The 40,464-nt window shown below is 60.8% G+C and carries 39 protein-coding genes; 19 read left to right on the top strand and 20 right to left on the bottom strand.

Annotated features, from left to right (window positions below):
- From HZC36_02320 to glnA, 3 genes are all read right to left on the bottom strand, one after another.
- Positions 1–754, bottom strand: a 754-nt coding sequence (locus tag HZC36_02320) for a xanthine dehydrogenase family protein molybdopterin-binding subunit (protein MBI5705804.1), incomplete at its 3' end; no start/stop codon positions are given.
- The gene (locus HZC36_02325) at positions 751–1,218 is read right to left on the bottom strand and encodes a (2Fe-2S)-binding protein (protein ID MBI5705805.1); all 468 of its coding nucleotides are present in this window, start codon (positions 1,216–1,218) and stop codon (positions 751–753) included. The genes HZC36_02325 and HZC36_02320, both read right to left, overlap by 4 nt.
- 263 nt (positions 1,219–1,481) lie before the next feature.
- The gene (gene glnA, locus HZC36_02330) at positions 1,482–2,891 is read right to left on the bottom strand and encodes a type I glutamate--ammonia ligase (protein MBI5705806.1); all 1,410 of its coding nucleotides are present in this window, start codon (positions 2,889–2,891) and stop codon (positions 1,482–1,484) included.
- Between the two features lie 421 nt (positions 2,892–3,312).
- On the opposite strand from glnA, the gene HZC36_02335 reads away from it, so the two are divergent.
- Positions 3,313–4,887 (top strand): hypothetical protein, encoded by a 1,575-nt coding sequence (locus tag HZC36_02335; GenBank protein MBI5705807.1) that lies wholly within the window; start codon positions 3,313–3,315, stop codon positions 4,885–4,887.
- A 97-nt stretch (positions 4,888–4,984) separates the two neighbouring features.
- Here HZC36_02335 and HZC36_02340 read toward each other — a convergent pair whose 3' ends face one another.
- Together HZC36_02340 and HZC36_02345 are read right to left on the bottom strand one after the other, a co-directional pair.
- Entirely contained in the window at positions 4,985–6,370 is a 1,386-nt protein-coding gene (locus HZC36_02340) for an MBL fold metallo-hydrolase (protein MBI5705808.1), read from the bottom strand.
- A 28-nt stretch (positions 6,371–6,398) separates the two neighbouring features.
- The gene (locus HZC36_02345; protein ID MBI5705809.1) at positions 6,399–6,896 is read right to left on the bottom strand and encodes a hypothetical protein; all 498 of its coding nucleotides are present in this window, start codon (positions 6,894–6,896) and stop codon (positions 6,399–6,401) included.
- A 91-nt stretch (positions 6,897–6,987) separates the two neighbouring features.
- On the opposite strand from HZC36_02345, the gene HZC36_02350 reads away from it, so the two are divergent.
- Complete coding sequence (locus HZC36_02350) at positions 6,988–7,332, top strand: hypothetical protein (protein ID MBI5705810.1); 345 nt, start codon at positions 6,988–6,990, stop codon at positions 7,330–7,332.
- A 6-nt stretch (positions 7,333–7,338) separates the two neighbouring features.
- Here HZC36_02350 and HZC36_02355 read toward each other — a convergent pair whose 3' ends face one another.
- Positions 7,339–7,794 (bottom strand): cyclic nucleotide-binding domain-containing protein, encoded by a 456-nt coding sequence (locus HZC36_02355; GenBank protein MBI5705811.1) that lies wholly within the window; start codon positions 7,792–7,794, stop codon positions 7,339–7,341.
- Between the two features lie 99 nt (positions 7,795–7,893).
- On the opposite strand from HZC36_02355, the gene HZC36_02360 reads away from it, so the two are divergent.
- Positions 7,894–9,048, top strand: coding sequence for a GNAT family N-acetyltransferase (locus tag HZC36_02360; GenBank protein ID MBI5705812.1), 1,155 nt, complete (start codon positions 7,894–7,896; stop codon positions 9,046–9,048).
- A 172-nt stretch (positions 9,049–9,220) separates the two neighbouring features.
- Here HZC36_02360 and gcvPB read toward each other — a convergent pair whose 3' ends face one another.
- The 5 genes from gcvPB to HZC36_02385 all read right to left on the bottom strand — a co-directional run bounded on the left by gcvPB (position 9,221) and on the right by HZC36_02385 (position 14,993).
- Positions 9,221–10,765, bottom strand: coding sequence for an aminomethyl-transferring glycine dehydrogenase subunit GcvPB (gene gcvPB / locus HZC36_02365; GenBank protein ID MBI5705813.1), 1,545 nt, complete (start codon positions 10,763–10,765; stop codon positions 9,221–9,223).
- Between the two features lie 123 nt (positions 10,766–10,888).
- Entirely contained in the window at positions 10,889–12,520 is a 1,632-nt protein-coding gene (gene pruA, locus HZC36_02370; GenBank protein ID MBI5705814.1) for an L-glutamate gamma-semialdehyde dehydrogenase, read from the bottom strand.
- 336 nt (positions 12,521–12,856) lie between these two features.
- A complete protein-coding gene (locus HZC36_02375) occupies positions 12,857–13,093 on the bottom strand; it encodes a hypothetical protein (protein ID MBI5705815.1) in 237 nt (78 codons plus the stop codon).
- Positions 13,094–13,097: 4 nt separating this feature from the next.
- A complete protein-coding gene (locus tag HZC36_02380) occupies positions 13,098–13,970 on the bottom strand; it encodes a prepilin-type N-terminal cleavage/methylation domain-containing protein (GenBank protein ID MBI5705816.1) in 873 nt (290 codons plus the stop codon).
- On the bottom strand, positions 13,971–14,993 hold the full coding sequence (locus tag HZC36_02385) for a LacI family DNA-binding transcriptional regulator (protein MBI5705817.1): 1,023 nt from the start codon (positions 14,991–14,993) through the stop codon (positions 13,971–13,973). It lies immediately after the preceding gene.
- 116 nt (positions 14,994–15,109) lie between these two features.
- Here HZC36_02385 and HZC36_02390 point away from each other — a divergent pair, with 116 nt between their 5' ends.
- Entirely contained in the window at positions 15,110–18,400 is a 3,291-nt protein-coding gene (locus tag HZC36_02390) for a DUF1553 domain-containing protein (GenBank protein MBI5705818.1), read from the top strand.
- Positions 18,401–18,402: 2 nt separating this feature from the next.
- A complete protein-coding gene (locus HZC36_02395) occupies positions 18,403–19,956 on the top strand; it encodes a DUF1501 domain-containing protein (protein MBI5705819.1) in 1,554 nt (517 codons plus the stop codon).
- A 167-nt stretch (positions 19,957–20,123) separates the two neighbouring features.
- Here HZC36_02395 and HZC36_02400 read toward each other — a convergent pair whose 3' ends face one another.
- Entirely contained in the window at positions 20,124–20,327 is a 204-nt protein-coding gene (locus HZC36_02400; protein MBI5705820.1) for a hypothetical protein, read from the bottom strand.
- Positions 20,328–20,340: 13 nt separating this feature from the next.
- Complete coding sequence (locus tag HZC36_02405; protein MBI5705821.1) at positions 20,341–20,601, bottom strand: hypothetical protein; 261 nt, start codon at positions 20,599–20,601, stop codon at positions 20,341–20,343.
- Between the two features lie 35 nt (positions 20,602–20,636).
- On the opposite strand from HZC36_02405, the gene HZC36_02410 reads away from it, so the two are divergent.
- The 3 genes from HZC36_02410 (at position 20,637) to HZC36_02420 (ending at position 21,668) form a co-directional block, all read left to right on the top strand.
- Positions 20,637–20,876 (top strand): DUF433 domain-containing protein, encoded by a 240-nt coding sequence (locus HZC36_02410; GenBank protein ID MBI5705822.1) that lies wholly within the window; start codon positions 20,637–20,639, stop codon positions 20,874–20,876.
- The gene (locus tag HZC36_02415) at positions 20,873–21,229 is read left to right on the top strand and encodes a DUF5615 family PIN-like protein (GenBank protein ID MBI5705823.1); all 357 of its coding nucleotides are present in this window, start codon (positions 20,873–20,875) and stop codon (positions 21,227–21,229) included. Before HZC36_02410 ends, HZC36_02415 begins: the two co-directional genes overlap by 4 nt.
- Positions 21,230–21,347: 118 nt before the next feature.
- On the top strand, positions 21,348–21,668 hold the full coding sequence (locus HZC36_02420; protein ID MBI5705824.1) for a hypothetical protein: 321 nt from the start codon (positions 21,348–21,350) through the stop codon (positions 21,666–21,668).
- A gap of 4 nt (positions 21,669–21,672) precedes the next feature.
- Here HZC36_02420 and HZC36_02425 read toward each other — a convergent pair whose 3' ends face one another.
- Positions 21,673–24,099: a heavy metal translocating P-type ATPase gene (locus HZC36_02425; GenBank protein MBI5705825.1), complete on the bottom strand. Its 2,427-nt coding sequence runs from the start codon at positions 24,097–24,099 to the stop codon at positions 21,673–21,675.
- A gap of 214 nt (positions 24,100–24,313) precedes the next feature.
- Here HZC36_02425 and HZC36_02430 point away from each other — a divergent pair, with 214 nt between their 5' ends.
- Both HZC36_02430 and HZC36_02435 read left to right on the top strand, forming a co-directional pair.
- On the top strand, positions 24,314–24,724 hold the full coding sequence (locus HZC36_02430) for a YjbQ family protein (protein MBI5705826.1): 411 nt from the start codon (positions 24,314–24,316) through the stop codon (positions 24,722–24,724).
- Complete coding sequence (locus HZC36_02435; protein ID MBI5705827.1) at positions 24,721–26,493, top strand: hypothetical protein; 1,773 nt, start codon at positions 24,721–24,723, stop codon at positions 26,491–26,493. Before HZC36_02430 ends, HZC36_02435 begins: the two co-directional genes overlap by 4 nt.
- A gap of 299 nt (positions 26,494–26,792) precedes the next feature.
- On the opposite strand, the gene HZC36_02440 is transcribed toward HZC36_02435, so the two are convergent.
- Positions 26,793–27,416, bottom strand: coding sequence for an HAD family phosphatase (locus tag HZC36_02440; protein ID MBI5705828.1), 624 nt, complete (start codon positions 27,414–27,416; stop codon positions 26,793–26,795).
- A 149-nt stretch (positions 27,417–27,565) separates the two neighbouring features.
- On the opposite strand from HZC36_02440, the gene HZC36_02445 reads away from it, so the two are divergent.
- Both HZC36_02445 and trmFO read left to right on the top strand, forming a co-directional pair.
- On the top strand, positions 27,566–28,666 hold the full coding sequence (locus tag HZC36_02445; protein ID MBI5705829.1) for a two pore domain potassium channel family protein: 1,101 nt from the start codon (positions 27,566–27,568) through the stop codon (positions 28,664–28,666).
- A 23-nt stretch (positions 28,667–28,689) separates the two neighbouring features.
- Entirely contained in the window at positions 28,690–30,093 is a 1,404-nt protein-coding gene (gene trmFO / locus HZC36_02450; protein MBI5705830.1) for a methylenetetrahydrofolate--tRNA-(uracil(54)-C(5))-methyltransferase (FADH(2)-oxidizing) TrmFO, read from the top strand.
- Here trmFO and HZC36_02455 read toward each other — a convergent pair.
- From HZC36_02455 to HZC36_02465, 3 genes are all read right to left on the bottom strand, one after another.
- Entirely contained in the window at positions 30,066–30,272 is a 207-nt protein-coding gene (locus HZC36_02455) for a hypothetical protein (protein ID MBI5705831.1), read from the bottom strand. The two genes, trmFO and HZC36_02455, sit on opposite strands and share 28 nt — an antisense overlap.
- 169 nt (positions 30,273–30,441) lie before the next feature.
- Positions 30,442–31,059, bottom strand: coding sequence for a leucyl/phenylalanyl-tRNA--protein transferase (locus tag HZC36_02460; protein ID MBI5705832.1), 618 nt, complete (start codon positions 31,057–31,059; stop codon positions 30,442–30,444).
- Positions 31,059–31,769, bottom strand: a complete 711-nt coding sequence (locus tag HZC36_02465; protein ID MBI5705833.1) for a methyltransferase domain-containing protein — start codon at positions 31,767–31,769, stop codon at positions 31,059–31,061. Before HZC36_02465 ends, HZC36_02460 begins: the two co-directional genes overlap by 1 nt.
- A gap of 57 nt (positions 31,770–31,826) precedes the next feature.
- Between HZC36_02465 and HZC36_02470 the strand changes: the two genes are divergently transcribed.
- The 4 genes from HZC36_02470 to HZC36_02485 all read left to right on the top strand — a co-directional run bounded on the left by HZC36_02470 (position 31,827) and on the right by HZC36_02485 (position 35,051).
- The gene (locus tag HZC36_02470) at positions 31,827–32,243 is read left to right on the top strand and encodes a hypothetical protein (GenBank protein MBI5705834.1); all 417 of its coding nucleotides are present in this window, start codon (positions 31,827–31,829) and stop codon (positions 32,241–32,243) included.
- Positions 32,244–32,564: 321 nt separating this feature from the next.
- A complete protein-coding gene (rpsB, locus tag HZC36_02475; GenBank protein ID MBI5705835.1) occupies positions 32,565–33,512 on the top strand; it encodes a 30S ribosomal protein S2 in 948 nt (315 codons plus the stop codon).
- Positions 33,513–34,358: a translation elongation factor Ts gene (tsf, locus tag HZC36_02480; GenBank protein MBI5705836.1), complete on the top strand. Its 846-nt coding sequence runs from the start codon at positions 33,513–33,515 to the stop codon at positions 34,356–34,358. It abuts the gene before it with no gap.
- 240 nt (positions 34,359–34,598) lie between these two features.
- Positions 34,599–35,051 carry a PEP-CTERM sorting domain-containing protein gene (locus tag HZC36_02485; protein ID MBI5705837.1) on the top strand — a complete coding sequence of 151 codons (453 nt, stop codon included), beginning with the start codon at positions 34,599–34,601 and terminating at the stop codon, positions 35,049–35,051.
- Positions 35,052–35,242: 191 nt separating this feature from the next.
- On the opposite strand, the gene HZC36_02490 is transcribed toward HZC36_02485, so the two are convergent.
- Positions 35,243–36,541 (bottom strand): beta-N-acetylglucosaminidase domain-containing protein, encoded by a 1,299-nt coding sequence (locus tag HZC36_02490; GenBank protein ID MBI5705838.1) that lies wholly within the window; start codon positions 36,539–36,541, stop codon positions 35,243–35,245.
- A gap of 69 nt (positions 36,542–36,610) precedes the next feature.
- The gene (locus tag HZC36_02495; protein MBI5705839.1) at positions 36,611–37,189 is read right to left on the bottom strand and encodes a hypothetical protein; all 579 of its coding nucleotides are present in this window, start codon (positions 37,187–37,189) and stop codon (positions 36,611–36,613) included.
- A 47-nt stretch (positions 37,190–37,236) separates the two neighbouring features.
- Between HZC36_02495 and HZC36_02500 the strand changes: the two genes are divergently transcribed.
- From HZC36_02500 to HZC36_02510, 3 genes are all read left to right on the top strand, one after another.
- A complete protein-coding gene (locus tag HZC36_02500) occupies positions 37,237–38,121 on the top strand; it encodes a sugar phosphate isomerase/epimerase (protein MBI5705840.1) in 885 nt (294 codons plus the stop codon).
- Positions 38,122–38,247: 126 nt separating this feature from the next.
- Positions 38,248–39,582 carry a GGDEF domain-containing protein gene (locus HZC36_02505; protein MBI5705841.1) on the top strand — a complete coding sequence of 445 codons (1,335 nt, stop codon included), beginning with the start codon at positions 38,248–38,250 and terminating at the stop codon, positions 39,580–39,582.
- A gap of 63 nt (positions 39,583–39,645) precedes the next feature.
- Positions 39,646–40,464: S8 family serine peptidase (locus HZC36_02510; protein MBI5705842.1), on the top strand; the 819-nt coding region annotated here is incomplete at its 3' end.

Here is a 40,464-nt window from a genome sequence, read left to right on the forward strand (position 1 = left end):
CGGAGACCTTCTTGGCTTCGGTGTCGTCGAAGCTCTTCACCTTGCCGCCAAACGGCACGGGCCGCGCGATGACCGCCACCTTGGCTCCCTTGGGACGCGAATCGAGGGCAAACACCGCCTTGCCTTGAACGACCGCGGGCGTGTCCACCATCTTGGTGGGCTTGCCGAGAAGCTTGAACTCGCTGGGCTTCTTGAGCGTGACCGCCGAACGCTCGGGAACCGGCAGCTTCGCTGCGATGGCCGCCAATTCGCCGAAGGTAACGCGCTGGCCCGAGTTGCCACCGAGGATCGAGCCGTTCTCGATGCGGCACTGCTCGACGCCGATGTTCCACTTCTGAGCAGCCGCCTGCCTCAGCATGAGGGCTGCAGTAGCGCCGGCCCAGCGCATCGCCGAAAAACTCCCGCGAATGCTGTTGCTGCCTCCAATGCCCTGGCCGCCGTACTGTCGCATGCCCCCGTCGGCCTTCGACATGACAACCTTTATCGACTTCCAGTCCACACCGAGCTCTTCAGCGACGCACATGGGAAGGGAAGTCTTCACGCCGGTACCGCACTCGGGCCTTGGCGCGAGGATCGAAACGACTCCTGTCGTGTCGATGGAAACGAAGACATTAAGCGTCGCGTTTTGGGCTGCCTCGTTCGACGCACCGGCCGCTTTGCGGCTCGGCAACACGCAACCCAACACGAGCCCTCCGCCGGCGATCATGCCGGCATTCAGAACCGTGCGTCGGGAAACTTTGGTGATAACGCTCACTTGGAACCTCCCATTTTCGCTGCTCGCTTGATCGCCTTCTTGATGCGCGGATAGGTGCCGCATCGGCAAAGGTTTGCGCCCATTCCGGCGTCAATTTCGGCGTCAGTCGGATTCGGCTTTGCCTTAAGGAGTGCGGCTGCGGCAAGGATCTGTCCGCCCTGGCAATAGCCACACTGCGGCACATCTTCCTCGATCCAAGCCTGCTGAACCGGGTGCGAGCCGTCTTTGGAGAGCCCCTCGATGGTCATCACCTTCTGGTTCTTGACCTCGGAAACGGGCAGGAAACAGCTCTTGTGGGTCTTGCCGTCGAGGAGCACCGTACACGCGGCACAATCTCCGACACCACAACCGTACTTAGGTCCCTTGATGTCCAATAGGTCTCGAAGAGCCCAAAGCAAGGGCATGTCGGGATCGGCGTCGAAATCCCGTTTCTGGCCGTTGACGTTGATGCTGAATTTGGCCACGCAGCTACCTCCCAGGCGCTGGGCCGCGCCTGCCTTGGCAGGTGCGTTTCATGCCCAACCGCTCTTCTCCTATGATACGCAGGATTGCGGGGAAATCGTGGGCATCAGTTCAGGTGCCTCTTGCCCAACTCCCTCTCCTCTGCTGGGAGCATTACTTTAGCGGCGCCTGTCTCCCTCCCCAACCCCTCCCTCATATTCCGCCGGAGCGAAAGACAAGGGAGGGGCTAGTCCTCTCCCACGAGGGGAGAGGGGGAAGGCCTGGCTTACGCGTCCGCGTAGAGGAAGAACTCATAGGGGTGCGGACGCAGGTCGATCGCGTCGCACTCGTTGAGCAGCTTGTACTCGATGTAAGTATCGATCAGGTCCTTGGTGAACACGTCGCCCTTCATCAGGAAGTCGTGGTCCTTGGCCAGCGCCTCGAGGGTGGCCCGGAGCGATCCCGGCGTTTGCGGGATGTTCTTCTTCTCCTCGGGTGGCAGCTCGTAGAGGTCCTTGTCCATCGGCTTGGGCGGCTCGATCTTGTTCTGAATGCCATCGAGGCCGGCCATCAGGCACGCGCTGAACGCCAGATACGGGTTCGCCATGGGGTCCGGCGCACGGAACTCGATGCGTTTGGCCTTGGGCGACTTGCTGTACATGGGGATTCGAACGCAAGCCGAACGGTTGCGCTGCGAGTACATCAGGTTGATCGGCGCCTCATAGCCCGGCACCAGACGGCGATAGCTGTTGGTGGTGGGCGCGCAGAAGGCTAGCAGCGCGGCCGCGTGCTTCAGGATGCCGCCGATGTACCAGCGCGAGATGTCCGAGAGGCCCGCATAGCCGGTCTCATCGTACATCAGCGTCTCGCCGTTCTTCCAGAGGCTCATGTGGATGTGCATGCCGCTGCCGTTGTCGCCGAAAAGCGGCTTGGGCATGAAGCAGGCGATATAGCCATGCCGATAGGCGGTCTGCCGAATCACGTACTTGTACTTCAACAGGTTGTCGGCCATCGGAATGAGCGGCGAGAAGCGCATGTCGATCTCGCACTGCCCGGCAGTCGCCACCTCGTGGTGGTGCACCTCCACGTCGATACCTACGGCCTGAAGCTGGGTCACGATCTCCGAGCGGACGTCCTGCAGCTTGTCCATGGGTCCGCAAGGGAAGTAGCCGCCCTTGGGCCGGATCGTAAAGCCAGAATTGTCTTCCTTTCCGCTGTTCCAATGGGCCTCGTCGCTGTCAATCGCGAAGCCGGACTTCCACGGGTTGTTCTCGTACAGCAGCGAATCGAACAGGAAGAACTCGGCCTCGGGCCCAAAGTAGGCCTCGTCGGCGATGCCGGCGGAGCGCATGTACTGGAGGCATTTGTGGGCCACATACCGCGGATCGCGCGAATAGGGCTGGCGGGTGATCGGGTCCTCGATGTTGCAGATGACGACGGCGGTCTCGTGCTCGGCGAAGGGATCCATAAACATGGAGGCCGGGTCGGGGATGAGCAGCATGTCGGATTCGTTGATAGCCTGGAAGCCCCGAATGCTGGAGCCATCGAAGCCGATCCCGTCTTCGAAAGTCTCTTCCTTGAAGTCCTCGGCGGACATCGAGAAGTGCTGCCACTGGCCGAAAAGGTCGGTGAAGCGTATGTCGACGAATTTTGCCTTGTTGCCATGAACGAAGGCGACGGCATCCTTTGCGGTCATCATTTCCTCTCTTTGCCCCTCCTCAAGGGCGTTTTGGCGGGATGAATGCGGGTGCTCGGTTTTCAGGTGTTCGGGTTTTCAGGTGTTCGGGCTGTTGGTGTCCAGGTTCACCGTCTCACCGGCTCGCCCACTCACCGACTCGTCCCATCACCGTCTACAAGTTCCCCAAAACGGCGACGAACCGGACGCCCCGCCTGGCTCCGGCTCGCTTTTCTCTAAGAATCCCCTCGGCAACGCTGCCAACGATAGGACGAGTGTACCGAGCGGAACGCCTCCCAGGCAGGGGGTGTTTTTCCACCAGCGATGGGGAAGCAGCCCGAGGCTCCAAACATGACCTTTGGCCTACAACGACGAAGTCGGGAACCGACACAGGGATCTCCTCCGTAGTCCCTTCGAAACCCGACAGTTTTGAGGTGCAAACATGAGGATGGGAACACTCGCTTCGATCGTCGTCGCCGCAGGATGCCTGGCGCTCGGCACGTATTCCGCCGCCCAAGTGGACGGCATCGACCTGGTCGCCGGGAACCAAAACGTGGAGATCACGACGGTCCCCGCCGAATCCGCGATGCAGACCTACCGCGTCACGCAGAGTTCGAAAATGGCCAAGCCGAGCCCCGCGAGCACGAAGGCTCTGCAGAAGAAGATCACGAAGCGCTTCGCCAACGCCAACCTTTCCGAGGTTTTGGCGTGGCTGAGCCTTCAAGACCTCAGCTTTGTGGCCGACATGGGGGCCTTTCCCGATCGGAAGGTCACCTTCAACTTCAAGAACCAGACCCTGAAGAACGTGATGGACACCATCGCCGAGACGTTTGGCGGCGCCTGGAGCCAGAAGGGCGACATCTACACGCTGACGCCGAAAGCGCCCAGTTTCGTGTTTTCGCGTTCCGGAAAGGCCGGCTCGCAACCGTGGAGCTCCATTGCTCCACAGACCTTCACCATGACCCCAAAGGGCGAGTTCAAGCTCCAACCGATGCCGAACCGCGTCTGGGCGACTCCCAAGACCGAGTTCAAGATCGAGGGCTTGCCCAAGAGGAACTTCGAGTTCTCTTTGGGCAACATGCACAACCAGGGCAAGGAGCTGACCCCGGCCCAAAAGAAAGAGGTCGAGGCTGCCATGGCCAGGGCCAAGGAAGAAATCAAGCGGGCGATCGAGGAGCTAAAGGGGCACAAGGGCCATATCCAGGGACTTGATGACAAGCAGCTGCACGAGCTCATCAAGCATCTCCAGGAGATCATCGGGAAATCCGTGGGCGGCGCCTTCCAGTGGCAGGGCTTCGACGAAAACTCGATGGACCTCAAGCTCTTTGAAAAAGGCGAGATGAAGGAGCTTCATGACAAGGAACTGGCTGAGCACATGAAGGCTCTCCAGGGCCTCAAGCTCGATGAAAAGCACTTCGGCGACGCCATGAAAGAGCACATGAAGGCTCTGGAAGGGTTGAAGGGAGACCACATCAAGGTCTTCAGCGGCGATGAGATGAAGGAGCATATGAAGGCGCTCCAAGGCCTAAAGCTCGATGAGAAACACCTCGGTGACGCCATGAAAGAGCATATGAAAGGGCTGAAGGAGCTCGAAGGTAGCCATTTCAAGATGCTTGACAGTGAAAAGCTCAAGGCCCTTATCGAGAAGTCCCACGGCAACATGAAGGGGCTTGACGGGGAGAAGCTCAAGGCACTCATGGAAAAGTCTCATGCCGAGATGAAGATGCTGGACGCCGACAAGATGAAAGAGCTGATGAGCAAAGCCCATGCAGACCAGAAGCGCGTACTGGAGCTGGCCGAGGCGGGCAAACTCAAGGCCAAGGTGACCGGCGAGAACCTGGGCAAGTTGGCCGAGTCACTGACCGACGCCCAGCGCGAGCTCATGAAGAAGCAGGGCTACCTGACGCCAAAGGACCTTACCGAGGAGCAGCGCAAGCTGATCCCCGACATGGGCAAAGGTGACTGGACTCTGACCTATTCGAAGGACGGCAAGTCGGTGACGATCAAGGGGGGATAGTCTCCCACCCTCCCGACTTCGCTTCCCTCGCTCTGCTCGGCGGGATCTTCGATAGCCCCTCCCTCAGTTTCCACAAGAGTGAAAACCAAGGGAGGGGCTACACCAGCTCCACAGTCTCCAGGTGTCTCGGAATCGTCGTGTTCCATCCCAGGACCTCGCCGATCTTGTTGGCAAGCGCCGCCTGAGCCTTTGGCTCGCCGTGAACAATGAAGGTCCGCTTGGGCGGCTTCTGAAAGCCGGATAGCCACCTCAGAATCTCGCCCTGGTCGGCATGCGCGGAGAGCGCGTTCACCTTCTCCACCTTCGCGCGGACCTCGACCTCCTGACCCAACACGCGAACCGTCGGCTCCCCTTCGATCAGATCCCGTCCCAAAGTGCCCTCCGCCTGATACCCGGTGAACAGCACCACCGTGTTGGTCCGCTCCAGCCGCGCCAGCAGGTGATGCACCACTCGCCCGCCGTTGCACATGCCGCTGCCGCTGATGATCATCATCGGGCCCTGGCGCGAGTTGAGCTCCTTCGACTGCTCCCGGTCCCGGACCCACGTCACGTCCTTGGCCTCCAGCGGATTCTGCTGCTGGTCGAGCACCAGGCGCGCTTCTCGGTCGTATTCCTCCGTGTGCTTCAGGTACTGGACCGTGGCCTCACTGGCCATGGGGCTGTCAACGAAGATCGGGACCCGCTTGATCCGTCCTGAATCCTGCAGCCGCTTAATGTAGAAGAGCAGCTCTTGGGTACGGCCGATGGCGAAGCTCGGCGTGATGATGCATTGCCCCTGCTCCCACGCCTCGTTCAAGATGTGCTCCAGCTTGAGCTCGGGGTCCTCGACCGAGTGCAGCCGGTCCCCATACGTGCTTTCGACCACGAGGTAGTCGGTGTCCGCGACAGCTTCGGGATCAAGCAGGATCGGGGTGTCGTAACGCCCAAGGTCCCCCGACATGAGCAGGTTTTGGCCATCCGGCAGATCCATCGAGGCGAACGCGGACCCCAGAATGTGCCCAGCGGGCAAATACCTGTAGGTCACTCCCCCCGGAAGCTGGAATGGCGTATCAAAGCGCACCGGCTCGAATCGCTTCAGGCACCGAAAGGCGTCGGCTTCGGTATAGAGGGGCAGCGCCGGCTTGTGCCGGGTCAGGGCGTGCTTGTTGCGGTACCGGGCGTCGTCTTCTTGCAGGCGGCCGGAATCGGGCAGGCTGATCCTGGAAAGGCCAATGGTCCCAGGAGTGGCATAGATCGGCCCCCGATAGCCCTGAGCGACCAACCTCGGCAGATAGCCGATGTGGTCCATGTGGGCATGGGTGATCACCACGGCATCGATGTCGTGAGGCTGGATGGGAAGCGGCTGCCAGTTGCGCTCGCGCAGTTCGCGTTTGCCCTGAAAGAGCCCGCAATCGACGAGGATTTGCTTGCCACGTACACGAAGGAGATGTTTGGAGCCGGTAACGGTCTCTGCGGCGCCGCAGAACTGAAGGGTACAGGTCACGATTCCTGCATTGTGCCCTATCTACCGGCTACCAATAGGGCGGAAAGATCACGCCGTCCTGGTTCCGGTTGTCCGAGTAGATGACGCGGCTGTCTGACAAGCTCCAGCGATCACCTGTTCTTTCGAGGGTCATTCGGATGGCCGGCCGGTCGACGCCACCCCAGGTGGAAGGCTCCTCGGCGATCGCGAGGACATAGGCTCTGTTGCCCGTATAGCCGAGCACTTTGTAGAAGGCGTATTTGCCGTCGATCCCTTCTTCGTCAACGGCCTCCTGAACGGCCTCCATCATGGAACCTCCAACGAGTGCTGTCTGCGCCTCAAAGAAGGCATAGGGCAGCAGGGAACACGCGATGAACAGCGTCACCCAGATCTTCGAGGAGCCGTCTCCACCGTTCACCTGGATAGGACGGAACATGGTGACGAACAGGGTCAGCAGCCCTGACGCCACGAAGGCAGCACCGATGTAGAGGATGAACCCAAACATGCTCTTTCCCATCTTCTTCTCGGCGCGGCAGAAGGGGAGCAATACCCACCGGCGAGCGAAACCGGCAATTCCACCTGGAGAAAGGCGGCCTGAATTTCCGGGCCCATTGAACCGAAATTCTCAATGGGAATCGATGAATGCATGGATGAAGGATCGGGGGTTGCGGCGGGCCGAAATGCACCGCCGACATGCGGCGCAGAGCTTGAAGCGCTGTCCCCTCTGCAACACCTTGAACGCCCGCCAAAACGCAGAGTGCGTGACCTGCCGATGGTACGGCGAGTTCGAGAGCGACCCGTTCCTGATCGAGGAGGGGCTGGACCAGATGATGCGTCGGTGCCCCGAGTTCGCCGAGGACTTCCTGAGCGATTCCCGGGCCACGGGCGCCGCAGGACCGCTGACACGGGTGCTCACACTCGTGACGAACCTCTGGCGAAGGGTTTTGCGCTGCGGGCTCAGGCGACTCTATCCATCGGGTTAGGCGAGCCTATCGTGCCGTGCCGATGCGAGCCAGGGCTGCGTCGAGCTGGATGTTCGCCGTGCGCAGCCTCTGGCAAAGGAGCTTCCCGATGTTCTCGAACAGCTGCGCTTTGAGGGCGGCGTCGGAAACCAGAAGCGCGTCGAGATCACATGACGGGATCACGGCGGCGCTCGTGTGCCCCACGGCCGTGACGGTAGCCGAGCGCGGCTGATCGTCCACGAGGCTGACCTCGCCGACGACGCTGCCTGGCCCCACCTCTGCCAAGGTCTCCTCAGAGAAGCTCTTGATCAGCGCAGAGCCGGTCAGGATTATCATCAGATCGCTCTTCTTGTCGAACTGGCGCACCATCACCTGCCCGCCGTCGAAGAATTGCTCTTTGGCGATGTTCACGATCGCCTCACGCTGGGCATCGGCAAGGCCCCGGAACAAGTAGTTGTGGCGCACGGCTTCGGCAATATTCACTGGATCCTCCTGACTCGCACCCTATTTTAGAGGATGAAGGGCCAAGGATGCGAGGTCTGAGTGGCCGATAGGGACCTTCCGGTACCATTCCTACCTGAAATGAGCGTTCGCGTCCGCCCCTATGAGCCTGCTGACCTGGAAGGATTCAAGAACGTGCGTCAGCACGTGTACCATGGCGGGGCACCGATTCCGGAGGACACGCAGCTCTTTCGGGACGACATTCGCGTCACCGTTGTCGAGAAGGAAGGCAAAATCGTGGCCAGCGCGAACGCGCTCGATATGCGCATCGCCTGCCGAGGCGGGGTGCTTCGGAACGCCGGAGTCGCGGCCGTTGGCGTCCTTCCAGAGGAGCGATCGAGCGGTGTGGGGTCGGACCTGATGCGCGGCGCCGTCCGCGAGTATTTCGGCGCCGGCTTTCTGCTCTCAAGCCTCTACCCCTACCGGGGCGCGTTCTATCGCAGGTTTGGCTACGAGTTCAGTGGCAAGACGCTGGAGATCAAAGCCCCTTCCCAAAAAATCCCCAAGGTCCAGCCACTGCTGCCCGTTCGTCAGATTCCTGTCGAAGAGGCCGGGCTTTTGCGGCCGTGCTACGAGACCTTCACAGGGCGCTACAACGGGATGAACCTCAGAAACGACGACCAATGGTGGCGGCACCTTGGCCGGGAAAAGCCCTACACGATCTATGTTGTCGGCGAGCCCGTCGAGGCCTACGTGTCGGTCCGACTGGTTGCAGGGTTCTTTGAGAACCAGGAGGTCCATGAATTCGTGTGGACCACCCAGCGAGGCTATCTCGCCGCGCTTTCACTGATCCGCTCTCTGGGCATCAATCAGAACTCGGTGAGCTGGTTCGAGCCGGCGGATTCGCCGTTTCAGGCTCAGTTCGACGAACAGGGGATCGAGTTCAAATATGACTGGCCCCGGCCTATGTGGCGCGCCATTAACGTGCCTGAGTGTCTCGCCGCAATCAAACCGTCTGGGACCGGAGAGGTCACGTTGAGGGTCGAAGACCCGTTGATTCCAGAAAACGAGGGCCCTTGGCGGATCCAGTTTGGCTCAGAGCAAGTCGAAGTGGAGAGGGCGGATTCTGGTGCTGTGGAGATCGGTATTCACGCCTTTTCCCAGGCGCTGATGGGCGAACCATGTTTCACCCGTTGCCTGGAGCAGGGAAGAGCCACGGCGCGGACGGACGAAGCCGTATCCGCAATGGAAGCGCTCCTTCCTGGGGCCATCGTGTACACGATGGACTTCTTCTAGGGTCTGCGGGCTCCCGCCAGTCTGTCGTCCCGGTCCTGTCGACCCAGCCAAAGCTCTGCACCCTTGAGCGAGCTGTAGCTCGCTCCCCTGGAAAGTTGGGATGAACCCCGCCCTCCAAGCCGGACCGACTCTGTTAGTGACTACCCGTAGCCGCTGGCTTTAGCCGGTGAAGTTACACCATCACAGGCTGCTTCGCGGGCCGCCAGCGGACGTCCAGGTCCTTGACCGCTTTGGTCTCGTCCAGCCGTCCAACGACCTGAGACTTGGGCGCCTCGTGGAGCAAGTCAGGGTTGCTTTGAGCTTCCTTGCAGATGGCAATGAGCGTGTCGCAGAACTCGTCAAGCGTCTCTTTGGCTTCCGTCTCCGTGGGCTCGATCATCAGGCACTCCGGCACGATGAGGGGGAAGTAGTTGGTGGGTGGATGGAAGCCGTAATCGATGAGCCGCTTGCTGAAGTCGAGGGCGCGCACGCCGTTTTCCCGCTTGTACTTTTCAACCGTAATGACGCACTCGTGCATGCAGAAGCGGTCGTGAGCCGGGGGGATCCAGTCTTTGAGCCGCGCCTGAACGTAGTTGGCGTTCAGCACCGCATGGCGAGCAATCTCGGGCATATATTCCTTGCCCATCGCCAACAGATAAGTGAGCGCGCGGACGGCCATCAGGGAGTTGCCCCAGAAGCTGGAGACGCGCCCGATGGAGAGGGGCCGGTCGTAGTCGAGGAGGACTTGGGTGTCGGTCCTATACTTCCTGTCGGATGTGTCCGACGAGTCGGACAGGTCAGACAAGTCAGACTGGGCCCTGCGCACCACCGGGCTCGGCAGAAACGGCTCCAGATGGCCCTTGGCGCCGATCGCGCCGCATCCGGGACCACCGCCACCGTGGGGCGTGGTGAAGGTCTTGTGGAGGTTCAGGTGCATACAGTCGAAGCCCTGATCGCCCGGCCTCGTAATGCCCACCATCGCGTTCAGGTTCGCGCCGTCGCAGAAGACCTGGGCACCGGCGGCATGGACCATCTCGCACACCTTGACAATGTTTTTCTCGAACAGCCCCAGGGTCGAAGGGTTCGTGACCATAAACGCAGCCACCGTATCGTCGAGCTGCGCAGCCAGGCTCTCTAGGTCGGTCTGCCCGTCCTCGGTGGTCTTGACAGGCTTCACCGCATAGCCGCAACGCGCCGCGCTGGCAGGGTTGGTTCCATGCGCGCTGTCCGGGATGAGTACGACGGTGCGCTTACCGCCCTCGCCGCGCGATTCGTGGTAGGCCTTGACGAGCATGAGGCAGGTCTGCTCGCCATGAGCGCCGGCGACCGGCTGCATGGTCATCGCGTCGAAGCCCGTAACCTCCGTGAGAATCTCTTGAACCTCCGCGATCACCTCCAAGAAACCCTGGCACGTTTCGGCGGGCTGCATCGGGTGGACGTGGGTGAAGCCCGCAAGCCCTGCGGTGCGCTCATTGATCTTGGGGTTGTATTTCATCGTGCACGAGCCAAGCGGATAGAAGCCCGTGTCGATGCCGTAGTTGATTTGGCTGAGGTTCGTGAAGTGGCGGACCAGGTCGAGCTCGGCGATCTCGGGGAGGTTCAATTCCTCTCGCCTCTCGCCTATCGCTTCTCTCCAATCGACGTCTGGCGTGTCGCAATGGGGCACGTTGCAGCCGATGCGTCCAGGGCGAGACTTTTCAAAGATGAGGGTCGGGGTGGGGACCAGCTTGGTAGGCATGGCAATGAGGGGAGTTTACTCGGGGGCGTTGGGTTTGGGGTGTGGGGGGTTGTGGATGGAGGTCCCGGGCCACGGGCCGCAGTCGCAGGCCTCTTCTCACCGACTCCCCACAAGCCGCGGCACTCAGGGCTCGGCCAGGAACGGATACCTGTAATCGGTGGGGGAGACCAGCGTTTCCTTCACCGTCCTGGGGCTCAGCCAGCGGAACAGGTTGAGCATCGAACCGCTCTTGTCATTCGTCCCGGAACCTCTTGCCCCGCCAAACGGTTGCTGGCCGACCACCGCACCCGTGGGCTTGTCGTTCACATAGAAGTTGCCGGCTGCGTGGCGCAGAACTCTCGTTGCCAGGTTGACGGCGTCGCGATCCTGCGAGAAGATCGAGCCGGTCAAAGCATAAGGCGACGTCTGATCCACGATGTGCAGGGTCTCTTCAAACCTGCTCTCGTCATAGACGTTCATCGTGAGCACCGGCCCAAAAATCTCCTCGCACATGGTGCGGTATTGGGGATTTGCCGTTTCGATGACCGTCGGTTCGACGAACCAGCCCTCCGTCTTGTCGCCGGAGCCGCCCACGAGGATTGAGGCGTCGGTGGCTGCCTTGGCGCCGTTCAAGTATTCGAGGATGTTGTCGAAGTTCTTCTCGTCGATGACCGCGTTCACGAAATTCGAAAAGTCTTCGACCGTGCCCATCTTGAAGCTCTTCACCCCTTCGACGAGGCCCTCACGCACATGGCTCGCCATGTTGGAGGGGATGTAGCAGCGGCTTGCGGCCGAGCACTTCTGGCCCTGATACTCGAACGCTCCACGGAGCAAACCGGTCACGACGGCTTGCGGATCGGCGCTCGGGTGTGCGATAACGAAGTCCTTGCCGCCCGTTTCACCAACGATCCTTGGATAGCCCTTGTAGCGGTGGATGTTGTCGCCAATGGACTTCCACATCCCGTTGAAGGTGCCCGTGCCACCGGTGAAATGAAGGCCGGCGAAATCCGGATGGGAAAGACAAACTTCGCCGATCGTCGGCCCCGGCGCGAACACCAGATTGACGACGCCGTCGGGCAGCCCGGCCTCGCGCAGGATGTTCATGATCACGTTGGCGCTATAGATCTGCGTGTTGCTGGGCTTCCAGACCACCACGTTGCCGCATAGAGCGCAGCTTGTGGGGAGGTTTCCGGCGATGGCTGTAAAGTTGAAAGGGGTCACCGCGAGGATAAAACCCTCGAGGCCCCGGTACTCCGTGCGGTTGTGCATACCGGGCGCTTGGCCTGGCTGAAGTTTGAGGATTTCGGACAGAAAGTGAACGTTGAACCGGAGGAAATCAGCAAGCTCGCAGGCCGAATCGATTTCCGCTTGAAAGGCGTTTTTGCTCTGGCCGAGCATCGTTGCGCCGTTGATCGTGGCGCGGTATTTGCCTGAGATCAAGTCGGCGGCCTTGAGGAAGATGTGGGCCCGCTGCTCAAGAGTCGTTTCAGCCCATGTGGGCCTGGCGGCAAGCGCGGCGTCGATGGCCGCCAGGACGTGGCCGGCTTCGCCTTGGTGGTAGGTTCCGAGCACGTGAGAGATTTCGTGCGGCGGGCGCATTTCCTTGAGTTTCCCGGTGCGCACCTCTTTCCCGCCGATCATCATGGGGACCTCTGTCGGGCGCGCCTTCATTTCGCGCAGAGCGGCCTTAAGGATCTCGCGCTCCTTGGTGCCTGGGGCATAGGTCAGGACGGGCTCATTTTGGGGTCTGGGGTAGTCGAAAGCGCCGAGGCTCATAGGCCCAGTTTACCGATGTGAGTGCGGCGTGCTCCAGGTGCGTTTGGGCAGAGGACTCTGGGCTGCGCAGTGAAGCGCAATTGGCCTCGGCACTTCGGATGAAGTCTTGGAAGTGGGGCTATAAGCCCTCTCATGAACCTGCAAGACGTGTATTGGAGGGACGGAGGGACAGAGGAACGAAGGGACGCGGAACCGTAGCCGCAGGTCTTTAGCCTGCGTCCGGGCATTTATGAGATAGCTTGTAGTGGGAGACGCAAACGCGAACAAGCCACAAAGGACAAGGCCGCCGCCTTTCGGCGACGGCCCCGTCACTCTCATCGAGGGCCGGGAGGCCCGCTATTTGCTCGAAGTCCGGCCCTTACCCATCGCTTGTGCTTTGCGCAAGGCCCCAATCGCCGCCTGTTTTGCTTGGGGCGGCATCTTGTCGTTGTTTTCGATGTCCTTGATCTGCTTTTCCAGCGCCGCGCTGGACTCCTCGGGGGTCATTTGCACGTCCCCTCCGTAGTTCCCAGAACCGCAGCCGGCAGCCGCGAGAATCGAACCGAATACGACGAGAGCTGTGATGATCTTCATGTTCTTAGTAGGGATACCAAGCCGAGTCGAACTGCGCCGCTTCGCGAATGTAGATGTTCTTCGCCCAGTCGACCTTCGTACCGGTCTTGGATCGGGTCCAAGCGGCGGCGTGGCCATCCAGGAAGATGAACGGAACCGCATTGTTGTAGCGATAGCGAGGGAACATGCCGCAGCTTGCCCACATGTTCCAGCTTTCAGGCGTCTCGGTCTGTCCCGAGGGCGGCTCGTAATAGGCTAGGTCGCAGTCGCCATGGTTCGGCTCGATCGAGCGGTTGATGCCCGTTCGCCGCGGCACCCAGTTGGTGCGGTCCCAGTCCAGCCAGTCGGTCCAGTCCCACTCCCAGGCGGCAAACTGGAGCCAGTTGGCATAGCCCAGGTTGATGCCGCGCTCGATACACAAGACCTTCTCGGCCAGCATGTCAATGTTGGTCGGGCTGAAAACCGGCGGGATCGAATAGCCGTTCCAGGGCGCCGATCCGTCGCGCATCAGGTCCTGGTGCATGGCATAGGAGCCGTTGCGCTGCTTGGTGGAGTCGCCGGGCGATCGGAAGATGCCCTCAAAGCCCCAGAGCTCCCAGCCGCCGGCCGGGTCCTTTCCATTACCGTTCTTGATGTACGGTCCGACCATCTCGGGCCAGCCGTGCCAAGTGTAGGGGTTGGGCGGATCGACGTACTGCAGCATGGGCAGCTTATCGTCGTAGTCCGTCAGATACATCATGACGCCCATGCCGATGTTTCGGGCGTTGGACGTCGAAACGGCCTTTTTGGCCGAGTTCTTCGCTTGAGCAAAGACAGGGAAAAGGATCGCCGCCAATATGGCGATGATCGCGATGACGACAAGTAGCTCAATGAGCGTGAATGCAACTTTTCGTTTCATCTAGGGTGTCCTCCGAGGCGGTGCGGTCGAACCGCGTTCAATAAACTCCGTATCTAAGACAATGTCCTCGACATCCTTGTCCCCATCCACAAGCCTGAGCAGGCATTGAACGGCAAGGGTGCCAAGCTTTGTGATCGGCTGGCGCACGGTCGTGATTGGTGGGTTGACCGTGGCGCTCGTGGGGGTCATGTCGAAGCCCGAAATGGAGATGTCTTCGGGGACCTTCAGACCCGCTTCGCTGGCCGCATGGATGGCGCCGATGGCCATCTCGTCGTTGGCGCAGCAGACCGCCGTGGGAGGGACGGGAAGGTCGAGCAGTTCTTTCATGGCTCGGTACCCTCCGTCGATCTCGAAGCGGCCCCGCACGACGTACTCATCGCGGACGCGGAGCTTTTGCCGATAGAGCGTTTCTTGATAGCCTTTGAGCCTGAGGAGTGCGTCCTCCATCGTCAGAAGGCCGGTGATGTGGGCGATGCGCGTGTGCCCCAGGTCGATAAGGTGGCGGACGATCTTCGACATACCGCCCTCGTTGTCGATGCCTAAGTTCACCACGCCGCCCTGAGGGATGCCTGCCATGGTGACGCAGGGAAGACCTGCGTTGGCGACGCTGAGAACGGCGTTCTGGCCAACATAGGGGGACACGAAAATCGCGCCGTCAACGCGGCCATCGAGGATCGCCTCGCCGACTTCGTGCCCGCTCGTCTCGCTGAACCTGGTGTAGACGAGAAGGTCCTGATGGCGGTGGCCGGCTTCGTTGGTGATCCCGTTCAGGGCGAGCTGGAGGTAAGGGCTCAGGAACAGGTTGTCGTACATCTCCGGCGGCACGATACCGATGACGTTGTTCTTGCCGGTGATCATCGACCGCGCGAGGCGGTTCGGACGATAGTTCATCTCGCGAGCGACTGCTCGTACTCGCTCTCGAAGCTCTGCCGGAACGGGCCGCCCCGAATCGTTCAGCGCGTAACTCACCGTGCTGATCGAGATATTGAGCCTCTTCGCTATATCCTTGATTGTCGTCGCCATTGACCTTGCGAAACGTTTCGCGAAACGTTTCACCTCCTACAATACACAAGTTTTTGGCCAATGCCAAGTGTTTCTCGAAAAATGTCCTATACAGAAAAGTCAACTAAAATAGCAACGTGGTTCTTGGGAGATCGATTTTGTCCTTCGCGGGGCTTGGGCTCTTTGCCGTGGGGGTGTTCTGTTCTGCGGTCGGAGAAGGGGTTGGCAGGCAGCAGAGCGCGCCAGAAGGCGGGAGCGGCGCGTTGTTCCGAACGCAGGCGACAGCCTCCTCTCACCGAGCCTTGACGTCGGTCTCTTCTCTGGGGTCCACAGAGCTCATGGCTACTTCGGTACCGGCCCTCGACGAAGGACGCGACGCATCTGCCGACGAGCCGATCGAGTTCAACCGCGACATCCGCCCAATCCTCAGCCTCTGTTTCACCTGTCACGGGCCCGCCGCAGGTGACGGAGTCGCCGGACTGCGGCTCGACAGCTTCGAGGGCGCAACGAAAAAACTGGAGGACGGCAAGCAGGCCATCGTCCCCGGCAATCCTGACGCCAGCGAGCTTGTGCGCCGGGTCGAGGCCACCGACGAAGCGATTCTGATGCCCCCGCCATCGAGCCATAAGGTGCTGACGGCAGCCGACAAAGCCAACCTCCGCCGATGGATTCTGGAGGGCGCCAAGTACAAACCGCACTGGGCCTTCGTCAAACCGGTTCGCCCACCGCTTCCCACCGTCAAGAACACGAAGTGGGCCCGAAGCTCGATCGACCGGTTCGTGCTTGCCCGCCTGGAGCATGGAGGGCTCAAGCCGGAACCTGAAGCCGAAAAGGGCAGGCTCCTAAGGCGCGTGAGCCTTGACCTCACCGGCATTCCGCCCACACCGGCAGAGCTCGATGCCTTCTTGAGCGACCAGAGCTCCAGGGCCTATGAGAAGGCAGTGGACCGTCTATTGGCCTCGCCAAGGTACGGCGAGCGCATGGCCATGGATTGGATGGACTATGCCCGCTATGCCGACAGCAACGGTTATCAGGCCGACTACGAGCGCTATCAGTGGCGCTGGCGCGATTGGGTAATCGACGCCTTCAACGGCAACATGCCCTATGACCAATTCACGGTCTGGCAGATCGCCGGCGACCTGCTGCCAAACGCAACCATGGAGCAGAAACTCGCGACCGGGTTCAACCGCAACCACCGGATCAACACCGAAGGCGGCGTGATCGCAGAGGAGTGGCGCGTCGAGAACGTGATCGACCGCGTCGAAACCACGAGCGCCATCTGGCTCGGACTGACCTCGGGATGCGCCCGCTGCCACGACCACAAGTACGACCCCCTGACGCAGCGGGACTTCTATCGGATGTTCGCCTTCTACAACAATGTCCCAGAAACCGGATCCGGCGAAGAGCGCCCGATCAACCACCCGCCAACGCTCAAAACGCCCACCGCGGCACAGTCCGCCGAATTGGCGAGGCTCACGGCGCTGATCGACAAGAACGCGAAGTGGATGTCCGGCAGAGCAGCGGCGAACCGGGCGAGATCGGCAAGCTGGGCTCTGGCCCCGGAGAAGCCATTGAAGACTGCAGGGCAGCTAAGCCAGGTTCGTCTGAGCGCGACATCGGGACTAAAGACGGAGGGGAAGGTTCAGTTCGAACCCGGGAGAGCCACAGGCTCCGCAGCGCTATCGGAGGGAGGCTTCATCGATCTGGGCGATGCCGGAGCTTCCTTCGAAAAGGACACGCCGTTTTCCTATGGCGGTTGGGTGAAGCCGGCAAACGGCGAAGGCGCGCCGTTTGCACGGATGGACTCCGGGAACGCCTTTCGCGGCTGGGAGTGCTCGCTCGTCGGGGGCCGTCCCCAGGCGCACTTGATCAACCGATGGCCCGAAAACGCACTCAAGATCGCCGCCAAGAACACGATCCCGAACGGCAAGTGGACCCATCTTTTCTTCACCTACGATGGCAGCATGAAAGCGAAGGGCTTCCGGATGTACGTGAACGGGAAGGCGGTCGAGACGACCGTCGAGAACGACAGGCTCAGCGAGACGATCAAGACCGGGGTCTCCACCAAGCTTGGGCGAAGAACCAACTCCGAGCAGTTTGCAGGTTCGGTGGACGGGTTTGCCTGGTGCGACGCCGAAATGACGCCGGCAGAGGTTGCCCAACTTGCGGCAGCGCATCCGGCACGACCCCTCCTGGCCATACCGAAGGAGAAGCGCAGCAAGGAGCAATCGGAGGAGGTCGCCCGCCTGTGGTCGCTCGACAATGATAAGGCGTTCGCCAAGACCGCAGCGGAATCGGAATCGGCCCAGGAGGACTTACGCAAGCTCGAAGCGAGCATTCCCACGACGATGGTGCTCGAAGAGATGCCGAAATCGCGGGATTGCTATGTGCTGGAGCGTGGCCAATACGACAAGCACGGAGAGCCAGTGGAAGCCGGCCTCCCATCGTGGCTGCCCAACATGCCAAGCGGCGCTCCGAACAACCGGCTCGGATTCGCGCAATGGATCGTGTCGCCGGAGAACCCGCTGACGGCCCGAGTGACTGTGAACAGGCTTTGGGAGCGGTTCTTCGGGAACGGACTCGTGAGCACGGTCGAGGATTTCGGCACACGCGCCGAATACCCGTCGCACCCCGAACTGCTCGATTGGCTCGCGACGGAACTGGTGCGGCTGAAATGGAACCTTAAGGCGTTCATCAAAGAGATCGTGATGAGCCGGGCTTACCGGCAGTCCTCTGCCATTAGCGAGGAAAAGCTCGAAAAGGACCCGCAAAACCGGCTCATCTCGCGGGGACCTAGATTTCGGCTTCCTGGAGAGGTGATCCGGGATCAGGCGCTGTTCGTGAGCGGCCTGCTTGCGGAGAAGCTCGGCGGGCCGTCGGTCTATCCATACATGCCCGAAGCAGTCTGGGACGAAACGAACTTCTACGGAAACCTGAGGAACTACAAGCACGCATCCGGGCCCAACCTTTATCGCCGCAGCCTCTACACCATTTGGAAGCGCACGGCCGCCCCACCCAACATGCTGCTGTTCGACGTGCCGGCGCGAGAGGCTTGCCGCGTCCGTCGCGCCCGAACAGACACGCCACTTCAAGCGCTCACGCTCATGAACGACCAGACCTTCGTGGAGGCCTCGCGGGTCCTGGCTCAAAAGATGATGGAGGAGGGGGGAGCGACGCCAGAGTTGAGGATCACGTACGCGTATCGGCGCGTGCTGTCGAGGGACCCCTCTAAGGCGGAACTCAGAGTCCTGACGGCGAATCTGGCGGCTCGGACAGATCGGTATCGCAAGGACCCAAAGGCGGCAAGAAGGCTCCTCATCGCCGGAGACGCGCCGCTAAATCTGAGCCTCGACCAAGCAGAATTGGCCGCCTACACGCTGACCGCAAGCGCGCTCCTCAACCTGGACGAGACGGTGACCAAGGAATAGCCATGAAAAACGACTTTCAGCTTCAAGACCAGTTCAACCGCCGAACCTTCCTCAAGCGAACCGGCGGCGTGGGTCTGGCTGCCCTGGCGTCATTGCTCGTGAGGGAAGGGTGGGCCGAGACAGGTCCGAGGTCCGAGGCTCGAAGCTTGCTGGGACCAAGAGACGAAGGGACGAAGGGACTGAGGGACGTAGGCACAGACCCAAACCCCACACCCCGAACCCTAAACCCTTCCGAGGGCGGCCTCCCAGGATTGCCGCACTTTCCCGCAAAGGCCAAGCGGGTCATCTATCTGTTCCAGTCCGGCGCGCCGAGCCAGATCGACCTGTACGACCCGAAGCCACAGCTCAAAGAGCGCTTCAGAGAAGACCTTCCGGCGAGCGTGCGTATGGGCCAGCGCCTGACCGGCATGACTAGCGGGCAGAAGGCGTTCCCAGTCGCGCCGGGCATTTTCGGTGCCAAGACCTTTGGGCAGAGCGGGCTCACGATCAGCGAATTGCTCCCGAACATCGGCGGGATCGCCGACGAGATTTGCATGATCCGGTCGATGTTCACCGACGCGATCAACCACGATCCGGCCGTCACGTTTGTACAGACCGGGCACCAGCTTGCGGGCCGACCCAGCATGGGGTCCTGGCTCAGCTACGGGCTCGGGACGATGAACCGCGACCTCCCGACCTACGTGGTGCTCACCAGCATCGGGCGGGGAAGGCAAGACGATCAGCCGCTCTATGACCGGTTATGGGGCTCGGGGTTCATCCCGACCCAGCACCAAGGGGTCAAGTTCCGAAACACCGGCGACCCCGTTCTGTTCCTCTCCGATCCTCACGGCATCGATCGTCAAACGCGGCGCGAAATGCTCGATGAGCTGATGGGGCTCAACAAGATTCAGCGGACCGCCACCGGCGACCCTGAAGTGGACACCCGAATTTCGCAGTACGAGCTGGCATTCAGGATGCAGGCGTCCGTGCCAGAGCTTCTCGACATCTCCACCGAGCCCAGCGCCGTGTTGGAGATGTACGGCCCCGACGTCCATCGAAAGGGTAGCTATGCTTACAACTGCCTGCTCGCAAGGCGCTTGGCAGAGCGTGGCGTCCGGTTCGTTCAGCTTTTCCACATGGGGTGGGACCACCACTTCGACCTTCCCAGGATGGTGAGGGGCCAGGCCCAAGACACCGATATACCGTCCTCGGCGCTGATCAAGGACCTGAAGCAGCGGGGGATGCTCGACGACACTCTGGTCGTGTGGGGCGGCGAGTTTGGGAGAACGGTCTACTCGCAGGGCGACCTGACAGAGACGAATTACGGCCGCGACCACCACCCGCGCTGCTTCTCCATTTGGATGGCCGGCGGCGGCATCAAGCCGGGCATGAGCTACGGGCAGACCGACGATTACAGCTACAACATCGCTGAGAACCCGGTCAGCATGCACGACCTGCATGCGACGATGCTGCACCTTTTGGGGGTCGACCATGAGCGCCTAACCTTCAAGTACCTCGGCCGCGACTTCCGGCTCACGGACGTGAGCGGGGAAGTGCCGAGCGCGATTCTGAAGTAGGTTCCGGTGAACAGTGATCGGCGATGGTCGGTATCAACTCCGGGTCCTCCCTCCGTTCTGAAGGGGAGTACTGTAGGCGCCGGTTCGGTGCCGGCGTCCGGTGGTGAGGTCGAAGATCCCGTCGCCTCTGGCCGGGAGGGGATGGGAATGCGGCGTAGGTCCAACATTTAGGTACTCGGGTTTCCAGGACGCCCGAACCCAATCTCGTTAACCCATACGGCCAGGTCGGAATAGACAACCGTAATCCATTCCCCAGATGTGTCGTTATTTATTTCCGAAATCGCTACAACTTGCCAACCGTGCTGGCACATCTCGTTCATTCCTGCTTCGGCTTCTTCAATTTGGTTATATCGCCGGACCTTGTAAGCCATTTCGCCTCCCCTCCTACGGCACCGTCACCACGCTCAAAATCGCTGAAGTCGCTCCGACTCTCGCGCTGTTTTGTATCTCTTGCGCGCGGTATTCGCGCTGTTCAGGCTGGCCTGCAGCAATCGGCGCGCGGGCATCGACGTATTCCGCCGTCTGAGAAATCCCAAGCTGCTCCCAAGTGCCAGCGCTGCGCTTGCTGCCCACCGCAATCAAGCCGAACGTCTCGGTGAGGTCTAAGGGCGAGACAGTTCCCCAATTGTCCCTGGCTATTCCCATCGAGTCATTGTACAATAGACTCGAAACGTGACGAAATGAATCCCAACAGCTATCTTAGCCGAGACCCGAAGGTATGCGGAGGCGAAACCGTGTTCAAGGGCACAAGGGTGCTGCTTCGGACGGTCTTGGCGAGCCTAGCCGAAGGGGACCGGGAAGAGGATCTGCTGGAAGCATTCCCTACGCTCACAGTGGACCACATTCGTGCGGCAGTCGCATTCGCCGCAAATTCGGCGCTAGAGGATCAGCCCGTGCCGGCGGTGCCCCAAGTCCGGTGAAGATCAAGCTGGACGAGAACATCCCAATCAACGTCGCGTCTTCATTTGGCGCGATCCACGAAGTTGATTCAGTCCTTTCGGAAGGGCTCCAAGGCCACGACGACTCTGCGATTTGGGCCGCTGCCCAAGCGGATGGACGGTTCCTGATAACTCAAGACTTGGATTTCTCGGACCTGCGAGCCTATCTCCCTGGGACTCACGCGGGCATTTTGCTTCTTCGGCTACGCAGTCCCTCGCGGGCTGCGATGATCGCACGGGTCACCGAGATTTCGGAGATGGAGGACTTCCCAAACTGGGAGGGGTGTTTCGTGGTCGCGACAGACTCGAAAACTCGTGTTCGGAGACCAAGCTAGCAAGCTCCGAAAATGCGGCAATGTCAGCCCGTCCGACTTGGGGCAGCTACCCCAGAGACGATGCCTCTCGGAAAAACGCAGAAGCTCTGCGTCGGGGATTGCAGTCAAAATCACCTCTGTGACCTACGACGACTTGGTGTCACTGGCTATGGAGCTGCCCGAGACGTCGGAAGGGCCGACTTGGGGCACATCCGGCGTCAAACGCAAGAATCGCTTCATGTTCCGGATCAAGGAGGACGGTGAGTCCGTGGCCATCCGGCTCGACTGGGATACCCGGGACCGGTTGCTGAAGGAGCGCCCGGAAGTGTGCTTCCTGACGCCTCATTACGAGAACTACCCGGCGTTGCTCGCCCTCTTGGAGTCCCTGGACTCGGAGCTGGCATGCGAGCTGGTTCGGGCCAGCTGGGAGTTCGCCCCCAGCAAGGACCAACGCAGCTGAGCGGCTAAAGGCGTACGCTCCTAAGCCGCAAAGCATTCGCGATGACGCTCACGGAGCTGAGGCTCATGGCCGCTGCCGCAATCATCGGACTCAGGAGGACGCCGAAGAAAGGATAGAGAACACCGGCCGCCAGAGGAACGCCGAGCGTGTTGTAGCCGAACGCCCAAATGAGATTGAGCCGAATGTTCGACATCACGGCGCGACTCAACTTCCGCGCTCTTAGGATGCCACTCAACTCGCCTTTGACCAGCGTAATCGCGGAAGTATGGATGGCCACGTCGGTGCCCGTTCCCATCGCGATGCCCACGTCTGCCGCAGCGAGTCCCGGAGCATCGTTTACGCCATCGCCGGCCATGGCAACCACTTTTCCTGCTTGGCGCAGCTCCTGAATGACCTTCGCCTTGTCCTCGGGCCGCTGGTTTGCTCGGAATTGGCGCAGGCCGAGCTTCGAGGCGACAGCCTCAGCCACTCCCTGGGCGTCTCCCGTGAGCATCACCGGCTCGATGCCGAGTTCAGCGAGGTGAGCGAGTAGGGCCGCAGCATCAGGCTTGATCGGGTCCTCGACCCCGATGAGGCCGATAACAGCCCCGTCGCGACAGACGAAGACGGTGGTTTGTCCCTTCGCCTGCAGCTCTAGGGCCAACCGGGCCAGATCCCCGGGCTCAATGGCGAGAGATTCGAGCAGCGCCAGGTTGCCAAGGGCAACAGGCGCGCCGTTAAGGGTGCCTTTGAGCCCCAAACCCGTCAGGGATGAGAAGTCCTGAACCGCGCTGGGCTCGACGCCCTGGGTGGCGGCTGCTTCAAGGATGGCTGCGGCGAGCGGATGCTCGCTCGATCTTTCAAGTCCCGAGGCCAAGGCGAGAACCTCTTGCGAGCTGATGGTGCCTGCCTGGAGAATGGCCGCCACCTTTGGTTTGCCGACGGTGAGCGTGCCGGTTTTGTCCAAGACCAACGTGTCGACTCGCTCCATGAGTTCTAGGGCGTGAGCGTCCTTGACAAGCACGCCTGCCTGGGCTCCGCGCCCCGTGCCCACCATGATCGACATCGGCGTCGCCAATCCCAGAGCACAGGGGCAGGCGATGATGAGGACGGCGACGGCGTTCAGGATCGCATACGCGAGCTTGGGCTCCGGCCCCCAGACGGCCCAGCAAACAAAGCTTAGGGCCGCACTCAGCACCACAGCCGGCACGAAGATCGCGGAGACGCGATCGGCAACCGTTTGGATGGGCGCCCGCGATCGCTGGGCCTCGCTGACCAGCTTGACGATCTGTGCCAGCAGCGTGTCCTTTCCAAGGCGTTCTGCGCGCATCACGAATCCTCCGCTGCCGTTGAGGGTTCCTCCGACGACGTCGTCACCCTCGCGCTTTGAGACCGGAAGCGACTCGCCGGTCAGCATCGATTCGTCGACGGCGCTTTGGCCTTCCGTGACGACACCATCGACCGGTACTTTCTCCCCTGGGCGAACACGCAGGAGGTCGCCGACTTGAAGGTCGCGCAAAGGCACATCTTCTTCCTTTCCGTCGGCGGCCACCCGCCTGGCGGTTTTGGGCGCCAGGCCCAATAGGGCCCGGATCGCGGTGCCGGTTTGGGAGCGCGCTTTCAACTCCATGACCTGTCCCAAAGCGACAAGGGTCAGAATCACCGCTGCAGACTCGAAATAGACCGGGACGGCGCCCATGTGGTCGCGAAACGATGCAGGGAAGAGCCCTGGGGCAACGGTTGCGATCAGGCTGTGCAGATAGGCCACGGCCGTTCCGATCCCGATAAGGGTGAACATATTCGGGCTTCGCAGCTTCAGGGAAACCCATGCCCGCTCAAAAAACGGCTTGCCGTTCCACATGGCCCAGGTGGCAAAGAGCGCCTGGATCGCCGCACCGGCGCGGGCGTTGTGCGGGAAGAGGTCGAGGCCGACCATCGGGCCCATGGCGATCACGAGGATCGGAACGGTAAAGGCAAGACCGGCCCAGAACCGGCGGCTCATGTCTTCGAGTTCCGGGTTCTTCTCTTCGATCTCGATTTCGCGCGGTTCGAGCGCCATGCCGCATTTCGGGCAGTTGCCCGGCCCGTCTTGAACCACCTCCGGGTGCATCGGGCAGACATAGACCTGTTTGGTGAGCTCTAGCGAGACCTCTTCGGGTTCCAGCGCCATGCCGCACTTGGGGCAGGGGCCAGGTCCAATTTGGCGAATCTCGGGGCACATCGGACAGATATAGACACGGGTGTCGCCTTCGGCAGCCTTGGCCTCGGCTTCATCGGCTGCTTTCCGTTTTTCGGGGTCGAGGTAGCGTTCCGGGTCGGCGTCGAACTTCGTTTTGCAGCCGGCGCAGCAGAAGTAATAGTCCTTTTCCTGATAGGTGGACTTTGGCGTGTCTTCCACAGGTTCGACGGTCATCGAGCAGACCGGGTCGATATGTCCCTTGGGTTTGGCCATTTGCAGGGGCTGGAGGTTGCGTCGAGGTTCCATGGTTGAGGCTCCCGCATCGCCGTCTAGCTTTCAGGACCACCTCGCCCCTTGTGGGAGAGGTCGGTGAGCTCCGGCGAACCGGGTGAGGGGTCGCCAGGCGCCGAAACGTAGCGGCCGTGCGGGCCCCACTAGGCTACCTCTTGTCCTAAGGGTTCGCCTGTTGCTGGGATATGCTCGATGGATGAAGTCCGAGACCGCTTACCTGACCTTTCAGACCCAACAGAGGGAGGAGTTCGTCTGCATTACTGAGGAGGTCGCCCGGGTCGTAGGCAAGTCCGGGATTCTAGAGGGGTTTTGCCTCGTGAGCGCCATGCACATCACCTCCGCGGTCTATGTGAACGACCTCGAGCACGGCCTGATCGAGGACATCAAGGAGTGGCTGCGGGGCCTTGCTCCCACCAAGGACTATCGCCACCACCGGACCGGCGAGGACAACGGCGAGGCGCACCTAAAGAACCTGGTCTTGCATCACCAGGTGATCCTCCCCATCACCTCTGGGCGGCTTGACCTTGGACCCTGGCAGCAGGTGTTCTATGCCGAATTCGATGGGCAACGCCGCAAGCGCGTGATCGTAAAGGCAATTGGTGAATGATGAAAGAACCTGGAAAGCGGGCAAGACCGGACCCGGCAGCAACGTCTCTCTTGATGCTCGCTGGGAACGAGCGGATGGTACGCCGGGCTCATCTCGGACTTGACAAGGCTATGGAGGAGATGACGGGCAGTGCGGACGTGCTTGCCACGTTTCTCAAGAACCATGCCGACGCCGCTGAGCCGCTTGCCCGCGGGTTGGGAACCGAGGCGGATGTGATCCGGCAACGGGCGGAAGCGATTGGCCCAACCTCGGAGCCGCCTGCCGATCCACCAAGGCTCCCGCCTAACAAGCAGGAGGCCCTGGATAGGCTAAGAAGCGAAGCCGAATGGAAAGCCCCTTGGTCGGCTCCCGTCACGAGGGCGATGCAAGAGGCCCGGGATGAGGCGACAACCGATGGCCGCGAGATCTACAGCGTGGGAGAGATGATGGCCGCGCTGCTCGCCTCGGACTGTGAAGCGAGGATGCTGCTTCTGGAGTTCGGGCCTGCCTCAACACTTGACCGTGCGGTGCGCGAGTTGAAGGGCCGCAAAACACAAGAAGTTGACTTCATGGTCGAGTTTCAAAAGAACATGAAGTCGATGCTCGACGCGGCTTGGCCTAAGCTGATGGAAGAGGCTAAGCAGATGTCAGCCGATGGCTCGACGCAACGGGACCCGAATGCGCTGAAGGAGGAGCATTACGCGAAGGACCCGGCATACTACGACGCGCCCGTTGACCTAGCGAAAAGGCTAAGGGAACCCGTGCCCGACGCTCGCTACCGGAACACCCTGCTTGGCGGTATCTGCCTGCATGCCGCAGAGAACGAGGCGCGGAGACGAAGCGCCCCTTCCGTTCGGCTTGATCACATGGTATACGTGCTGCTCCAGGATGGCACGGACACGGCCGAGTTCCTCGATGGGCTGAAAGTCGACCGAATAGCCTGGCGAAGAAGGCTCGACGAAGCTCTGCCGTACTATCCCGAAGGCCCACGATGGCCCGCCAACGCCCGAGATCTGGGCATGAGCATCCCCGACCCGGGCGAGACGCACCTTAAGAAGGAGGTTCCAGATTTCCTGGACGTTTCCTCATTAAGCAAGGAGGAGCGAGGCGAGTACTTCGAAAGGAAGGCGTCAGAACGGAATTTCACGGACCTTGCGTTTCTGGTCCAAGTCCCCACAGAGGATGCTTCCGTGGGCCATCAGCTCTTTCAGGAGGCGAATATCTCTCAAGACGCGATCAGAGCCGCCGTCCGCTCAAAGGAGACCGGCGATCCGGAGTGGTACCTGCGAAAGCCGAATCTTGCCGAGCAGCTTCGAGACAGTGGCATGGCAACGAGCCTCAACATGCTTCTTTCCGAAAGGCGATGCTTTGAGGCAGCAGAGTTCGAGGCCCGTACCCGATGGGCGCCATCAATAACGCTCGATCATCTGCTGCTCGCATTGTTGGGGGATGGAACAGATACTTCGGCCTTCGTTGAGTCGATGGGAATTGACCGCAAGAGCCTGCTCCAAGAGATAGATCGAACGTGCCCTCGGTACAGCTCTGGTCCCTATTTCCCCGAGAGAGATCGCTCCTCCATGTTGGGTTTGGCCGCGTTCGGGATCCTGGCCAAAAGGCGGTTCAGCGATCTGCTTGCGATCTACGAGCTGCTGAATGACCCGCTCTCGGACTCCACGGCTGCGGGGCGGGTTGGGCTAAGGCTGCTCATAGACCGGGGTGTGACGCTGGACAACGTGCGCGCGTTTCTGAGTTCATTGGGGGTCGACATCTCGGAGTATGAAAATGGCTAGGGAAAAGGGCCAGATCAGCAGTCATATGCCTCAGGAGCCTGACTCCACTACCTCATGACCGCTGCAGGCTCTGCTCCTGAGGCTCTTGGTCGCACTGGGCGTAAGCCTCAGGACCTTGATCCCGGACTCTCGGGAGCGTGCGATCTGAGGGTCCTGAGGCATGACCGAGGCTCATGAGCAGTTTCGGACCGTTGCGTCCCTACAGGGCCCGATCCTTTCGGGCGCCGGCTTTCCAGGGCGATGCCCTTCGCTTTCACCTTTCGGCCCCTTGGTCCTTATCGGAGAGAACCAGCGAGGGTTCATAGCCTGACATCCGCGAGCGAACCCACCACCTCTTCCGCCTCAACCAGGTGGCCGTGGCGCTCGCGATCCACTCCGATGACGTAGCACCCTGCGGCCTTTGCGCTTCTGACTCCATTCACGGAATCCTCGAAAGCGGCGCAGTCACACGTCTCAAGACCGAGCCTGCTTGCCCCCAGCAAGAAGGGCTCAGGGTGCGGCTTGCCAAAGACCACGTCGCGCTCGCAGACCAGGGTCTCAAACAAGTGCCCGATCTCGCCGGCAAACCTCTTGCGGACAGCCTCGACATACCACTCCACCGACGAGGTGACGATTGCCGCCCTCCTCTCTCTTATCCTGGGCAAGAAGGGCAAAACGTCCGGGAATACCTGGATCTGCCGCGCGATGTAGCCGCTGAGGATCGGTTTTTGGGTCTTGGTGAAGCTTTCAACCGTCAGTGAACTGCTGAACCTGGCATTGAGGTCTTCGAGCATCCTCGGTAAAGTCGTGCCGACATACATCGAAATGTCCTCCTTCTCGATGGCGAGACCCATCGCATGGAACGCCTCCAATTCGGCCTTTTTATGCCAGGGTTCGGAGTCGATGAGGGTGCCGTCGAGGTCGAATAGGATGCCTTTGATCAAGGGCACCAGGGTACCGCGACTTGTTCCGTCCGAACCGAACGCCGGCCCTAATCAAAGGGGCCACCCAAAGGAGCCTTGGAACGCAATCCTGTGTTGGCTCTGTGCGCCACAGCGTTTCCTGACATACTCGTCAGCATGATCCGGACGGTTTGGCGATGATTCTGGCGATCCTAGGCGCCGCTATCGTGGTCCTTGTGCTTTGGGACGCCTTTCAGGCCATCGTCGTGCCGAAGACGGTGTCCCGTCAAATCAGCATTTCCTCGATGTACGCCATGGCCGTTTGGCGGGTGTGGCATGGGCTGGTGGACCGTCTGCCCGAGGGCCGCGCTCGCCACGCGCTGCTGGTCTCGTTTGGTCCGATGGCGCTGCTGTTCCTGTTTGTCGCTTGGTCCGGAGTGCTCGTGGCCTCTTTCGCACTGATCCTTTTCGGCGTTCAGGCCCTAGGCCCAGGTGGCGACTTTCTGGAAGTGCTGTACATGTCCGGCGTGACGTTTTTCACGCTGGGATTCGGGGACGTGGTGCCCCAAACGGGGTTGGGACGGTTTCTTACGGTCGTCGAAGCCGGCACAGGCTTTGGGTTCCTTGCGGTGGTGATCGGCTATGTTCCGACGCTCTATCAGTCCTTTTCTCGTCGCGAGCGGTTTATCGTCCTGCTCGATTCCCGCGCAGGCTCGGACCCCTCGGCGTGCGAACTGCTAAGGCGGCACTTCACGCTGGGAACGATCGGGCAACTGGCTGAGACGTTGCTGTCGGCCGAGGTTTGGGCGGCCGAGCAGCTTGAGGTCTATCTGAGCCATCCCATATTGGCTTACTACCGGTCGCAGCACGACTCACAAAGCTGGCTGAAGACCATCACGGCGATCTTGGATGCTTGTGCGCTGATCCTGGCCTGCAAATTGCCGGAAGACGAGGCTCATCGAAACCTACGGTTCCAAGCGCAAGCCACCTTTGCGATGTCGCGCCACGTGATCGTGGATCTGGCCTACCTGCTGGGCGACGCGCCGGCGAAGAAACCCTTTGGTAGGCTCGCACCGGCTGACCTCGAGGCCCTTCGGGAAACGCTAGCGCTGGCGCAGTGGGATCTCGATCAAGAAGCCTTGCAAAGGCTTGAGCGGTTCACGGCGCTTTATGAGCCCTACCTCGTGGGGCTCGCCATCGAGATGCATTTCTCGGTCCCCGCCTGGCGACGCTTGGATGAAGAGCCGGATAATTGGGAGCGAACCGCCTGGGACGACGCGCCGCACTTCTGAGAGAAGTGCTTCAATAGTAGCGCTTGAGAGAGGTCACAGTCGTTGGAGCTGGATTCGCCGGTGTGGAAGCCGCCTGGTCGCTGGCTGAAGCTGGAGTCGAGGTGCGGCTCATCGAGATGCGCCCCGAGACTTCCACGCCCGCCCACACCACCTCCCATTTCGCCGAACTGGTCTGTTCAAACAGCCTGAAATCTAAGCTCGGCACCAGTCCGGCGGGACTTCTCAAAGAAGAGATGGCGCATCTGGGCTCCGTGGTGTTGCAGGTTGCGACGAAGTGCGAGGTCCCCGGTGGCGAAGCGCTCTGCGTGGACCGCAAGCTCTTCGGCGCCTGGATGACCGAGAAGCTGGAGTCGCATCCTTTCATTCAAGTTGAGCGGCGCGAATTCTCGCCGCAAGACCTAGAGCGCGAGCTCAGCGCCGGCGGCCTCGTGGTTCTGGCGACAGGGCCGCTGACCAGCGCGGCCCTGTCTTCATGGCTCGCCGAAGCCACTGGCCGCAAGCACCTCTACTTCTATGATGCGGTGAGCCCGACGGTAGAGGCCGCGTCGCTGGACCGCTCGATCGTGTTTGCCCAGAGCCGGTACGGCAAAGGGGGCGACGACTACCTGAACTGCCCGTTCGAGAAGGACAGCTACCTTGCATTTGTTCGGGAGTTGATTGCCGCTGAGCGGGCGCCCATTCATGCCTTCGAAGCCGGTGGAAAGCGCGATGCCCCGGAGAGCGAAAGGGAAGACGCCTTTCTTGAGAAGATCAAGTACTTCGCAGGCTGCACGCCCATCGAAGCGATCGCCGAAAAGGGCGAACGCTCGCTCGCCTTTGGCAACTTCAAGCCCGTGGGGCTGACTGACCCGAGGACGGATCGCCGCCCCTATGCCGCACTCCAACTGAGGCCCGAGAATGCAGAGAAATCACTCTACTCCCTTGTCGCTTGCCAGACGCGGCTCAAGTGGGGCGAGCAGAAACGGGTGTTTCGGATGGTGCCTGGATTGGAGCAGGCAGAGTTCGTTCGTTATGGCGTGATCCACCGCAACACCTATCTCGAGGCGCCCGTGGCCCTGCATCCAAACCTCGAACTCAGGAGCAGGCCGGGTGTGTACGTGGCCGGGCAGCTTACTGGGGTTGAAGGTTATGTCGAGTCGGCGGCGATGGGAATCCTGGCCGGCAGGTTCGTGTTGGACAGGTTGGCGGGAAGGGAATCCGTGCTGCCTCCAAGGGCCACCGCCTTGGGTTCGCTATTGGGGCACTTGCAGGATGAGACCGAAAGGGAGTTCGCTCCGATGAACATCAACTGGGGCCTCCTGCCTGAGCCTGCAGAGACCTTTCGGGACAAGGGTCTCAAGCGGGCCGCCAAGCTCGCGTTTGCGAGGAGTGCGTTTGCCGAATGGCTCGGAGCAGCGGCTCAGGCCGCTTCTTCGTCTTCAACGTGAACCTTGTTGACTGGTTCAGCGCTCGCAAAATCCCAGTTGTCACAGTCGAGCCTTCGGCAGAAGATCATTCGCTGGAGCGAGCCGTCGTTCTGTTCGACTTCGGCCATCTTGGCGAACCTGCAATCCACGCAGAGCTCGGGCTCCAAAAGTCGGACGATTTTGAGTTGACGTCGCGCCATCCTTGTACCTCGACTTCGGGCGGACCTCCCTCGCCCCAGCGTTGCCGGGGGGCCTTCCTTGGCCGGAGATGGTTGCCGTTCCTTGCCGTCAATAAGAGCATCGGATGGGGGGATGATGGCGGTGCCGGTTAGAAATACGGGATTCCCTTGGAGGCGTTGCCGGCACGGGTTAGGAGCTCGATTCGCCAGGCCGGTAGGTCAGGGAGTCCCATGGGGTTTGGATCTCTAGAGCCTCTCTGAGTTCAGCCAAATACCTTCGGTGCGACATCGGCAGTGCACCGAGCGACCGAAGGTGAGGATTCATCATCTGAGCGTCAAAAAGCACGAATCCCAGCTCACGGCACCTATTCACAAGCGCCCAAAGCGCAACCTTGCTCGCGTCGGTTTCGCGGTGGAACATCGACTCGGCGCAAAAGCAGCCCCCAAGCGCAAGCCCATAAACTCCTCCCACCAGGGTCCCGTCGAGCCAGCTTTCGCAACTGTGCGCCCATCCATCGCCATGGATTCGCGTGTAGCAGTCGATCAGCCCCTCCGTGATCCAGTTGTCCTTGGGCCTCACGCAGCAGCGCATCACATCCTCAAATGCGGTGTCGTAGCGGACCTCAAATCGGCCCGAACGCAGGGTCTTTCCGAGGGACCTGGAGACCCGAATGCCTTCGACCGGAAACACCGCCCGGACGTTCGGCACATAGAACTCGATCTCCCCGGTTTCAGGTTCGCCCATAGGGAAGGCGCCGTGCAGGTACGCGCTTCGAATGAGGTCCGATGTTAGGTCTTCGCCTCGCATCAGGCCCCCTTGCGCCAGGCCATCACATAGAAGTTGGGCATCCTGGTAAAGTCGCCCAGCCCAGGGTATTGCTCGACGGTCGCGGGTGAGGGAAGCGGCTCGGAGAAGTGCTCAAGCCTCAGGCCCGCATCCAGGCAGGCTTCCATGACCTTCCCCAATGGCCTGTGGTATTGAAGGACCTCGATTCCTCGCCACGAGCAGGACTCCGAAAACTCCTCGGCGTACCGGTCAAACGAGTAGCGCGACTTGCGGCCCTGGTCGTCGAGAATCCAGCGTCCGTTTGCGGTCGCAAAGGCTGAGACGTTCGAGAGGATCAGCCTTCCTCCCGGTTTCAGGACCCGCGCCATTTCGGAGATCGCCTCCCGATACCCCGGAATGTCCACGAGCGTGACATAGCTGGCCGCCAAGTCGAAGGTCGCGCTCCGGAGCGGGATCGCCTCTGCGACGGCCCGAAGCAGTTGCCGGCTTCCTCGCCGCTTGCCCAACTGGAGCAGAGCCACTGTCGGATCGAAGCCCACAACCTCTGCGCCTCGTTCGGCGAGCATCCGCGCGAAGCGCCCTTCTCCGCACCCGACGTCGAGAACTCGCGATCCTTGAACGTCGCCACAGAGCCTGAGCATCAAGGGATCGAGCAAATGGGTCCGGTTGGGGTCCCCTTGGTCGACGAACGTGGCCCACGCATCCGCCGATTCCACCCATCCGCCTTCCATTCCGCCATTTTACGTGAGGCCCAGGATCGTCTTGACGGCCGTGCAATACTTCAGCCCATGACCACCGATCCTCTTCGCTATTCCCTGGATACTTCTGGAACGCAACTAACGAAGGTCTATGAAGGCCTTTCTGAGGACTTGATGGACGCCCACCTTGATCCAAGCGCAATGTCGCCGAGGGAGATCCTCGAGCATCTGTGCGAGTGTTACGTCGCCTATTCAGCCTACGCACAAGGCGAGAAGCACGATTGGGGAAGCTATGCGGCTGAAGATAAAGGCACCGGGCCGCTAATGTCCAAGTGCCTTGAACTCAGGGCCTCGGCAATCGAGAAGGGCCTTGCCTCCGAGTCAGAGGGCATCCGGAACGCTTCGATGGACTTCATCGCGCTCCACGACTGCTATCACGTGGGGCAAGTCGCCTCACTCCGAATTGCAAAGGAGCCGGACTGGAACTCGCATAGCCTGTATCAGTGAGCGGGGTTAGTTGGGTAGAGCTCCGGACCTGTAGGGCAGACTCTTAGTCTGCCTTGAGCCGGTCCACGACTGCAACGAGCCCACAAGCTAGCCGCATGACTTCACAACCAGGGTCAAAAACGAGCCTTCAGGTACAATCGTTCCCATCTCACACGGGATGAGCCTTGCGGCCGGGTCCTGATTCGGGATCTTCCTCGAATCTGGTGGCGCCGCCAAGAAAAGGGAACATGGCCAGGACGGTCATGCCACCCACGGGGTTCGCCCGGAGGAAAACAAAACCCGGAGGATGCACTCCCATGGCTGGAGTGCCTAACGAGACATATGGTTGAACTCAGCATGAAAGAGCTGCTGGAGTCTGGCGTCCACTTTGGCCACCAGACCCGCCGCTGGAACCCCAAGATGAAGCGCTATATCTATGGCGCTCGCAACGGCATCTACATTGTCGACCTGCACCAGACCATTAAGCTCTTCGAGGACGCGCTGAAGTTCGTCCAGAAGATCGTCGAGGACGGCGGCACCGTGCTGTTCGTCGGCACGAAGAAGCAGGCACAGTCGGCAGTCAAGGAAGCCGCACAGCGGAGCGGCCAGTTCTGGGTCAGCGAGCGCTGGCTCGGCGGCATGCTCACCAACTGGAAGACGATCCAACTTCGCGTGAACCGCCTAAAGGAGCTGGACCGGATGGAAGAGGGAGGTTATTTCGAGCGCCTTCCCAAGAAGGAAATGCTGAAGCGCATCGAAGAGCGAAACCAGCTCAACCGCTTCCTCGAAGGCATCCGGAACCTGGAAGAGCCGCCCCAGTGCATGGTGGTCGTCGACGTCAATAAAGAGATCATCGCGATTCGGGAGGCCCGAAAGCTTGGAATCCCGATCGTCGGAATCGTGGACACGAACTGCGATCCCGATTTGGTCGACATGGTGATCCCGGGCAACGACGACGCGATCCGTGCGATCAGGCTCGTGACCGGCAAGATGAGCGAGGCGATCCTCGAGGCTCGGCCGCTCAGCGAAGAACTAACCGAAGGAACGCTGCCCGAAGATGGCGCGCCGACGGACGAGGGGCGCCCGATCGAGTTCGGCGCCGTGGAAGAAGAACTGCTCCGCGCGTTTGGCGGAGACGAGACCGTTGCGGTGACAGCGCCTGTTGTCGCTGAAGAGCCTGCACCGGTGGAGGAGGCTCCTGCCGCGCTTGAGGCGCCCTCGGAAGTGGAAGCGGCTCCTGCAGCAGAAGAAGAGTCCGCCCCGGCAGCGGCAGTGGAGGAAACGAACTAAATGGCTATCTCAGCCGCAGACGTTAAGAAGCTTAGAGACGAAACTGGCGCGCCGATGATGGATTGCAAGGCCGCCCTCGAAGAGGCCGAAGGCGACTTCGACAAAGCCAAAACCATCCTTCGCGAAAAGGGAAAGGCCGCGGGTGCCAAGAAGGCGGACCGAGGCACCTCGGCAGGCGTGGTCGCCTTCGCGCCTTCGGCGGACGGCAAGGCCGTGGGCGTCGCCGTGCTGGAGTGTGAGACCGACTTCGTTTCGAACACAGAGGATTTCCAGGGTGTTGCCGCCAAACTTGCAGCGGCATTTTTGGCTAACGATCCTGGCGCGAACCCGATGGGCGCCTCCGTGGACGGCACGACCGTCGAGGGGCTGATCTCCGACGCGATTGGCAGGATCCGCGAGAACATCCAGCTCACCAAGGCGGTCCGCATCGCCTCCGATGGCGTTTTGGCCCCTTACGTGTATCAGACCAAGACCAAGGGTGCTGTCGTCGAGGTGAAGGGCGATGCGAGCAACCTCGCAGAGGCGGGCTACAAGGTGGCGGTGCAGGTTGTCGCAAGCCCACCGCAGGCCGTCAAGAAGGAGGATCTGCCGCAGGACGTCATCGCCAAGGAAATCGAGGTGGAGACCCAGCGTGCGATTAACGAAGGCAAGCCCGAGAACATCGCCCGCAACATCGCGCAAGGACGCGTGAACAAGGAGTTCGTGAAGCAGGCCGCTCTGCTCGAGCAGCCCTACTACGCGGACCCGCACAAATCGGTGAACGACGTGGTTGCGGAGTTCGGCAAGGCCGGTGGCGGCAAGATTGAGGTCGTGGCGTTCCACTACTTCGGCGTCGGCGTGGGCTAGGCTATGGGCTGACGTCTGCGGCTGCGAGTGCCAACTGGTGTTGCCAACGGCCATTAGGCGCCTCCTTGTCCCAAATTGGACAGGGAGGCGTTTCTGTCTTGAGGAGGCACTTGCGGGTCTTTGCACGCTTTGCCGGCAAAAATACTGTTGGCAAATCTGCTATTGCATCATACAATGAGATACCTCTCAATCTGAGTCATTCTTTAGGGAGGGATTGTTTCTTTCTGGAGGGTTTGTTCTATGCGCAGTTTTACATTCGTCGGGCTGGTTGCCGGCTCGCTCTCTCTTGCAGCGGGATCTCAGGCAGCCATCGTCGACGTCAACGTCTTTGACTTCGATTTCAGCGTCAATGCACCTGGCCAAACTGTAGTGGACGCGGTGATCGACGTCGGGGACACCGTCAGGTGGGTGTTCCTGGCGGACTTTCACACGACCACTTCGGTAGTAGGAAGCGCCGAGTCTTGGGATTCCGGGATGCTCATGGACGGAAGCACGTTCTCCCACAGTTTCGGCCAGGTGGGGGTTTTCACCTACTACTGCCAGATGCACGGCTTTGACATGGGCAACGGCACCGCCGGCGGAATGGCCGGGACCGTGACTGTCAACCCCGTTCCCGAGCCGGTATCCGGGCTCGTGCTCGCTGGGAGTTTAGGGGCGTTTGCGCGTAGAAAGCGCAGGTCCCAGCTTCAGTAGGATTTCGGGGCACACCACTAATAACCCCGTTGGGGACTGTTGAGAAAGACGTAGCCCAGGCGTCCGGCCCGGCCCGTTTAGGTTCTTCGGCTGACGATTCCGAGCGGCAAAACATCAATGCTCAACATTCCCCGTTGGGGCCCCGGAAACGACCCGACGGCTCTATGTTCACGGCACGGCAGCCAAGTGTCCTAAGGGAACCTCTTGGCTTGCTCGGCCCTGATCGCGGCAACGTGGTTCGCCAAAAGCTCCTTTTCCGACGCCATCGCGCCTGGGAACCACCGGATCAAGTCCGCCTCAAGCTGCTCCATCCGCTGAAGATACATCGCCCCTTTGACTCGGCCCTGCGGGCCGCCTGCAGCCTGGACATACGACGCCCACTGGGTCTGCCACCCGGTTTCGGGGTGCTTTGCGGCGAGACATCCAGGATAGACCTCCACTAGCCGCCTCAGCAAGTCCGCCTGCTCTGGCTTGTCCGAAAGGAGGTCGATCGCTCTATCGAGGGACCGTGCTGGATCATAGGAACCGGGGTCATACGCATAGTCGCCGCAGGTCAGCATCGGCAGGCGGTTCAGCTCGTTCTGAAAGCCCATCGGGTTCGTCATGTAACCATCGAGCACCTCGGGGAGCCTCGGATCTCGCCCCGAAACCGGGCCGAGGTGAAGCGCAGGGTTTCGGTCGTTGACCGGGTAGTTATCCCAAAGCACCACCCTGTGCCCCATGGCCTTGCGGATCCGCTTGGCTGAGGCCAAGTCCACCGTTTGCGAGACCACTTGCGGCCCTGTCCAGAACACATAGGCGTTCCTGTCCAGCGCTTTGGCCATTGCCGACCAATAGGGCTGAAACTCCTTCTCCGTGCCGTCGCCCCAATAGTAGGTGGGGCAGAAGATCATCTGTGCCCCAGAGTCCTTTTTGCGCAAGTCCGTGAGGAGCCGGTTGACCAGGTCCGATTGAAGCTGGGCAAGCTGTGCAGGCTGGGTGCCCTCGGTCCCGATGTCGTCGAGGGACAGGCTGTACCAGCGCACCCCCAGGCCTTGCATGAACTCAAAGTGACGCCAAAGGGCCTGATAGTCGCCCTGGCGGTGATAGTCGTAAGGCCTGCTACTGTGAAGCTGGGGATGAAAGGCGAACACAAAGTGGAGGCCTCTTTCCTTGGCCCGCTGGACGACCTTCCTCCAATCCTCCCTTTCGGCCTCCGACTTTGGCTCCCACCAATTGTTGACGTACCTCAGACGATCCGTGTAATAGCTCAAGTAGCAGTTCATCACGAAGTTCATCTTCGCTTTGGCCATCCAGGGAATTTCAGTGAGGTACTGGTCTCTGGACCATCCCCATCCCTTGCTTCCTCGCAGCTTGAAGCCCGTGTTCTGCTTGGGCGATGGCGCCTGAACAGACGGAAGAATTGCGTCGGATGGCTTCTGCGGCTCAATGGTTCCGGAGCCGCCTGAATGCGCTGTGGCCGTGGCGAGGATCAGCACGAGGGCAACCATGCGTAGACCGTACCTCAGGTCCCTATGGGTGCAGTGCTCGACGAAGCCGCCTTGCCGAAAAGCGGCGAACTACCTACGGTCGGACGAACTGCCCTCGGTCGCCTTCTGATCTGGCTTAGCGATCGGCCTGACGGAACAGACCATGCGCGAGATCGCCGCTTTGTCATCCGAGTGCACCATCTCGTTCGCTTCGATTTGGAGAGCTACAAGCCCACGTTCACCAATGAGATACCCCGTGCCCACCGCCAGCTTGCCCTTGAACTCGGGGAACTCGATCAGCCCCTTCCACCCCATGCCTTCGATGGCCCTGCCGTTTGGGACGGTCGTGTGAATCTCCTTGAGGAGTTTCTCAGGCGGATTCGCGAAGTAAGCGACCCTAAGAACGATTCCGGGCCCGCCTTCCGATCGGACGGTGAATCCGCTCAGCGAATATTTGCGATCGGGAATCCAGGGCCTGGCGATCTCGATGTCCATCGCATCGTAGCCGTATTCGGCGTTGGCGGGAACGGCGACGATCTCGGACTTCGCGGGGGCGTTAGCCGAAGGCGCGACGCAACCGCAAAGCGGAAGCAAGCCCAAAACCAACACCCAACCGGCCCTGCACGACACCTGACCAACGTACCCCACCGCAGGGCCGGTATGCGCCAATCCGGGCTTCCTCGGTAACCTCCGCTTGCCTATTCACAGGTGCAACCATGTCAAGAGAGAATCACGCCGACATTCGCATTGGAACCCTCGCCGGTTTTGCCTCCGGCCCCAACTATCTCCGCCAGGTCGTGGCGCACGGCTTCGAATCGTTTGAGCTGACCACTTGGGCCTATGTCGGCGATCTCAACTTGGCCGAATTCGCCAAAGAGGCCGAGGATGCCTTAGGGGGCAAGGCGATCATCAGCAGCATCGGCATCTACGGAAACCCCCTGCAGGACGAGAAGACCGCCCACGATTGGGAGGTGATGATTCGAGCCTGCAAGCACTTCAAGTGCAACGTGGTGAACGGCTTTGCCGGCGCGCTTGAAGATCGTCCGGTGGATCAGTCGATGCCCAAATTTAAGGAGGTGTTCGGGCATTTGGCGAAGGTCGCCGCGGACGAAGGCGTTAAGATCGCGTTTGAGAACTGTGACATGGGGGGCACTTGGGATACCCCGAAATGGAACATCGCGCACGCTCCCACCGCTTGGGAAATGATGTTCAACGAGGTACCTGGCGATGTGCTTGGGCTCGAATGGGAGCCCTGCCACCAAATGGTCAGCCTGATCGACCCGATCGCTCAGCTCCGGAAGTACGTCGGGAGGGTCTACCACGTTCACGGGAAGGACGCGACGATCTGCTGGGACGTGATCAAGGAGAAGGGGCTGAGGGGCGGCGTGCCCGTCGTGTATCACCGCACACCGGGTTTTGGGGATACCAACTGGACCGACGTCATCACCATCCCCAGGCAGGGCGGCTTCACCGGCTGCATCGACATCGAGGGATGGCACGACCCGATCTACCGAGATGAACTGGAGATGACGGGCCAGGTGCATGGCCTGCGGTATCTGCAGGCTTGCCGGGGCGGCGCATTTGTGCCCAACCCCAAATAGCAAAGCGCTCCTAAATTCGAGAAATCCAGCTTCCCCCAAGGTGCGGATCGGCGTCTCAAAAGCCGATGCATTACTTGGGTGAGGATGGGACCAACGAAGCGCATGCCAGACAGAGACCATGCTGGCGTGAAGGAAGAACGTAGGCCGCTGCCCCTGATAAAACACGCTTTGGTGGGATTCTGGTCGTTTAGCTGGGTCCCGGTGATCTGTTGGATCGAGGGGTGGTATGCGTCGGGGACGACGGGTTTTTGGACCAGCGTTCTCGCGGCGCATGCTCGCGGGAGCGTGTGCTGGCTGTTCGACCTGGCGCCGTTCCTGGGCGCCTTTCTCTCCGTCTGGTCCAGACTGAAAGTCGAACGATTGGAAGGGAGCTTGCAGGGCGTCGCAGAGGCACGAGACAGGGCCGAAGCGGATTACCTTGCCGACAAGCAGAAAATCGAGCTCCGGCGCCAGGAGTTCGACCGCCTGGCCGAGCTCCATCGGGCGGCAGCGCGACGGTTCGAAGAGCTGTTTCAGGGCCTTCCGGTGGCTTGTTTCACCTATGACCGGAGCGGATTGCTCTTTGAGTGCAATCGAGCGCTCGAAACCCTATGGGCAACTCCCGCCGCAAAGATGCAGCAAAAACCTGTGAACGAGTCCATATGGTCCACAGGCGACCTGGAACAGTGGCGCGCGCTCAACGAACGCGTTTTCGCCGGCGAAACGATTTACCAGGTGGAGCTTTGGTTCCCTAACGTCGGCGGCTCCGGCAAGTGGATTCTATTCAGCTCGATCCCGCTGAGGTCCATGCAGGACGACGTGGTGGCGGCCATCGCTTCCCTGATGGACATCACTGACCGCAAGGCCATGGAGCAGCGGATTTCCGACCAGATCAGCGAGCTGAACCTGGTCGCCGAACAGCTCGCGGGCCAAAAGAGGGAGCTCGAGGTCGCCAACGAGCGGCTCGCGCTTCAGGCCACGACGGATGGACTTACGGGCGTCGCGAACCGGCGGCTCTTCCGAGAGGTGCTGGACCGAGCCTGTCAGGAGGCCGGCCCCGAACACCCGTACTCGCTCGTGATGCTCGACGTCGACCACTTCAAGTCCTACAACGATACATTTGGCCATCAAGCCGGTGACGATCTACTGAAGTTGATCGCCGACCATCTGAAGGCGGCAATCCGGCCCAACGACTTTGCTGCAAGGTTTGGTGGGGAGGAGTTCGTGCTTCTTTTGCCGGGGTCCGACGCGGCCCAGGCGCACGTTGTCGCAGAACGCATCCGGGCGCAACTCCAGGGGTTGGAGCAAGCTTGCTGCCCCGTGAGCGCGAGTTTTGGCATTGCGACGATCGCCCTCCAAGGGGCGGACCCCAGGGCCTTTCTCGAGCAGGCCGATGCCGCCATGTACGTCTCTAAGCGCTGCGGCCGCAACCAGGTCACCCATTGGGACGACATTTCGGCCGACACCGCGCGGGCGGCTTAGCTCGGCGATACGCGCACCTTTCCGAACTAATTGGGCCTCCCATCCTGCCAATATGGGAAAGAAATGGCGATTGGTCGGACCCTTATTGCCTTGATTGCGCTCGCTTGGGTGTCGAGCCTGCGCGCGCAAGAGGCTGTCCCAAACGAAGTGCTTGTCGGTGTTGCGCCCGGCAGTGACCTCGCCATGCCGGCGGCGCTGCTGCGCTGGGGCATGACCCAGACCGACGCCATATCCCAATTGGGCGTACGCCGCGTTAAGCTGCCACCGGGATCAACCGTCGCCCAAGCCAGGGCCGCTCTCGGGGGATATGCCTTTGTTCGCTTTGTCGAGCCGAACTACCTCGTTCGGCCAGCGTACGTCCCGAACGATCCGAGCTTTGGGAACCAATGGGCTCTTTCAAAGATCAGGATGGCCCAGAGTTGGGACGTGACCTTTGGGTCGGCCTCGACGGTCATTGCGGTCATTGATTCAGGCATCGACAAGGCGCATCCGGACCTCGTCGGCAAGTACGTGGCAGGGTGGGACTTCATCAATAGCGACAGCGACGCACAGGACGATAACGGCCATGGAACCTATTGCGCTGGAATCGCGGCAGCCGCCACGGATAACGGCATCGGCTTGGCTGGCGTCGGTTTCAACTGCAAGATCATGCCGATTAAGGTGCTGAACAGCGTAGGCGCCGGCTCGACCGCGGACGTCGCGCACGGGATCACCTACGCTGTCGACAACGGGGCGAAGGTGCTCAGCATCAGCCTGGTCGCGTCGGGTGGTTCCAGCACCCTTCTGAGCGCTGTGGACTACGCCTATGCCAACAATGTAAGCCTGGTGGCCGCATCGGGCAACAACGGCAACAGCACACCGCTCTACCCCGCTAACTACGCC

Source organism: Armatimonadota bacterium, assembly GCA_016223145.1.
In the GTDB taxonomy this organism is placed as follows: domain Bacteria; phylum Armatimonadota; class Fimbriimonadia; order Fimbriimonadales; family Fimbriimonadaceae; genus Nitrosymbiomonas.

Bases quoted from the DNA above. Each gene is read 5' to 3' on its own strand.
- HZC36_02490 (MBI5705838.1), bottom strand. From the start codon at position 36,541: ATGGTTGCCCTCGTGCTGATCCTCGCCACGGCCACAGCGCATTCAGGC.
- HZC36_02435 (MBI5705827.1), top strand. From the start codon at position 24,721: ATGATGAAAGAACCTGGAAAGCGGGCAAGACCGGACCCGGCAGCAACG.
- HZC36_02375 (MBI5705815.1), bottom strand. From the start codon at position 13,093: ATGAAGATCATCACAGCTCTCGTCGTATTCGGTTCGATTCTCGCGGCT.
- HZC36_02430 (MBI5705826.1), top strand. From the start codon at position 24,314: ATGAAGTCCGAGACCGCTTACCTGACCTTTCAGACCCAACAGAGGGAG.
- HZC36_02460 (MBI5705832.1), bottom strand. From the start codon at position 31,059: ATGCGAGGCGAAGACCTAACATCGGACCTCATTCGAAGCGCGTACCTG.
- pruA (MBI5705814.1), bottom strand. From the start codon at position 12,520: ATGAGCCTCGGCGCTTTCGACTACCCCAGACCCCAAAATGAGCCCGTC.
- HZC36_02395 (MBI5705819.1), top strand. From the start codon at position 18,403: ATGAAAAACGACTTTCAGCTTCAAGACCAGTTCAACCGCCGAACCTTC.
- HZC36_02405 (MBI5705821.1), bottom strand. From the start codon at position 20,601: ATGGGAATAGCCAGGGACAATTGGGGAACTGTCTCGCCCTTAGACCTC.
- HZC36_02380 (MBI5705816.1), bottom strand. From the start codon at position 13,970: ATGAAACGAAAAGTTGCATTCACGCTCATTGAGCTACTTGTCGTCATC.
- gcvPB (MBI5705813.1), bottom strand. From the start codon at position 10,765: ATGCCTACCAAGCTGGTCCCCACCCCGACCCTCATCTTTGAAAAGTCT.
- HZC36_02425 (MBI5705825.1), bottom strand. From the start codon at position 24,099: ATGGCCAAACCCAAGGGACATATCGACCCGGTCTGCTCGATGACCGTC.
- HZC36_02455 (MBI5705831.1), bottom strand. From the start codon at position 30,272: ATGGCGCGACGTCAACTCAAAATCGTCCGACTTTTGGAGCCCGAGCTC.
- HZC36_02385 (MBI5705817.1), bottom strand. From the start codon at position 14,993: ATGGCGACGACAATCAAGGATATAGCGAAGAGGCTCAATATCTCGATC.
- glnA (MBI5705806.1), bottom strand. From the start codon at position 2,891: ATGACCGCAAAGGATGCCGTCGCCTTCGTTCATGGCAACAAGGCAAAA.
- HZC36_02410 (MBI5705822.1), top strand. From the start codon at position 20,637: ATGAATCCCAACAGCTATCTTAGCCGAGACCCGAAGGTATGCGGAGGC.
- HZC36_02470 (MBI5705834.1), top strand. From the start codon at position 31,827: ATGACCACCGATCCTCTTCGCTATTCCCTGGATACTTCTGGAACGCAA.
- tsf (MBI5705836.1), top strand. From the start codon at position 33,513: ATGGCTATCTCAGCCGCAGACGTTAAGAAGCTTAGAGACGAAACTGGC.
- HZC36_02500 (MBI5705840.1), top strand. From the start codon at position 37,237: ATGTCAAGAGAGAATCACGCCGACATTCGCATTGGAACCCTCGCCGGT.
- HZC36_02350 (MBI5705810.1), top strand. From the start codon at position 6,988: ATGAATGCATGGATGAAGGATCGGGGGTTGCGGCGGGCCGAAATGCAC.
- HZC36_02465 (MBI5705833.1), bottom strand. From the start codon at position 31,769: ATGGAAGGCGGATGGGTGGAATCGGCGGATGCGTGGGCCACGTTCGTC.
- HZC36_02400 (MBI5705820.1), bottom strand. From the start codon at position 20,327: ATGGCTTACAAGGTCCGGCGATATAACCAAATTGAAGAAGCCGAAGCA.
- rpsB (MBI5705835.1), top strand. From the start codon at position 32,565: ATGGTTGAACTCAGCATGAAAGAGCTGCTGGAGTCTGGCGTCCACTTT.
- HZC36_02335 (MBI5705807.1), top strand. From the start codon at position 3,313: ATGAGGATGGGAACACTCGCTTCGATCGTCGTCGCCGCAGGATGCCTG.
- HZC36_02360 (MBI5705812.1), top strand. From the start codon at position 7,894: ATGAGCGTTCGCGTCCGCCCCTATGAGCCTGCTGACCTGGAAGGATTC.
- HZC36_02485 (MBI5705837.1), top strand. From the start codon at position 34,599: ATGCGCAGTTTTACATTCGTCGGGCTGGTTGCCGGCTCGCTCTCTCTT.